This is a genomic window from Aliidiomarina sedimenti, from assembly GCF_003986955.1.
GTDB lineage: Bacteria > Pseudomonadota > Gammaproteobacteria > Enterobacterales > Alteromonadaceae > Aliidiomarina > Aliidiomarina sedimenti.
Genome location: NZ_PIPN01000006.1, coordinates 1 through 57,671, shown reverse-complemented (window position 1 = coordinate 57,671; position 57,671 = coordinate 1). Strand labels below are relative to the sequence as shown.

The following is a 57,671-nucleotide window of genomic DNA, read 5'->3' as shown; positions in this document are numbered from 1 at the left end:
CTGACAGGTCAGTCAGTTGAGAACTTTTTACACGCACATGACAAGGACAGCACGTCCGATTCATCTAACCACTAAGGGAGTAGCCTGAATCTGTGATTCACCTCGCACGTTACGACGAACAGAGTGTAAGACTGACCCGCGAGCTGGGTGACAAGGCTGAACACCGGCTCGATCTGTACCTGTTTATTCCGGGTGAATTAAACGTTGATTCGCAGCTGATTCCTGAGCAGGAATTTTACCTGCAGGGTATTTATGTGCGCCGTACCTATTCCAGTAGCGCGCAGCTCTCGCCTTTGGTGCAAAGCCGGCTAATTAGCCGCAGCCGTGGTCAGCAGGACCGCGCCGACCCCAAATACCGTCTCAGTGTCAGCCTTTATGCGTACCAGTATACCAATGCGCTGGAAAGTGCGGCGCGGGCATTGCTGGCCAACAGCGAGGTGAAGCGGGATGAAATAGGTGAGTTGCTCGAACTGAGCGCTACTATTTTACGCCGCTTGCGGCGCAATGTGCCAAAAGACGAGTCGCTCTCACGCTACCATGTAAACATCGATAACTACCTGTCGTGGCAGACCGAACAGCAGTTTCTGTTGCTCGCTGCACGGATGCCTTTTGCCGACGATCAGCAGGATTTAAAAGACTTGCTGATCAAAGTCGCACGGCGCGAACATAAGCACCGTGAAGAGCAGGAATACAACAGCAAAGCGGTCAATGATGACTCCACCCGGATGTCGAATAAGATGCGTCTGCTGCGCCGCCTGATAGAGTATCCGGTTACCTTTAAACGCCGTACCCAGGAGCTAGGTGTCGGCGAGCAGCGCTGGCTGAAAGCTGCGGTGGCGGCGGTGGTGATGACCTTTGTTTCATTTCTGCTGCTGGAAAGCCGTTTGTTGGTGGGAGATATCACCGCGATGTTTTTGGTTATCGCCGCATTTTTGTATGGGGTGCGCGAATTTTTCCGTGATGATATCCGCCAGAAACTATGGCTGTGGTTGCGCAAAGGGCGACCGAAATGGCGCCATACCTATCTTGATGTCAATTCCGAGCAGACCATTGGACGTTCACTGGAATGGATCGACTACCAGAGTTTTGACGATTTACCGGAGGATATTCGCATCGCGCGCCAGGGCAATACCCCGCAGCGTGGTGAGTCGATTCTGCACTACCGCAATGACTCAAAAATGCTGCCAACCCGATTTCTCAGTGGTTATGCGCAGACACGGGAAAGCATTATTCTGGATCTCGACCTCATTATGCGGGTCATGAATCCGAGTACCCACATTGTATTTCGCCTGGATAATCAAGAGATTATCGAGGACCAGGTGGAGAAACGCTATGTTCTTAACCTGGTTGCGCGCGACGTTGAAGGTGACGGCAGTGTGGTTATTCAGCGCTGGCGAATTGTCATTAACCACAATCGCATTGTCGAAGTTGAACTCTCCGCTTAGTTAACATATTGTTAACGCTCTCATTGCAAACTCTACATTTGAGATAATTCTTAAGGAGGTCCGTTTGTCAGTGACAGGTGGCTCACGCAACATTATGCGGCGCAATAATGTGGTTGTACTAGGAACCGGCTCGCAGACCATTGTGCTTGCTCATGGGCTTGGCTGTGACCAGCGGATCTGGCACAAAGTGGTGCCCCTGCTGTCGGCGGACTACCGTCTTGTGTTGTTTGATTACGTCGGTGCTGGTGAGTCTGATCTGAGTCAGTATAACGAGGCGAAGTATAAAACACTGCGTGGTTACGCGGATGACCTGCTTGATGTGGTTGAATGCCTGAACCTGGACCAGCCCTACCTGCTTTCTCACTCGGCAAGTGGCAGTATCGGCGTTCTCGCTGAACAGGCGGCACCGGGAACCTTCCGCCATTTACTGATGGTAAGTCCTTCTCCCCGTTATATAAATGACGGCGCGTATCAGGGGGGCTTTGAGCGCAGCGACATTGATGCGTTGCTGGAACTGATGGAAGAAAACTATTTTCAGTGGGCCAATGTAATGGCGGCCACGGCGATGAAGAATGAGCAGCGACCAGAGCTGGCCGAGCGCCTGGTACGCAGTTTTCAGCAGGCGCGGCCCGATATTATGCTCAACTTTGCCCGTGCCATTCTGTACTCGGACTATCGTGCTGAATACGCTGAACTTGCCTGCCCGGTGAGTGTAATGCAGGCGGCGGATGATGCGATTGTGCCACCCGCAGTGAGTGATTACCTCGTCGGCACCATGCAGAAATGCGAGCTTTACACCCTGGACGCGCAAGGGCATTATCCCCAGTTAAGTCATCCGGCGGAGGTGGTCACGTTGCTGCGGAAAATCTTAAACGCGGCACTACCTCGCCCATAATCTGAGTTCACAGGAGCCCTATGGCAACGCTGGCACCGAAACGTGAGATTTTTGCTTGGGCGATGTATGACGTTGCCAATCAAGCCTACACCACGGTTGTAATTTCGTTCATTTACTCTGCGTTTTTCGTCACTTACATCGTTCCGGACAGCTACCGCTGGCAGGATGGCTACTGGTCGATGGCGCTGATTGGATCGACCATCCTGGCTATGTTGCTGTCACCCTGGATCGGTCAGCGTATCGACGAAGGGGCGAGCAAGAAACGACTGCTGGCCTGGTCGACCCTGGTCTGTGCTGCCTTCACGTCTGCCCTGATCTGGGTTTCACCTGGCGATGTCTGGTTAGGGGTTGCGCTGATATTGGTCACCAACACCGCTTGGATGCTGGGCGAGGCCATTATTTCCTCGTTTTTGCCTGATATTGCTAAGCGCAGTCAAATGGGACTGATTTCCGGGATCGGCTGGGGTGTGGGCTACATTGGTGGCTTAATCAGCATGGTTTTGGTGACCATTGTGTTGGTTACGGCCAACCCTGAGCAGCAACCTGAGCTGTATATTAGTCAGAACCAGTGGTCGATGTTTGCGATTTCGGTTTATTTTGTCCTCTTTGCATTGCCTACCTTTATTTTGCTTAAAGACCGTCGCCGGCCGGTACTGGCCAGGCACCAGCGGCTGAGTTGGCGATCGAGCCTGAATATTCAGTTGTTGCGCCAAAACCAGCCTATTTTATGGCGCTTCTTTATGGCATTTGTGTTTTATATGGCCGGGGTGCAAACGGTCATTAAGTTTATTGGTATCTACAGTACTGGTGAACTGGGTCTGACCCAGGCGGACCTGGTCGGCGTGTTCCTGGCGACTCAGTTTAGTGCGATGGGCGGTGCGCTGGCGTTTGGTTTTGTCGAACACAGAATAGGGGCCCGGCCTACGCTTTTTGCGGTGATTGCAATCTGGCTGGTGGCCATTGTGGCAATGTATATGTTGCCGACGCTGGTCGCCTGGTCCGGTATCGATGTGGCCCACCTCTTTATGGGCGTGGCCTTATTGGCGGGCACCGGAATTGGAGCGATTCAGTCCTCCAGCCGCTCGCTGGTGGGGCAGTTAACCTCAGCCCGCTTAGGTGGCAGTGCGTTTGGCTGGTGGGGCGTGTTTAACCGGCTTGCGATGTTAATGGCGGCAAGTTTCGGTATTGTAGCTGATATCTTCAGCCGCCAGTCAGCATTGCTGATGGTGATTGGTTTCTTTCTCGCTGGCGGCGTCCTGTTGCTTCGGGTTCCTTTGCAGGAAGGGCAACGACAGGCAGAGCAAGAGGATGCACACTAATGGATGCTGAGTTTAACTGGGTCGAACAGGTACCAGCACCTTATCTGGTGATTGATAGCAGCAACTCTATTGTAGCGGTCAATGAGGCGTGTCTGACGCTGCTTGGGTATCGCAACGACGAACTTATCGGGGCGTCATTCAGCACCCTGATGAATAAAGCCAACTGGCTGGCATGGCACAATATGGTGCAGCCTGCACTGGATAGCGGAAAGCCCGCCGAACAATACAGCATGCGATTGCAGCAGCAAAGCGGCGAGCAGGTTTCATTGCTGCTGAGTGCTAAACAACAGTCTGATGTTATTCACTTGACCCTCACGCCTTATGAAACCCGGATTAATATGGAACGCAGCCTGATTGCGCAGCGCAATGAGGTTCGCGAGTCGGCCCAGGCGCTGACCCGTGAGCAAGCGTCGTTACTGGCCCGGCAATCACAGCAGGCTGAACTGATCCGTAAACTAGAAGACGTTAACAGCACCTTTGTGCAGACCGAGAAAATGGCGGCTATTGGGCAGCTGGCAGCAGGGGTGGCCCATGAGATTAATAATCCGATTGGCTATGTCTATTCGAACCTGCAAACCATGGCTGAATACGTCGCTGACCTGCGCCAGATTATCGAGGCGATTGACCATGTTGACTCTGTAGACGAACTGAAGCGGTTGAAAAAGACCCTTGATTACGACTTTATTCGCACCGATGTCAGCGCGCTGTTGCGAGAGTCGGAAGAAGGCATTGAACGGGTAAAGCATATTATTACCGCGCTCAAGGACTTTTCGCGCCAGGACGACTGTGAAATGCAGCCGGCGAATATTAATAAAGCCGTTGAAACCACCATCAGCGTGGCGTGGAATGAGCTTAAGTATAAAGCTGAAGTTCATACTGCGTTAGCCGATATACCTGATGTATGTTGCAACCTGGGGCAAATTAATCAGGTGTTTATGAACCTGTTAGTTAATGCAGCTCAGGCGATTGAAAAATTCGGCAATATTTATGTGGAGACAGCAGTCGCAGGTGATACGGTAGAAATCTCTATCCGCGATGATGGCAGCGGTATTAGTGATGAGCAAATGCCGCGCATTTTTGAGCCCTTTTACACCTCGAAACCAGTTGGTGAAGGCACCGGGCTGGGTCTCGCTCTGACCTATAACATTGTCAAAAAGCATGGTGGAACCCTTCGGGTCGACAGCGAAGTAGGGCAGGGAACTTGTTTTACCGTGGTATTACCGGTTGCTGGCATTCAACAAGCCCCAACCGAGGCTTAATCCGAAAACGAAAGGAACAGGAAAGACCATGGCGACAACGACGATTCGAGTCTTATTAGTAGATGATGAAAGCAATGTGTTGAGTTCGCTGCAGCGTCTGCTTCGCAACGAAAGCATGCAGATCCGTACGGCCGGCAGTGGCAAAGACGCGCTGGCGCTGATGGAATCTGAAGAAATTGATATTCTGGTGTCCGATTCGAAAATGCCGGAAATGGATGGCAGCGAATTGCTCTCCCTGGTGCAGAAGCGCTGGCCGCACTGTATCCGCATTCTGCTGACGGGCTATCCGGAAATGGAAAGCCTGATCAAAAGTATCAATCAGGGGCATCTCTATAGCTTTATTCAGAAGCCGTGGGATGATAACGAAGTACGCGGCGTGCTGCGCCAGGCTGCCCGTCTGGCCTACGCGGAGCGCGAACGGAGCCGGTTGACCAAGTTGATCCAGGCACGTAACCGCAAGCTACGTGACCTTAACCAGCAGCTGGAACTGAGCGTTACTAAACGCACCAATGCGCTGCGTAAAGCCATCCAGTTACGCGACAAAGCGTATAAAAAGCTGGAAAAGAGTTATATGAATTCGACTGAGGTCTTCGCTGCATTGATTAACCAGCGGTTGCCGAAGTCTCGCCAGACCAATGGTAAGGTCAGCGCTCTGGTTAAAGCCTATGCTGAAGAGGCTGGTTGGGATGCCGTCCGGATCAACGATATGACCATGGCGGCGGCCTTATATAATCTGGGGAAGGTTACCTGGAGTGACGAACACCTGATGACGCCCAGTGATACCTTTCGGGGCCGTGACCGGGACAAATTCCGGACCTATCCGGAACTGGGAGAAAGCTTATTGATGTCGCTGGAGCCATTGCAGCGGGCCGCTATTATTATCCGGCATCATCAGGAGCGCTGGGACGGCCGCGGCTTCCCGGGACAGCTGGAAGGACGCAACATCCCTGAAGAGTCACGTTTATTAAAGCTTGCAGTAGATTTTATTGAGCTGCAACGGGGCATGATCCTGGATCGGCTGATGAACCGGGATGATGCACTGGAGAACCTGGGAATTTTTGCTGACCGTGTTTATGACCCGGATATGACAGCGCGTTTTATTGCGCTGGTGCATGATAAAGCGCCGGATCTGGAACCGTTGCCGGATGGTGTTATTTCCTGTCGTCTGAACCAATTAAAAGCAGGCATGTTGGTGAAGAGCAACTTGCTGACCGACAGTGGGTTTTTATTGCTCAATGCTGGCAGCATACTGACACCGGGCATGATTGAAAAGCTGATGGTGTTTGAGCGTACCCGGCGTGAACATTATCAGGTGCATATCGATGTCTCCAGTGATGAGCATGTGACGCCGGACGATGAAGCCTCTGAATCCGCTGAGACGAGCGGTAGCCAGGACTCATGACGCAACGTCCGCAGTTGCCGATCGCCAGTATGGTAGGCGCGCTTGACGCCATGCCGGTGAGTGTCATTATCGCCGACGCAAAGGTAGCGGACATGCCCATTGTCTATACCAATCCCGCTTTTGAGGCGTTAACCGGTTACACCAGCGACGAGGTCCGGGGCAGAAACTGCCGTTTTCTGCAGGGGCCGGATACTGCGACCGAGGAGGTCACCCGGGTTCGACGAGCCTTGCAAAACGGGCAGTCGGTGCAGGCGGTTTTACGTAATTACCGCAAAGACGGCGAGGCGTTCTGGAATGAATTAACCCTGGTGCCTTTGCTGGATGCGAACGATGCGCTGGTATTTTATATGGGGGTGTCTCGCGATGCGACCCGCGAGGCGAACTTAAGCGCAGAGCTGGATCATTATACCAGCCATGACCCTTTAACTGGCCTGCCTAACCGGGCGCTACTGGAAGAACGTCTGGAGCAAAGCGTACGCCTGAGTCAGCGTTATAAACGGGAACTGGCGGTGGTGTACCTGGATCTGGATGGCTTCAAGCCGATCAACGACCACTTTGGCCATCATTTCGGCGACCGTTTATTGCAGAAAGTAGCGAAACGGCTGCAAGCGTTGATTCGACCCGGGGACACCCTGGCACGGGTTGAAGGCGATGAGTTTGCGATAGTGCTCTCCGACCTGGCGAACGCCACCGATGTCGTGATTATACTCGAACGTATTCTGGCGCAGGTAGCCGAACCGATGAACGTCAGCGGCATGGACGTGCAGCTGTCGGCGTCTATCGGGGTGACCCTGAGCTCCGACGAGGTGGAAGACCCAATGGTCCTGATCCAGCAGGCAGATTTGGCGATGTACCAGGCGAAACAACGTGGGCGTAATAACTTCCAGTGGTACAGCGGTGACCTTAACGCCTCAGTGGCGCAGTTTATTAATATTCGCAATCAACTTTCGAAGGCGATCGAAACTGACCAGTTTAGCCTGGTCTACCAGCCGAAGTTTGATTTACGCAGCGGCCAGTGTACCGGTGTGGAAGCGCTGGCGCGCTGGACTCACCCGGTGCTGGGGGAGGTATCTCCCAACGAATTTATTCCGGTAGCAGAAAAGACCGGTTTAATCGTATCCTTAAGCGAATGGGTCATTCGCCGGGCGGCCGAGGACTTTAAACGGCTGGTTTTAGCAGACCCCGATCTGCCCAGTGTGTCGGTCAATATCTCCCCATTGCATTTTCTTCGTGAACACTTTGTCGAGCGCCTGGCTGAACTGCTGACCGAATGTCAGTTGGATGCACAGTACCTTGATATTGAAGTGACCGAGTCAGTGCTGCTAAAAGACCCCGAAACGACGGTGCGCAAGATGCTGGCGCTGAAAGAGCTCGGTGTGCATCTGTCATTGGATGATTTTGGCACTGGCTTTTCAAGCCTGAACTACCTTAAACGGCTGCCCATAGACACCCTTAAAATTGACCGCAGTTTTATTGCTGACCTTGCGCACAATAAAGGCGACGCGGCGATCATTCAGGGTATTGTGTCGATGGCGCATCACCTTAATATGAAGGTGGTTGCTGAAGGCATCGAGACCAAGGCGCAGTACAGCTTTTTACGTCGCGCGTTGTGCGATGAGATGCAGGGTTACTACCGCGCTCGACCGATGCCCCTGGACGACGTCGCCCAGTTTCTCGCATTGCATGAGGGGCTGACAGAGCCGGAAGACGATGAAATACGGCCGACCCTGTTGCTGGTTGATGATGAACCAAATGTGCTGCGTTCACTGAACCGCCTGCTACGCCGTGACGGGTATCACGTACTGACGGCGGAAACCGCTGATGAGGCATTTGAATTACTGGCTCAGCACCAGGTGCAGGTGATAATTTCTGATCAGCGGATGCGCCATATGAATGGCACCGAACTGCTTAACCATGTTAAGTCAATGTACCCGGGTATTGTGCGCATTGTGTTGTCTGGCTATATGGATCTGGAGTCGGTGACGGCGGCGATTAATCAGGGACAAATCTATAAGTTCTTAACCAAGCCGTGGGACGACAAAGAATTACGCGACGTCGTGCGCAAAGCGGTACGTTTGGCTGAGGTGCCATGATGAAAAAATCTATCCTGGTGGCGCTGTTATGTGGCGTCGTGTTGAGTGGCTGCAGCGGGCAGGACGAGCCTTCTGAAGTTGATGAATCAGGCTTGCCGCGGCTGAATATCGACCCGTTGCGGGTAACCGTTTCCGGCTTGTCCTCCGGTGCCTATATGGCGCAGCAGTTTCATTTTGCTCATAGCGAACGGGTGCGCGGCGCCGCACTAGTAGCGGGCGGTCCCTATGACTGTGCTCAGGGCAGTCTGGCGACTGCGTTAAGTCAGTGTATGGGGAATGGGACTAACCCGCCGGACAGCGAACAACTGCTGGCCCTTATTCGGCAGCGTGCGGAGCAACGTACGATCCAGCCACTGGAAAACTTACGCCAGGATCAGGTCTGGCTATTTCGCGGAGAGCGCGATAACACGGTCGGCGATGCTATCTTCAACCGCGCCCATGACATCTACCAGCAGTTTGTCGAGCCAGCGAATATCGAGCAGATAACCCGTGCTGAAACCGGCCATTTGTGGCCGACGCTAACCAGTGGCGGCGATTGTGCGGGCAGCGAATCCCCGTACCTTGGTAACTGCAACTACGATGCGGCTGGCGAGTTACTGGCAGCCTTATATGGCTACTTACATGAACCGGGTTCCGGCGAGCGTGCACTGGTGACCTTTGACCAGCAAATGGCTGGCGGGCGTTTTGCTGACAGCCTGGCCGATGAAGGCTATTTGTACGTCCCGGAGGAATGCGCGCAAGGGCAAGCGTGCAGCCTGCATATTAGCTTCCATGGCTGCAACCAGCATAGCGCCGCGGTGGGCGACCGTTTTGCCCGTGAGTCAGGGCTCAACCGATGGGCAGACAGCAACCGTCTGGTTATTCTTTACCCGCAGGTGCGTCCGTCTACGACGGAGCCAATGAATCCACAAGGTTGCTGGGACTGGTGGGGTTACACCGGTGCTGATTACGCCACCCTGGATGGCCTGCAAATTGAAGCAGTACTAAAGATGATTAATCGAATGGCAGGCGTTGATGTAAACACTGATGTAGACATGCACGCAGACACAGAAACGGGTGCGCCCGAGAACTAACTCATGCTGAATGTGATGCTTTTTCACCGGCGACGCGCCGGTAATTGAGCGGCAACTGCATGCTAACGGTGAGCCCCTGGCCGGGCTGGCTGCTTAACGCCAGTTCACCTCCTAATTGCTGATGGACCAGATTGAACACAATCGACAGACCGAGCCCAGACCCACCCCCGGTGCGGTTGGTCGTAAAAAACGGCTCAAAGGCGTGTTCTAAGTTACTGCCGGACATGCCTTTCCCATTATCCCGGTAAATGCAGTAAAGCACCTGTTCATCATGCTCACAGTGGATATCGATGCGCGGTGAGCGAAGCTGGCCGGATTCTGCAAACGCATGCTCACAGGTGTTGGTAATCAGGTTGGTGAAAATTTGCGCCAGCGCACCAGGGTAGGTCGTCACTTCTAAATCACTCGGGCAGTCAATGACCACCTGAGGTGCATAACGTTTTAATAACGGGCGCAGACTGGCCACAATGGTATGCAGATAGGGCCCAAGTAAGAAGGTCGAAAGTTCAAAATGCGACTGGTCCACTGCGGTACGTTTAAAATTCTGCACTAAGGTACTGGCCCGGCGCAAATTGTTGCTTAGCAAGCCGTATGCCTGGGCTGTTTCGCTAAGGTAGTCATTGAGCTGGGTGTGGGTGAGTGCTTTGTCATCGAACGACCGCTGCAGCCGACCGCGCATTTCTTCACAGTGACTAATAGCAGTGACCGCTACGCCAAGAGGGGTGTTGACCTCATGGGCCACACCCGCAACCAGTTTACCCAGTGCCGCCATTTTTTCCGCTTCCAGCAACTTGGCGGTGCGTTCCTGCACCTGCTGTTCAAGGGCAGCATTCTGTTGAATAAGCTGACGCTCGTAAAGGTTGCGCTCGCAGGCAGACAAGGCCCGCCCGTAAAGGTCGGCGTGAGCGGCAACAAAGCGCACTTCGGGGGCGGTCCACTGGCGCCCGTCACCGGTGTGCTCAGCACAGACAATACCGACCATTTCACCACGGTGACGAATGGGGGCATCCAGCATTGAACTTATCCCTTCCGCTTGCAGGTAGTCGTCGCTGAACTCCAGAGTGGCCGGGTGATGGTGGGCATCGTCAGCAATAATAGCGCGTTCACTGTGTAACGCGGCAAAGTAGCGGGGGAACGCCTGGCGAGTGATCTCAAAGGCTCCTTTCTGGCTAAACTGACCGTGGTGGAGTGCCAGTTTGACGGTGAGAGCAGTGCCCTTGCGGTTAAAAAACCAAATGCTCACCCTCTCGATTTGCAGCCCGTCAGCCAGGCTGCTCAGCAGTAACTCGCCGGCAGCATCAAGATCGCCACTGTCGATAGTAGCGGACTGAGATACATAGAGCAGCTTATCATCCAGATGATTAAGCAAGGTCATCGACTGATTAATTCCTGATGGGTAGGCATTTGTTTAGCATACTCAATGGTGCAGCCAGTGCAACAAAAATAGCGCAGGGGTGGTGCGCTTGATGCAGCGCAAAAGGCGGTCTGTTTGCGGTTTTATTCAGCTAATTGTCGCTAACATCTGATAAAAGCATTCGATATACTGGCCTTTACAAAAAGTACGTTCAGCGGGTAGCGTAGGAAAAAACGCAGCATTGCGACTCGCTTACAAACAAAAAAATAAACCTAAAAACAATAAAAACCAGGGGATGTCATGCACGGACTTCAACAGTTAATGAAAAAGATTTCAGCGCGGATCATAGCAGGCTTCATTGCGGTCGCTATCCTGGTCGCCGCGGTGGGTCTGGCGGGTCTCCATTTTATGGACGACGTAGAACAAAACCTGGTCTATGTCAGCGATACCACAACACCGACAGTAACCACGGCGGCTCAGCTAAAAAATGCGATGTATTCAGCCAACGCGTTGGTCGGGCGGGCGCTGACCACTCACTCAATTAGCGAATTGGGTGAACTGCAACAGGATTTTGAGATTGCCAGCGAGGTTTTTGCTACCAGCTACCGGCGCCTTAGCGAGCTGGTTACTGACGAGGCACTGCAGGCATCGCTTGAAGATGCGCAGACCGCACGTGAGGCCTTTGAACAGGAAGCGATGGTGGTGTTTGCTCACCAACAAGAGCTGATAGCGGTTGAGGCCGACGTGGCGCGGCGTTTAAATGAGTTTGACCGCACGGCGGCGTTTCTGACAGGCGAGCTCGGGGACATTTCGTATCAGGCAGAGCAACTGCTGCAAGACGTCGAGCTGACCTCTGCCGCGGTCAACCTGCAAAGCCTGGTGATGGAGGTGCAGTATCTGACCCGTGACCTTCTGAGTCAGTCCCATGTGCGGGCGGCACGACCCTTGCGCGAAGAACTGGAACAGGTGTTTATGATCTTCGAGTTTCCACTCGAAACGGTGATGGCGAGCGACGATGCTGACTTGCGTGCTGTGGCAGTCTCGGTGGAGGAATTGCTGGAGGAATGGCAGCGACTGGCGTTTGCCGAGGGACTGCTGTTCGATTTATACGAAGAGCAACTGCAAATTTCAGAAACTGTTCGTCTGTCGCTCGACGATATGGTGAACGAAGTTGATGCCGTTAATTTTGCTCTCGATGACGTCGAGAGTGCGGCGGACTCGCTCAACTCATCAGCCGCGACGGATGCTCGCGAAACGGTGAACCAGGCGTTCTGGATTATTCTTACCATCGTGGTGGTTGCCTTTATTCTCGCTATTGTACTTGGCATTTGGGTCACCCATGCCGTGACGCGGCCACTTGGCGGTGAACCTTCACAGATGCAGGAAATTGCGACGCAAATTGCAGAGGGTGATTTACGGGTTGAGGCGCAAGGCGATGAGCGAGGCGTGCTGCGCGCTATGCTGGTGATGGCAGATAAACTGCGTGACTTGCTGGCCGAGATCACTGAGGCGAGCAGCTCGCTGAGTCGCTCGGCAGATAACACCACTGCTATTGCTGGCGATGCGAATGATTTGATTCAGGAGCAGGAGCAGGCGATTGAGCAAACCGTGACCGCGATTTCACAAGTGGTGTCGACGGTTCAGGGAATCGCGGATAGCGCTGCAAAAGCCTTTGAAACCACCCAACAGGTGCAGAGCCGTACGGACGAGGCCGAGCAGGCTTTTAAAGAAACAGCTCAGGCGATTCAACAGGTTGCTGATGAAGTCGAACGCGCCGCCAGTGTGGTGCAAGGCGTCGAAGCGAAGAGTCATGAAATTGGCACAGTCCTGGAAGTGATCGAAAATATTGCAGAACAAACCAACTTACTTGCGCTCAACGCGGCAATTGAAGCGGCCCGTGCTGGTGAACAGGGCAGAGGCTTCGCTGTGGTGGCAGATGAAGTGCGTTCATTAGCGCAGAAAACCCAGGACTCGACGCTTAATATTCAGAGCATTATTCAGGGTCTGCAACAGGAAACCCAAAGTGCAGTGAACGTCATGACCAGTTCACAGGCACAGGTGGTGCAAACCCTGGATAAATCAGCCCAGGCGAGTACGGCGCTGGATGTTATTCGTAGCTCGATGGGTGAGATGACGGATATTAACGATCAGGTTGCCACCGCCTCTGAAGAACTGGCTAGTGTGACTCAGGAAATCCAGACCAATATTAATGGCATCAATGATATGTCGACGCGTTCAGCGGAAGGGTCGGCGAAGATGACAGAGGCCAGTGCCGAGCTGGGCAGAGTGGCGGATAGCCTGCGCGGGCTGGCAGCACGCTTTACGGTATAAAAAGTCTGGCGGACATGCTGGGGAGCCACGGCTCCCTTAGCAGCGTGCGGCGACTTCAGCGACCAGTTGGCGGAACCAGCGATGGCCGTCGTCATGTTGCAACAGCGGGCTCCAGATCATTTTTAATTCAATTTCCGGGATAGCAAAGGGTGGTTCGCGTAATACCAGGTCAGGACTGTCTTCGTACAGCATTGCCGCTTTGCGCGGCAGGGTGGCGATGAGCCCTTCCTTGGCCAGATACATGGCAACATGGTAGTTACGGGTAAACACTTTGATCCGGCGTTGATGGCCTAAGCGATTGAGTGCTTCATCTACCCAGCCCAGCTTCTGCACGTCGTTCGGGTCCATCCCGATGCCGACCCCAAAACCCGTTTTACTGACCCAGGAGTGGCGTGCGTTGAGGTACTCATCGAGGGTGTAGTTGTTGATCAGTGGATGCTCTTTATGTAGCAGACAGGCGAAGTCATCTTTCCATAACAGCTTTTGATGGAATGACTGCGGCAGCTCGTCAAAGCGATTCACGGCGATGTCGACCTTGCCGTTTTCGACGTCGTGAAAGCTGACGTCACTGGGTGTCATCAGGTCAATAGTGACCTGCGGTGCCTGCTCACGTAAGGCACCCAGCAGCGGCGCCATCAAGGTAGAAGCGGCATAGTCTGAAATCATAATGCGGAACACACGTTCACTTTCCGCGGCGACAAAGGTGCGCGACGGCTGAATAACCTCTTCCACACTATATAGAATCTGCCGCACCTGAGACTGCATTTCCAGGGCTCGCTCAGTGGGCATCATGCCTTCGCTGGTGCGCACCAGAATAGGGTCATTAAGAAGCGTGCGCAGCCGCTTCAAGCCGTTGCTCATAGCTGGCTGAGTAATGTTGAGCTGCTCAGCCGCGCGGGTCACATTACGCTCGCGTAATAATGCGTCCAGATAGACCAGCAAATTGAGATCGATATGACGAAACTGGTTCATAGATACAATAAACTTCTTTAATGTTAAATGCTAAGTTACATAAGCAAAGTGAATTATAGGGTGCCTTAGCAAGCGCTAAAAAACAATCACAAAAAGAGGCTGACATGGCTCAGGCAAACCGCATTGCCCGTTTGATTTTACAAGGATTTCAACGCCACTACCGGATCTTCGGTGAACTGACTGATGATGCGGGTCAGCGTTTCCAGCAGGGGGACTGGCTGGGTTTACAGCATCTGTCGCGTGAACGTATTTCTTATTATGACGAACGGGTGGCTGAATGTGTCGGGGAACTAACCACCCAGTTGCCGAGCGGGTCGCCTGACAGCGAATTGTGGCAACAGGTAAAACAGGACTATATCGGGCTGTTGAGCTTTCATCCGCAGGCCGAATTAGCGGAAACCTTTTTTAATTCAGTGTTTTGTAAGTTGTTCCATCGCCGCTATTTTCACAATCAGTTTATCTTTGTTGAAACGACGATTGAGGGGCGCATTCCGGTGCCCGTCGAGGCCGAGTATCGTTCCTATTTTCCGGTCGAACATGGGGTGCCTGAGACGCTGCTGCAAATTATTCAGGACATTGGCTTTGCAGCGCCCTTTGCTGATCTGAAAGAGGATGTCGAACGATTACGCCGGGCCTTCAGCGAGCAAACGCGGCAACATAACCTGCAGGCACACCAGCTGCGCCTGGATGTGCTTAAGCACCCCTTTTACCGCAACAAAGCGGCCTATGTGATTGGCCGGATTGTCACCACCGAACGTTCTTACCCGTTCATTGTGCCTGTGCTTCGCGGCAACGACGGACATCTGCTGGTTGACGCCTTACTGACAGACCCGCAACATTTGAGCGTTATCTTCAGTTTTGCACGGGCTTATTTTATGGTCCGGGCGCAGGCGCCTTCGGCCTTGGTGCGCTTTTTACAGAGCCTGTTACCACGCAAAAGCAAAGCCGATTTGTATTCCGCCATTGGCCTGCACAAGCAGGGAAAAACCGAGTTTTACCGCGAACTGCTGCTTCACCTGCAGCGCAGTGACGATCAGATGGTAGCGGCGCCGGGTATTCGAGGCCTGGTGATGATGGTGTTTACCTTGCCGTCCTTCCCTTATGTGTTCAAAGTTATCCGTGACCGCTTTGGCAGCACCAAAGAGTTCGGGCGTGACACTGTGGTTGCGCGCTATCAGTTGGTTAAGCGCCATGACCGGGTTGGACGGATGGCGGATACCATCGAGTATTCTGATGTGGCATTGCCGCTTAACCGGATCTCTGCTGACCTGCTGGCAGAATTGGAGTCGAGTATTGGCGAGTCGATGAAAATAGAAGGGGACACTCTGATCATTCGTCATTTATATATTGAAAAACGCCTGACGCCGCTGAATATCTATCTTGAGTATGCGGATGAGGAAGAAACCCGCGCCATTCTTGATGATTACGGGCGGGCACTGAAAGATATGCTGGCGGCGAATATCTTTCCCGGTGATATGTTGTTGAAAAACTTTGGCGTTACCCGCGGGCGCCGGGTGGTGTTTTATGATTACGACGAAGTGCAGTACCTGACGAGCATGAACTTCCGTGCCATGCCAAAAGCGAAAGATCAACAGGACCTGCTAATGGATAGTGAATCAGTTTCGGTTGGCCCGCACGATGTGTTTCCACAGCAGCTGGCAACCTATGTATTTGCCAAACCTAAGCTGCGGGCGATATTCACCGAGCAGCATCCCGACTTACTTGAGGCAGAGTATTGGCAGTCGCTCCAAAGCAGTATTCGGCAGGGTGAAGTTGCCGATATCTTTCCATACCCCAGCCAGCTTCGTTTTCCGCGCTATAAGTCTGGTGAATGACGTTTATAAATTCACAGAAGAAATGGCTGTCATATAAACTATAAATTTCATTGATATAAATCTCAGCGCTATGCTCAATCCAGGTTAACAACGACGTAACAACTTGGATGAAGTTATGAGCGATACACAACTGAAGTTTACCAAACCAGCTACAGCAGCCAGCGAGCAGATATTTACCGCCAGCGCGGTTGAATTCCTCAACCAACTGGCGACGCATTTCGCCGGCGAGATACCGGCGCTGCTTGCCCAGCGGGAAGCGGATCAAGCCCGCTACGACAACGGTGAGTTACCAGACTTCGACCCCGCGACGGCGGCTATTCGGGACAGTGACTGGCGAGTGGCTGAGATCCCCCGCGACTTGCAGAAACGACGCCTCGAGATCACCGGTCCTGTCGACCGCAAGATGGTAATTAATGCCTTAAATGCGGATGTGGATGTGTTTATGGCTGACTTTGAGGATGCTCAGTCGCCGACCTGGGATGGCCTTATCGACGGGCAGCTCAATCTGCGCGACGCTAACCGCGGTGAAATCAGCTTTGAAGACACGGCCAAGGGCAAACGTTATCAGCTAAACGAGAACCCTGCGTTGCTGATTGCCCGTGTGCGTGGCCTGCATTTACCTGAAAAACATATTCTGCATCAGGGTAAACCGCTGCCTGGGGCACTACTCGACTTTGCTATGTATGTCTTTCATAACCATCAGCAGCGGCTGGCAAATGGCAGCGGCGTTTATTTCTACCTGCCGAAACTTCAACACAGCCGCGAGGCTGCCTGGTGGTCAAAGGTATTCACCTTTACTGAGGACTACTTCGAGCTTAAGCGCGGCACCATTCGTGCCACGGTGCTTATCGAAACCCTGCCTGCTGTGTTCCAGATGCATGAGATCCTGCATGCACTGAAAGAGCACATTGTCGCGCTCAACTGTGGCCGCTGGGATTACATTTTCAGTTACATCAAAACCTTGCGGGCTCATGCCGATCGAGTATTGCCTGACCGCCAGGTCGTCAGCATGGATAAACCATTTCTGAATGCCTACTCACGGTTGTTGATTCAAACTTGTCACAAGCGCGGAGCGCTGGCGATGGGAGGCATGGCGGCCTTTATTCCAAGCAAAGACGAGGCCGAAAACGAACGTATTCTGGCCAAAGTCAAAGCGGACAAAGAGCAGGAATTTGGCAACGGTCATGATGGCACCTGGATCGCTCATCCCGGTCTGGCAGCAACGGTGAAGGAGGTCTATCAGCGTTACCTCGGTGATAGCGACAACCAGTTGCAGGTGCTGCGCGAAAATGACACTGACATTGACCAGGCGTTGCTGCTGCAGCCATGTGAGGGTGAACGCACTGAGCAGGGCATGCGGGCCAATATCCGGGTCTCGGTGCAATACATTGCGGCCTGGATTTCAGGCAAAGGCTGTGTACCTATATACGGTCTGATGGAAGATGCGGCGACAGCGGAAATTTCGCGGACCTCAATCTGGCAATGGATTACTCACGCCCAGCTGCTGAGTGACGGGCGCACCGTAACGCGCGAACTGTTCGAAAGCATGCTGGCTGAGGAAGCCGAGGTGGTTCGCAACGAGGTCGGCGAAACACGCTGGGAGGCGGAGAATTTCGCCCCGGCTGTAGAGTTATTTGCCCGCCTGACAGTGGCAGACCAACTCGATGACTTCCTAACCCTGCCTGGTTATCAGTTACTTGATTAGCCAGCGCCGTTTCTACTGATAACTACTACCAACTAATAACTTTTAGTATTCGCTGCTCTGGCAGCTAACAACAACAGGACTTTTACTATGGCAACTTCAACTGATTTTCAACAAGCAGTGCGCGAACTGGAACACGAGTGGGCGACAGATCCGCGCTGGGAAGGTGTTGAGCGAACTTACAGTGCAGAGGACGTGGTTCGGCTACGCGGCTCGGTGAAGGTCGAGCATACCCTGGCCAAACGCGGTGCCAATAAACTGTGGCGCCTGGTCAACGGTGAAGCACAGGAGAAGTTCGGCAAAAACTATGTCAACGCACTGGGTGCCTTAACCGGTGGCCAGGCAGTACAGCAGGTCAAAGCAGGCATTCAGGCGATTTACTTATCAGGCTGGCAAGTTGCGGCGGACAACAATACCTCGGGCACTATGTACCCGGATCAGTCGTTGTACCCGGTCGATTCAGTACCGGAAGTGGTACGCCGGATTAATAATTCGTTCAGTCGTGCGGATCAGATCCAATGGTCGAAAGGGGTCCACGCCGAAGAGGACAACTACATCGATTACTTTGCCCCGATTGTGGCCGATGCAGAAGCGGGTTTTGGTGGCGTTCTGAATGCTTACGAGCTGATGCAGGGCATGATCAAAGCTGGCGCGTCCGGTGTTCATTTTGAAGACCAGCTGGCCTCGGTGAAAAAATGCGGCCATATGGGCGGCAAGGTTTTGGTCCCTACTCAGGAAGCGGTGCAGAAGTTAGTCGCGGCGCGTTTAGCAGCTGATGTTGCCGACGTGCCGACCCTGATTCTGGCGCGCACCGATGCCAACGCAGCGGACTTACTTACCAATGACGTTGATCCGAATGATCAGGACTTCATTACCGGTGAGCGCACCGCAGAAGGTTTCTACCGGGTTAAACCTGGCATCGAGCAGGCCATTTCTAGAGGCCTGGCCTATGCCCCGTATGCCGACCTGTTGTGGTGTGAAACTGCCAAACCAGATCTGGATGAGGCGCGTCAGTTTGCCGAAGCCATTCATGCCAAGTACCCGGGTAAACTGCTGGCATACAACTGCTCACCGTCCTTTAACTGGAAGCGCAACCTGGATGACGCCACCATTGCGAAGTTCCAGCGCGAGCTGGCCAGCATGGGCTATCGCTTCCAGTTCATTACTTTAGCGGGTGTGCATAACATGTGGTACAACATGTTCGAGCTGGCTTATGACTATGCGCGCAATGACATGACTGCCTACGTGAAGCTGCAGCAAAACGAGTTCGCGGCGGCCGAGAAAGGCTATACCTTCGTTTCTCACCAGCAGGAAGTAGGGACGGGTTACTTTGATGATCTGACCAATGTCATTCAGGGCGGCACCTCGTCAGTCACCGCCTTAACTGGTTCTACGGAAGAAGAGCAGTTTGGTTAACAAACTGCTTACTAACAGCGGATGTTGAACAGGGCAGGCCAGGATGGCCTGCCTTTTTTATGGTTTTTATAGTTCGCTGCTGACCAGGGCCGAATTATTCTTTAGGTAATCGATATCGATGGTGGCGCCAATCCAGCCAGTCACCTGATTCTGTTCGTTCCGCTCAGGTTTAGCGGTTGCCAGATACCAGGCGTAGCTGCCATCTTCATGGCGCAGGCGGTACTCCATTCGAAAAGGTTGGCCTGAGCGCAAACATTTGTTCCACTGGCTAACAGTGCGACCCTGATCCTGGGGGTGAATATAGTCAATCCATTTATCGACCACCGCGGTGCGGTCTCCCCCCACCGTTGAGGTTAAGGAGTCGTTTGCTTCATAGATTACTCCCTGGGCATTCGCCTGCCAGAGAATAATCGGCGCTTCCTCTGCAATCGTCCTGTAGCGCTCCATTTGCTGGGAAATCTGCATTTCTTTTAAACGCAGATCGGTAACGTCCTGCATAATTCCATGCACATCGCCGTCTTTTTCCTGGTGTGCGAGCAGACGGACAAAGCGTTTACGACTATTGCTATCCAAAAACACAGCTTCTATTTCGCGGTTCTCATAACTTCGTGCGTTGGGCAGGGCCTCTGCTTCTTTCATCGCTTCAAGCATGAGTCGCCCTTCGCCGAAGAAGCGGGCGGCGAACTGGGTACGGGGGATTGACTGATTATCTGCTACCCCGGTTAAACGCGCGATGGCGCCGCTCATCCGCACGCTGTCGGTAGTGCGGTTGTAATTCCACTGACTTACTTTGGCCAACTGGGTGGTGCGCCGTAACTGGCGTTGTTGCTTGTTGAGCTTTGCAAACAGACGGCTTAGCCGGGTCTGATAACGTAGCGCCAGATAGCTGAGGGCGGCCACCACCAGAATACATACCGTGGTTGCCAGGCGATTGGCTACCACATATGTCAGACTGAAACCGGCGGATGGAGAAGGCGCCCACCATAGGCCAACCCAGGTCAGCAAAATAGCGAGGCTGCTGACAAAAGCCAGATGGCGCAGCTGGTTACTGAACGCTGCGAGCAGAACCAGGGGGATATAAAGCAGCCCATGAGCGAACCCCTGCCGGGTTAACGCGTCACTGACAGCAACCAGTGTAAGAAGCACATAAACACTGGGTAAAATATAAGGGGAAAATGAAAATCGGGTGACCAGGCGGTGCATCTTGAGTCCTCTTGGCTACGAACGCCCAACCAGCACCCTACGTTCATCCAATATGTACTGCAAGCAAATTTAGCCGGGGCACAAAAAAAAGCCTGTCCAAATGGACAGGCTTCCTTAAATAGTGGTGCCCGGAGGCGGACAAAACCGCTGGGAGCGGTTTTGAACAACGCGCAGCGTTGGCCCGCAGGGCGAAATGCATGGATGCATTTCGTAATCGAAGATGACGCCGGGGCACATAAAAGAAAACCCACCAAAAGGTGGGTTTCTCATAATAATGGTGCCCGGAGGCGGAATCGAACCACCGACACGAGGATTTTCAATCCTCTGCTCTACCGACTGAGCTATCCGGGCGTGGGTGCAATTAAACGCAAAACGGCGGCGCAAGTCAAACGCTTTTTAAGGCTTTGCGTCTGATTGCTCAGGAAATGCCCGTTTTGCGACTTTTATGTGCGCAGATAGGTGCTCCCATCGAGGCACTTTTCGTAAAAATCGGTCCAGCGCACGCCCTCACGGGGAGCCAGGCCACCCTTACGAATTTGCTGATCAACCGCTTTTTTGACCACTTTTGCCATGTAATCCGTATTATATTGCATGGTTTCCAGCACACGTGCGGCGGAGTTACCCGGCACTATCTCTTCAATATAGAAGTCACCTGGCTCTTCGTCGTGGGCAAAAATATGCACTTCTGTCAGGCGGCCAAAGAGGTTATGCATGTCGCCCATTACGTCCTGATACGCACCAGTCAGGAACATACCAATATGGTAGGGTTCGTCTTTACGCAACGGATGCAACGGAATGTTCTCACTGACCTGAGTGCCTTCGATAAACTTGCTGATTTTACCGTCGCTGTCACAGGTAATGTCGGCGATAGAGGCGCGGACACTGGGTTTCTCATCCAGCCGGGTAATTGGCACTATCGGCAATAACTGGCCAATTGCCCAGGTATCGGCAGCGGATTGAAAAACTGAGAAGTTGCCCAGGTACTGGCTGGCCAGGGTATTTTCCAGTGCTTCAAGTTCCTGAATGACAAAGCTGTCACGGTCCAGTGAATGATGAATATCGGTGAGAATTTGCCAGTACATAACATCGATCTTCGCTATTTCCGGCAGATCAACGACACCGAGCTTGAACGCTTCATAGGCACTTTCTTTAAAACTGGCGGCGTCGTTATAGCGTTCCTGAGGGTGAGTCTTGTCATCACCGATCAGCTCACGCATATTGCTTACCAACACGTGCTCGCCTTCAGTCGGACTGATATCAAACTCAGTGCCGCCGGGCTTTATTTCGCCCACCACATTGGTCACCACCATACTGTGGTAGGCGGTAATAGCACGACCGCTTTCACTGACCAGGTTAGGGTGGGGCACGTCTTCCAGATCACAGATTTGTTTAACCCCATAAACCACGTCAGCAATGTACTCCTCGGTCGAGTAGTTGCGTGAGGAGTCTGTGGTTGAGCTGGTGCCGTCGTAGTCGACGCCGAGGCCTCCGCCGATGTCGAGGTACTCCATCGGCACGCCCATCTGCACCAGTTTCGCGTACAACCGCGCACCTTCGGTGACCGCTTCTTTGATTTTACGGATATCAGAAATTTGGCTACCAATATGGTAATGCAACAGCTTGGCACAGTGCAGCATATCGTGCTTTTTGAGGTAGTCGATGGCGTTGAGGATTTCAGCAATACTCAGGCCAAACTTGGCCCGTTCACCGCTGGAACTGGCCCATTTACCCTGGCTTTTCACCATCATTTTACTGCGCAGGCCTATCATCGGCTCAATATTGAGCTTCTGCGCCAGAGCGACCAGCATTTCCAGCTCAGAGAACTTTTCCACCACCACAATCATTTTCCGCCCAAGACGGCGGCCGAGTAATGCCAGGGTCAGGTAATCTTCGTCTTTATAGCCGTTGAGAACAGTCAGCGCTTCAGGGTTTTCGTTGTAGGCCATCGCCGCCATGAGTTCAGGTTTGGAACCCGCTTCAAGCCCGTAGTTGTAGGGTTCGCCGGCATCAATAATTTCTTCAACCACTTCCCGCATCTGATTAACTTTAACCGGGTAGACACCGACATATTTACCCTGATAGCTGGCCTGCTGGATGGTGTCGCGGAAGGTTTCGTTGAGTATTTCCACCTGTGAGCGGAGGACATCATGGAAGCGGATAACGGCAGGGAACTGAATGCCTTCGGCGACCATTTCGTCGATCACCTCTTTAAGATCAATTTTCACATCAGGCCGACGATGGTTGGCGCTGACATGAATGTTGCCGTTGTCCCCGATCGAAAAATAGCCGGAGCTCCAGCGGTTAACACCATACAGTTCTTCAGCCTGCTCGATGCTCCATTCATTCAGGTCAGTGGTCATGGACGGCGTCCTTTTTCTAAGGTTATTAACAGCTCGCGCACTATTTTAGCGGCGAAAACATCGGAGTTTCCGGTAGGGTCAATTTGCGGTGACAGCTCGACTACATCGCAGCCGACCAGATTGCGCTCACCTAATAGCTTGACCAGACTGACAAACGAATGAAAGTCTTCGCCACCAGGTTCGGGCGTACCTGTCCCTGGCAAAAATGAAGGGTCAAAGTAATCCAGATCCAGGGTTAAATAAATCGGTCGCTCCGGCGGAATCGCCGCCACGCTGTTGAGGAAGTCCTGGCGCGATGTCCGCACGGTTTTGTGCTCGTGCATGTAACGATACTCGTCACGGGTGCCTGAGCGGATGCCGTACTGGATTAACTGATGACCGGGGCCAAAATGGTCGAGTACGCGGCGGATAATCGAGGCGTGGGAATAATGGTAGCCTTCAAAGCCATCGCGCAAATCGGCGTGTGCATCCAGATGGAGCAGAACCAGATCGTCATACTGCTGCAGGTAGCGGACTATAGGTGCGTACGAAATAGAATGCTCACCGCCGAGGGTCATAATACGCACATCGTCAGCGGCCAGATTTACCCCGTTAAAGATACGGTTAAAGTCATCCGTGGCGTGCTGCCATTGCGCCTCAACGTCCGCTTTTTCGCCCAGCTCCAGGTTACCTAAGTCATAGAACACAAAATCGTCCAGATCAGAATCCTGATAGGGTGAGTACGACTCGATGTCTTCGGAGATAGAGCGCAACCCGTCTGGTCCATGACGGGTGCCTTTACGAAAACAGGCGGTGCCGTCGAAGCCAAAGCCGATAATATGGGTATGGCCCGGAAACACCTGTTTGGCGATGTCAGCGCCAAAATAGGCGCGAACCGGTTCACTTAGACTGACGTTAAAGTCGATAGGTTGTGACAATGCGTATTACCTTTTGGTTAGCTTCTGGTTAAGCATTCCATTGAACATCAAAATGGGGCGCAATTATGCGGATTCTTTCACCACATTTGAAGCAAAATTTAGCTGTTGCAAGCCAAGTTGCAAGTCGACCAGGCGAGAGTCCAGTTGTTTATCGCGCTCAAAGGTCAAATGCAGTGGTACCCGTACTACGTGTCCCTGCTCGACACCGATCATGTGACCGCTTATTCCGTCCAGCACAGCGTGCACCGCGGCCTGACCTAATTGCATCGACAGAATGCGGTCAGCCGCGTTAGGACGGCCGCCACGCTGTATATGGCCAAGCGGCGCGGAATGGCAGGTGGTGCCGGTTGCCTGAGTTAACTGGCGGGCTAATTCTTCAACCCCGCCAGGCCATAGATTTTCCGAAACAACGATCAGATAACTGCTGTCAGGAAACGCCTGCCGTGCGCGCCTGATGCTATCTGCCAGGTCGGCCAGTTTAGGTTGAGGTTCCAGTTCAGGTACAAGCATCGCTTCGGCGGAGCCTGCAATCGCTGCGTGCAAACCGATAAACCCGGCATGGCGGCCCATGACTTCAATCAGAAACACTCGTGCCATGGCTTCGGCGGTCTCACGAATGCGGTCAATGGCTTCCATCGCCGTGTCTACGGCGGTGGTGAAGCCAATGGTGGTGTCGGTACCGGCTAAGTCATTGTCGATGGTGCCTGGCAGGCCAAGGACCTGGCCATCCCAGTACTGATCAAGGTGATGGGCGCCACGAAAGGAACCATCGCCGCCAATCACCACCAGTGCACTAATGTCGTGCTGGTCGAGGACGGCAGCAGCCTGGCGCGCGGCATCGACTTCCTTGAACTGGGGATAGCGAGAGCTGAGTAAAATAGTGCCACCGCGCTGACTGACCAGACGCATGTCATTTGGATGCAAGGGCTGATTCAGATCCTCGACAATGCCGCGAAACCCATGCCGAAAACCAATCACTTCAATATCATGCTGGCTGGCGGTAAGTACAATAGCCCGAATACAGGCATTCATGCCGGGGGCATCACCTCCACTGGTGATGACTGCAATTCTCTTCATGGACGGTCCTTTTACTGACTTTTCCAGGATACACGTAGACCCACCAGCTTAACCAATGGAGTGCGGCTGACCAAGCGCCAATTTAAGGTTACACTGCTTTTTCAGTCAAGTTTCGCTCAATTACCGCAAAAGAGAATGACCTATGCCCCGTTTTGACGCCCAACATTTGCTTCATTTTGGCCAGTCGGTATTAACCGCCGCTGGTGCCAGCCCGGATATTGCTGCTGATACCGCCAAGTACCTGCTCGAAGGCGACCTGCTTGGCTATTCCACCCATGGCTACAAACGCCTTTATTTCAACGCCAAACTATTGGCTGAGGGGCAGGCCAGGGGCGAGGGCGATATCAGCGTACTGAAACAGCGGGCAGCGGTAGCAAGCTGGGATGCCAACTTTTTGCCAGGACCCTTCGTTGCCGCCAAAGCTGTACGCCAGGCATGTGACATGGCGCGTGATGCAGGGACTGCAACTATAGTTGTTCGCCGGGCCCAGCACGTTGCCAGCCTGGCTGCTTACTTGCAACTGGCGACTGAGCAGGGGTTATTAATTAGTTTGCTCTGTTCAACCCCAGCGCAGGCGAGCGTCGCGCCCTTTGGAGGTAAAGCGCCGGTGTTTTCGCCGAATCCGTTTGCGATTGGGGTGCCAACATCAGACAAACCTTTGCTACTTGATATGAGCTTCTCAATGACTGCGGCGGGTAAAATTCGTCAGTACTGGGAGCGTCAGCAGCCGTTACCCTGGCAGGCGATTGTACGTGCGGACGGCCAACTGTCTTCCGACCCTGCTGATTATATCGAGGGGGAGGGCGCGGCCATACTTCCTCTGGGTGGGACTGACCTTGGTTACAAAGGCTATGGCTTGTGTCTGATGAGTGAAATCTGGACCATGTCGCTTAGTAATTATGGTCGTTTAGACGGCGCCAGTGACGGCGAAAGTAACGCCCTTTTCGTTCAGGTTCTGGACCCGTCCGCTTTTGGTGAAACAGCCGATTTCCTGCGTGTGACCGATGACCTGGTTGCGCGCTGTAAGGCGTGTCCGCCACTCGATTCTGATTCTCCGGTGCGCATCCCCGGGGAGCGGGCCCTGGCTAACCGCGCCTGCCAGTTGCAACAGGGTGTCGAGTTAGATGACGCCACCTGGGGACGTCTTCAGCGCGCCGCGCAGCGATTTTCTGTTACCCCGCCGACACCGAAGGACGATTAAGGCTGCAACCGTTGCAGTGTCCAGCCGTCTTGCTGTCGTTGGTAGCTAAAACGATCGTGCAAGCGAGAGGCCCGGCCCTGCCAGAATTCAATGTAGCTGGGTTTAATGCGGATGCCGCCCCAGAAGGGCGGTAACGGAATTTCGTCGTGGCTGGCAAACTCATCTTCGCGTGCTTTGTATTGTGCATCCAGGTGGGCACGGTCACTGATTGTCTGGCTTTGTTGCGATGCCCAGGCTGCAATTTGGCTGGCGCGGGGGCGGCTGTGAAAGTAGGCAGCATTTTCTGCGTCAGATAAAAACTCAACCTGTCCCTCGATGCTAATTTGTTGCTCGAGCGGCAACCAGGCGAAATGCGCTGAGCATTGCTGGTTTTCGCTGAGTTGGCGTGCCTTTCTGCTTTGCAGGTTGGTGTAGAACACGAATCCCCGCTGGTCATATTCTTTGAGGAGAACCACCCGCTGACTGACGCGGCCGTCTGCACCACTGGTTGCCACAACCATAGCGGTCGGATCAGTGCTTAGCTCAGCCAGCTTAGCGACATCAAACCAACGCTCAAACTGCAGTAAAGGGTCTTCAGCGAGGTCTTTGCGCTGCAGCTGCTGGCGCTGATAATCGCGGCGAATGTCATCCAGTTTCATGGTTGTGATGCTCCTGACAAAAGGGAAGCGGCGCTAGCCGTCCAGATTGTGATCTTTGGCATGCTCGAAGGCAATTGCAGTATTATTCATAAATAATTCCAGCAGATGTTGATCATGCTCACTGAGTTCATCATTCGGTGCATCATCTTTGACTATCCCTTCGATAAAAAGCAGGTAAGAGCGACCGTTGCTGGTTTTATACAGACCATAGTAGTCATGCTGATGAATAACGAAAGAGACCGGTTCAGGACGTTGCACCAGGGCTTCTATTACCGAGTGTTCGACCTGCTGCTGCAGGCGTGACCCTTCGTCGCCGGCATAATGGCCAGTGGCAGCGAGGACTTCGAAGCCGTTTGATCTGCTTTTCGCTGTCAGGCCGTCCACGCTGCAGTAAGCGGCAGTATCGGCGTGGGTTACCAGCGTTACCAGTTGCGCCAGAATACCGCGGCTTAGTTCACGTACGGAGGAGGCGCTGAACAGCTCTGCTGAGGCTTTAATGATCTGCTCAAGGGACTGTCGGTTACGTTCAATGCGCAAGAGCTCGCGGTATGCACGTAAACTGCAGTACATCAAAGTGACCAGTTTACGGTAGGTGAGCTCGGTTTTTTCTTTGTAGTCGTCAATCTCGTAACGTGCGATGATTTCTTCTTCCGGCGCTTGCCCGGGTTGGCCGGTACGCAGCACAATGCGTATCAGGCGGTTTTTGAGGGTTTCACGGATCCAGCGCGCGACATCAAGACCAGCGTGGTCAGTTTCCATGACTACATCAAGCAGGACTAAGGCAATCTGCTCCTGCTCCTGCAATACCTGTTGTGCTTCCTGGCCGGAGTAAGCAGAAATAAACTCAAGACCACGGCCATTCAGCTGAAAATCACTTAATGCCATGCGGGTGATGACATGAATTTCATCATCGTCGTCGACAATTAATATTTTATACGGTGATTTACGCGGTGCTGCCGCGGAAGCGTTGTTTTCGTCAGCAAATAAAAAGGTATCAGTCATGGTCTGCATACTCAAAAAAGGCGTCTGGCAACAGACGCCTTTGCTGGTTTAGCGGGTGGTATGAAATACACGTTCACCACCGACATAGGTAGAGAGGACCTGAACTTTCCATAAGTCCTTATTACTGGTGCGGAACGGGTCACGGTCGACGACAATGAAGTCGGCATACTTGCCGACCTGCAACGACCCTGAGTACTCGTCAGCAAAGCCCGCCCAGGCACCGTCAATAGTAAAGCTACGCATGGTTTCCAGTAACGACAGCGCCTGCTCTGGATGCCAGCCTTCAACTGGCTGGTTATGACGATCCTGGCGGGTCACCGCCGCATGAATACCATAGAAGGGGTTCGCCAGTTCAACCGGAAAATCTGAGCCGCCAGCGATAATCGACCCGTTATCGATAAAGCGACGCCACGCATACGCTCCGGCAATTCGTTGCTCACCGATGCGATTCTCGGCCATATTCATGTCGCTGGTCGCATGGGTCGGTTGCATCGACGGAATAATACCCAGTTCACTAAAGCGGGGAATGTCCTCAAGCTGAACAATTTGTGCATGCTCAATACGGTGGCGATAGGCGGCAAGGCTGCCGCTCTCTTCCTCGTCCGCAAGGCGGGCAAATTCATCCAGCGCCAGACGGTTGGAATAGTCACCTATCGCATGGTAGCTGATCTGAAAACCAGCCTCATGCGCCTGCTCAAATAAACTCCGCACACGCTCTTCCGGGGTGATTAGCAACCCGTAGTTGTCGGGATCGTCGGAGTAAGGTTCGATTAAGCGCGCGCCGCGACTGCCAAGTGCACCGTCACCGTACATTTTTACGTTGCCGATGCGCAGACGGTGGTTGTCACTAAGGTAGATACCTTCGTCCAGAATTGCATACAGGTCCGGATCGGTGGCTGCAACCATGGCGTTTATCCGCAGTTTCAGCTCATCGTTTTCATTCATCGCTTTGAAGTCATCCAGCCCCTGGCGGCTGACTCCGGCGTCGAGAACCTGAGTAAGACCCAGTTCCAGTAAATGCTCCTGTGCAACTTTAAGCGCGCCCAGTCGCGTTTCCTCGGTGACTTCCGGAATGGTGTCGCCAACCAGTGCCATCGCGGTATCAATTAAAATACCGGTAGGGTTACCTTCCTCGTCGCGAATAATCTGGCCACCATCGGGATCCGGTGTATCGGCGTCGATTCCGGCCATTTCCAGCGCCATTGTATTAACCCAGGCGGCATGGGCATCTACGCGGGTCAGATACACAGGTCGGTCATTGATCAGTTCGTCAAGGTCTTGACGTGTTGGGTAATCAGTCACCGGCCAGAGTTCCTGGTTCCAACCGCGTCCGACCACCCAGTCCAGTTCCAGATTCGCATCCGCGTAGTTGGCAACTTTGGCCACCGTGGCGGTGCGGTTATTGATGCCGCGTAAGTCCACCTGAATAAGGTTTTCGCCAAGGATCTGAACATGTCCGTGCGAGTCAATCAGACCTGGCAACAGAGTTCTGCCGGCAAGGTTATGTGCTCGCGCATCAGGGAACTGCTCGCGCAATTCATCACCGCCAATAGCGGCGACCCGGCCGTCTTCAACCACCATGTGGGTGAAGCTTTGTAAATTCGTTTCCGGGCCCATTTCACCGGTGAAGGTATAACCGGTAAAATTATGGTAAAGCTGGCTTTCAGCGATGCTTAAAGGCGTATATAACGCCACCAGGAGCCCGAGCAGGGCTGTGCAATGTCGAAGTTTCATCATTAGTTTCAATATTTTGAGCCTCAGAGTGGAGAGACTATATCCTTTTTTTGCCAAACTTGCAGGTATCCGGCTGAGGTAACCCCGTACACTTTAGTGTCCGTTACATGCAGCGCAATAACCTGCCCAGTCTGTCGACCAAGACGTTGCGGGCGCGGATAACAGTGAGCGCTCGTTGTTCGTTGTAGCCTGTGCAGATACATACAATTACCGCTGCTGCCAAGCCATAGCCGTTGCCCTTCAGTCATCAGGCTGGCAACCTGACCATCGACAGCTGGATCGGCGCGGTGGTTAATTTTACCGCTATTTCTATCGATCTGTACAATTTGCTGACCACTGCCCGTGGCAAAACGGTCGCCCGGCGGTTGAGTCACCACCACGACCTGCTCCGGGGACGAGGCAATCGACTGGACGACGTGCATATTGGCGAACTGAATGGTCCACAGTGGGTCGCGGTCTGCTCCCTGCAAATAGCTTAATCTGCCACTTTCATCCGCAACCAGCAGTCCGCCGTCGTTATCGAAGTGCAACTGACTAATCCGTCCGGCAACCTCAATCGTTGTACGATGTATCGGATGGCCAGCATCATTGAAGTGCAGCCATTCCAGGACCGGCGCGTCGAAGGCCAGAGCAAGCTGGTGCTGATGAGCGTCAATCAATCGCATCCGCTGCGAACTGACCCAGGGACCGGCCAGTTTCGCCTGCTGGTAATCCCAGCTATAGACATGCTTATCATCTGTTATAGCCAACTGCCCCGCCGTGAGCCAGGTCAGATTCCAGCTACCCTCCGTTGGAGGGAGTTCAAGCAAGGCCTCTAATTCGCCGTTTTTATTGTACACCGCCACTTGCTCTAACGTCGCCACTGCAAGCGTCCCCATTGGGCTGAAGCGGGCATTCATTAAGCTCGAAGGCGATAGCTGATGGCTACGCTGTAACGCATCTGGGGGAGTGCAGGCGGTCAGTAAAAAGACGCTGAGCAGGAAAGTTGCAGCGAAAGCCCTTAACATTGGTATAGGATATTTGTTAAAGTAATAAAAATTAGCATGACCTAATCACTATGCGGAAAGTTAAACAGATAGGTTTTTACGTTATCTGTTGAGTTTGACGCGCTGGGCAGGATGCCCTAGTGGTTACAACATGTACGCTGTGACCTCTGCCAATTGCAGATAACATCAAATAACAATAGCGAAGCTTGGTTACAATGAAAATACTTATTCTAGATCCACAGTTTTTGACGCGTTCAGGGTTGATCCATCTGCTAACCAGTTATAGCGAGAAAGTCTCTATTTACGAAGCGGATAGCTTTGCTGTTGCGCAAAACTACCTCGCCAGCGGCGAAAGCTATGACATGATTTTTGCTGAGCTGGATTTGCCTGACCTTGATCACCGGGATGTTACCCAGAAGTTGTATAGTCTGGCGCCCCAGAGTCACATTGTGCTGTTTACCTGGCGACAGCACAATGCGGATATCCGTCATGCATTGGTTCAGGGGGCACGCAGTTATTTGTGCAAGGGCTCGGTAGCCGAGCAAATGAAACTGGCGATTCACGGCTTACTGCAAGGGCGGGAGTACTTACCAGCAGAAACCAGCAACACGAGCTCCGGGCATGGTGCGCGCAACGACATTGAGCGCCATTTATCACCCCGTCAGCAAGAAATCATGCAGTTGCTGGCACAGGGACTGTCGAACAAGGAAATCGCTAATATTCTGGGCATCACCGAGGGCACCATTCGGGTGCATTTATCGGCCATCTTTAAAGCGATTAAGGTTTCGAACCGTACCGAAGCAACCCTTTGGTACTTATTGCGGCAAAACAAGCTCAGTGCGTAATGGTCGATCTTAAAACCCTGCAGGGGTCGCTCAGCGATTACCAACGACCACCACTGGAAAAGTGGAATCCTCCCTTCTGTGGCGACATCGACATCTGTATTAAGCAGGATGGTCGCTGGTTTTATCAGGGCAGCGAAATCACCAGAACGGCCCTGGTCCGGCTTTTTGCCAGTGTGTTATGGAAAGAAAACGACGACTACTACCTTAAAACTCCAGCCGAAAAAGTGCGCATTGAAGTCGAGGACTTACCTTTTGTGGTGGTTGACTGGCAGGCGGGCGACACTCCGCAATCGGTTATCGAAGTAAGCACTAACACTGGGGAACGATACCAGCTTAGCGAGTCACATCCCCTAATTCTGCATAATAAACAACCGGCTATTCAAATTCGTGACGGTTTTTTGGCGCGCGTCCACAGAAACGTGTATTATCAGTGGGCTGAATTGGTGACTCCGGCACAAAAAGGGGAAGCCGACGGTTTTTATCTGCAGAGTGGAAGCTGCAGATTTTACTTTGGACCAGCGTCATAAGGCTAGTGGATGCAACATAACAAAACCATTTATTTAATCGATGAGTCGGACGAACGCTGTCAACGCCTGGCATCATTGTTCGAATTTATTGGTGAACGTCCGCGATTACTGGCTGCCAGTCAGTTAGAAAAGCAAGTTAAAGAAAATGGTTTTCCGTTCTGCATGGTCGTAGGGGCCGTGCCCGATGCCTCCGCATTGGCCAAAAAGTTACCGCGCGTTCCTGTGTTGGTCACTGAAGAAAGAGCCGGCGCAACCTTGTCGTCTGCCAATGTGGTTGGACAGATTAGTAGTTGCGTGAATTATTCCGAGCTAACCCAGTTACTCCATTATTGCCATGAATACCACCGGCAACGGCCAACTCCCGCTAATAGTATGCTGGGTGAAGGGCATCATCTCGAATTAATGCGTGCATTGGTTGGCCAGAGTCAGGGCATTGAAGAGGTCCGTACCCTGATTACTCAGGTTGCCACGACCCAGGCGAATGTACTTATTCTGGGCGAGTCAGGCACAGGTAAAGAAGTCACCGCACGCAGTATCCATGAACTGTCCTCGCGCCATGAAGGCCCTTTTGTTCCGGTTAACTGCGGTGCTATTCCAGGCGATTTGCTGGAAAGTGAATTATTTGGGCACGAGAAAGGCGCTTTCACCGGTGCTATCAGTACCCGTAAAGGGCGCTTTGAAATGGCCCAGGGCGGCACGCTGTTTCTGGATGAAATCGGCGACATGCCAATGCCGATGCAGGTAAAACTGCTGCGGGTATTACAGGAACGGGTGTTTGAACGGGTCGGCGGCTCACGTCCAATTGAGGCGGATGTCCGTATTATTGCTGCCACCCACCGCAAACTGGATAACATGATCAAGCATGGCCAGTTCCGCGAAGATCTTTATTATCGGCTCAATGTATTCCCGGTTGAAATGCCCTCGCTACGCGACCGTCAGGAAGATATCCCGCTATTAGTCACTGAGCTGCTGCGGCGGCTGCACACCAATCAGGGCTTAACGCTGAAGTTCACTGACCATGCCACGGCCTCGTTGTGTCAGCATCACTGGCCCGGTAACGTACGGGAACTGGCTAATTTAATTGAACGTATGAGCATTACTCATCCGGACGGAGTGGTCGATGTGCATGATCTGCCGGTGAAATACCGGCATGTTGATGCGCCACAGTTTGTTGCCGAATATGTCGACGGGCTCGATGAACGGGATGCTTTGAATGCGCTCTTTAGTGACGACAGCATGAGCGAAGGCCTGTCCGCGCAAGACGGACGAACCGAATTACCTGCCGAGGGTGTTGACCTTAAGGCGCTTCTGGGTGAGCTTGAAGTTGATTTAATCGAGCAGGCCCTGGACCAAACGGAATGGGTTGTGGCGCGAGCCGCAGAGCTTTTGAAAATGCGTCGAACCACGCTGGTAGAAAAAATGCGTAAGTACAGCCTGAAACGGGATGAGTAGAAGGCTGGCGTCAAAAATCAGTCCCACAAGCTGGCATAACCGTTGCATTCTCTCGTTCCCTGAGTTGTAGGGGGACATTATCATGACGCAGGCAACTGCGATTTCTTCAGAACTGCCATTAGATGCCGTTTTGGCTGCGATGCCAAATGGTGTCGTTATGCTGGATCCACGCGGCTGTATTAGTCACGCTAATCCTGCCGCCGTGCAATTGCTGGATACCCAGCTGGTGGGTCAGCTATGGCGTGAAATTATTGCGCATACCTTTGCCCCACGCGACGACGACGGGCACGAAGTGTCGTTGGTGTCCGGGCGCCGGGTACGGCTTGATATATCAGCCTTAAGTCCGCATCCCGGGCAGCTAATCGTGATTACCGATATGTCGGAAACACGTGCCTTGCAGGCTCGGGTGAGCCAGATGCAGCGTCTCTCCGCAATGGGCCGGATGGTGGCGTCGCTAGCCCATCAGATCCGTACCCCGTTGTCCGCCGCTATGCTGTATGCGCAGAATTTATGCCGCGATAATCTGCCGTTGGTACAACGAACCAAATTCTCCTCCAAGCTAAGTGCCCGGCTGCAGGATCTTGAGCAGCAGGTCAATGATATGCTGCTGTTTGCCAAAAGTGGCGAACAACTCCCGGTTGAACGACTGCAACTGAACACGGTATTAGAAACCGTGCGCGAGCAGGTCGAAGTCATCGCTGAACGCACTCAGATAAGTTTTGAAGTAGTCCCAGCTGAGCAGGATGCCACTTTTCTGGGTAACCAGTCGGCCTTGACCAGCGCGCTGCAAAATTTGATTATAAATGCATTTGAAGCGTGCAGTGCAGGCTGTAGGGTAGTGCTCTACGCACAAACAGACGACGAAGAGCTGTATATAGGCGTGAGTGACGACGGCCCTGGTATTGCCAGCGCTGATGTAGAACAGATATTTACCCCGTTTTTCACTCGCAAGTCACAGGGCACAGGCCTTGGCTTAGCGGTGGTGAAATCGGTAGCGAAAGCCCATCAGGGGGATGTACAGGTACGTAGTGAGGTAGGTCAGGGGACCACATTCAGGTTTGTCCTGCCTCGTTATCAGGGGGAACAGTAAATGACCGATGATCGTCAGATCTTGATCGTGGAAGATGATAAAAATTTGCAGGAAGCCATTGTCGATACATTGGAGCTGGAAGGGTTTAATTGCGTAACGGCTGACTCTGCGGAGCAGGCGTTACTGACCTTAAAAGACGAAGCCATTGATATGGTCATCTCCGATGTACAGATGCCCGGCCTGAGCGGTTTGCAACTGTTGCAGAGTATGCAAAGCCAGGGGTTGGTGATTCCAACTCTGATGATGACGGCGTACGCGAAAGTCGATGATGCGGTGATCGCAATGCGTGCTGGTGCGCTGGACTATCTTAGTAAACCGTTTTCAACTGAGCGCTTGCTGGAGCTGGTAAGTCGTTACTTACCACCTCGTTCTACGACCAAGGGTCAGCCGGTGGTGGGGGACAGCTACAGTGAGCAAATGCTCAAACTGGCGAAACGGGTTGCCAACACCGATGCCACTGTGATGATCACCGGACCGAGTGGCTCGGGTAAGGAAGTTCTGTCGCAGTATATTCACCAACAATCGGCACGCAGTGAAGGGCCCTTCATTGCTATCAACTGCGCGGCGATCCCGGAAAACATGTTAGAAGCGACCTTGTTCGGATACGAAAAAGGGGCCTTTACCGGCGCTGTACAGGCAATGCCCGGTAAATTCGAACAGGCCCAGGGCGGCACCTTGCTGCTCGACGAAATTACCGAAATGGATCTGGCCTTACAGTCGAAGCTGCTAAGGGTCTTGCAGGAACGCCAGGTGGAACGACTTGGCGGGCGTAAGACGATAGAACTGAATGTGCGGATTATTGCGACCAGTAACCGCGATCTCAAGGCCGCTGTGGCGGATGGCGTTTTCCGTGAAGATTTGTATTATCGGCTAAACGTATTCCCACTCAGTTGGCGTCCGCTGCAGGACCGTGCCGGCGACATCATTCCGTTGGCCGAGCATTTATTGTCACGGCACTGTGAGCGAGCGGGTCAGATTGCACCGGTATTAACCGACTGTGCGCGGCGCAAAATGCAGAATTATAGCTGGCCGGGCAACGTACGAGAACTGGAGAATGTGATTCAACGGGCGCTGATACTCTTTACCGACGGCGAGATCAAAGCGGATGACCTGCTGCTGGATGATTCCTATGCCGACGATGCCCCGGCAGCGACCACTGAAGCGCAGGAGGGGTCGGCGCAACCGGGTCTGGCAGCAGACTCGCATGCTGACCCGGTGGATAGAGCGACACCAGAGCGCCTGGGCAGTGAACTTAAACAACAAGAACAACAAATCATTCTGGATGCGCTGAATCGTTGTAATGGCAAACGCAAGGATGTTGCTGAGCAACTCGGAATTAGCGCACGGACGTTACGCTACAAACTGGCGCAGATGCGCGATCAGGGAATCGATCTTCCTTAGATCGTAAATTGATCGTAAAGTTGGCGTCTATTTTGCAGCACTTCGTCATCACAAGCGCATTACAAGCCTGGGCGACTAAAAATTGACACTACCAGGCATTAAGAATTTTTGGGGGAACCTTCCATGAACATCAAAAGCGACCACTTATACGGTGAAATGCAAAACATGCTGGCGGAAATGCAACCGCAGGCAAGTCAACTCGATCGTGTTAATGCTGGCAATCAGTCACAGACCGAGTTTGGCGGCATGCTGAAATCAGCCATTGATAATATTAACGGCTTGCAGATGGAAGCCGGTGAGTTGCGTAACCGTATGGAAATGGGTGACAGCAGTGTGTCCCTGGCAGAAGTTATGATTGCGGCACAAAAGTCCAGCATCGCCTTTGAAGCGGGTGTGCAAGTGCGTAACAAAGTAGTTGATGCGTACGAAAAAATCATGAACATGCCAGTCTAAGTGGGCCGTTTGAAGTAGGAGTTTAAAGCATGGCAGAGTCCACAGATCTGGTCGCAGGCAAGCAAGATTTCCCGGCCAATTCAGGGTCAGGCGACAGCGCGACGAGCGAAGAGCAGAAATCTGGTTTTCTCAGCGGGTTGGGTAACTTTGATGCATTGCGTCAGATCATAATTGTGGTAGCGCTGGCGATATGTGTCGCCATCGCGATCTTTATCATGCTTTGGGTACAAGAGCCGGATTACCGTCCGCTGGGTGAGCTGGAAACCGCGGAATTGGTTGAAACCCTGGATTTCATGGACGCCAACGGCCATGAATATCGGGTTGAAGGCAATACCGTGTATGTGCGCTCGGACCGCTATGCGGATATTCGTCTGCAGATGACCCGTCAGGGCATGGGTCCTGCCCATGCCAGCACGGGTGATGATTTCCTGATGCAGGATCCGGGCTTCGGTGTGTCCCAGCGTCTTGAGTCTGAACGACTGAAGCATTCCCGCGAACAGCAGTTAGCACGTACTATTGAACAAATGCAGTCGGTCGATAAGGCGCGCGTCTTATTGGCGGTTCCGCGCGAGAACGTGTTTGCGCGTCGCGAGCGGCAACCCAGTGCCAGTGTCATGCTGAACATCCGCCGCGCCCAGTTAAACCGTGAAGAGATCGACTCAGTGGTTGATCTGGTGGCGTCGGCAGTTCCTCAGTTAGAAACCAGTCAGGTAACAGTGACCGACCAGAATGGTCGCCTGTTACACTCCGGTTCGCGCAACCAGCTTTCCGCTCAGGCGCGCCGTGAATACGAAATTGCGCGGCAACGCGAACAGGAATATCTGGATAAGATCGACAACATTTTGTCACCGGTATTGGGTTATGGTAACTACACCTCGCAAGTCGACGTGACCATGGACTTTACCCAGGTTGAGCAAACTCAGCGAACCTATAACCCCGATTTACCCGCTGTTCGCTCAGAAATGATTATTGAAGACAACACAGTGGGCAGCTCGGTAGGCGGAATTCCCGGTGCATTGAGTAACCAGCCGCCCCTGGAATCGGATATTCCGGAAGAAGTAGGCCCCGGCATGGCGGGCGCCGTGGTACCGGGACGCAATCATCGCGAGCAAACCCGCAACTATGAACTTGACCAGACGATCAGCCACACGCGTCAGCAAGTGGGTGTGTTGGAGCGCCTAAGTGTCTCTGTAGCACTGGATTATCGCACCACTACCAATGCGGACGGCGAAGAAGTACGTGAACCCTTCTCAGATGCAGAGCTGGCAAATATTCGCCGCATGCTGATGGCCGGGGTGGGGTACAACATTAACCGTGGTGACAATGTTGAAGTGGTTGCCTTTCCGTTTATCAACGAACCATTATTTGCCGAGGCTGGTGAAGCCTGGTGGGAAGAAGCATGGTTCTGGCGTCTGGTTCGACTTGGCGCTGGTGTTCTGGTTATTACCGTTCTGATTATGACGGTCGTTCGTCCGATGCTGCGTAAGCTGATTTACCCAGACGAAACAGCGGACGATGGTATCGATGAGTTGCTGGCGCGGGATGAAGATCTCGGCGATGAAACCATCGATATGCTAACTGAACAATTTGACAGCGACAGTATCGGCTTCTCGCCGGATGGCACTTTACAGTTGCCGGATCTGCATAAAGATGAGGATCTGCTAAAAGCTGTTCGTGCTCTGGTGGCGAATGAGCCAGAGTTGTCCTCACAAGTGGTAAAAGCGTGGTTGAACGAAGATGTCTGAAGTTGATGTTAAAACAAAACGTCGTACGCTTGCTCGTATCGAAGAAGACGAAGCTTTTGATGTCCATAAACTGAGTGGCGTTGAGAAATCCGCTATTTTGCTACTGAGTTTGTCTGAAGAGGACGCGGCACAGATCTTAAAGCACCTGGAACCCAAACAGGTCCAGCGGGTCGGTATGGCGATGGCCAGTCTGGAAGATTTCAGTCAGGAAAAGGTTAACGCGGTACACAGCCTGTTCCTTGAACAGATTCAGGAATTCACCACCATTGGCTTCAAGAGTGAAGAGTTTGTGCGTAAAGCACTTACCGCTGCTCTGGGTGAAGACAAAGCCGGTAACCTTATTGAACAGATCGTTATGGGCAGTGGCTCGAAAGGTCTGGACTCGCTTAAATGGATGGACTCCAAGCAGGTTGCCACGCTTATTCGTAATGAGCACCCGCAGATACAAACCATTGTTTTATCCTACCTCGACCCTGAACAGTCGGCAGAAATCATGGCCCAGTTCAGTGAAAAAGTGCGCCTGGATTTGATGATGCGGATTGCCAACCTGGAAGAAGTACAACCAGCTGCATTGCAGGAGTTGAACGAGATTATGGAGAAACAGTTTGCCGGCCAGTCAGGCGCTCAGGCTGCGAAAATGGGCGGCTTGAAAGCAGCTGCAAATATCATGAACTATCTGGATACTTCAGTCGAAGGTCCGTTGATGGATTCAATTCGCGAGCAGGACGAAGAACTCAGCCAGCAGATTCAGGATCTTATGTTTGTGTTCGAGAACCTTATCGATGTCGACGATCGTGGTATTCAGACGCTGCTGCGTGAAGTTGAAGGTGAAGTACTGCAGAAAGCGCTGAAAGGTACTGACGATCGGCTTAAGGCAAAAATATTCCGCAATATGTCAAAACGTGCCGCTGAACTGCTACAGGATGATCTGGAGGCGATGGGGCCAGTACGGATCAGTGATGTCGAAGCAGCACAGAAAGATATCCTGGCGACAGCACGCCGCCTGGCAGATTCAGGCGAACTGATGCTTGGTGGTGGTAGCAACGAAGAATTCTTATTCTAATTGAGGAGCGGGTATGAGTGATTCGCGCCGCCCTCAAAAGGGCGACCAGCCTGCACGTTGGGAATATCCTGATATAACCAGCGACGAATACATTACCTCAATGCGGCGCAATGCGGTAAACAAACCGATGCGCTGGCAGTTTGAACCGCCGGAACCAGAACCGGAAGAAGAGGAAGACGAAGCTCCCCAACTGACCGCAGAGATGCTCGAAGCGATTCGTGAAGAGGCGCGCCAGGAAGGGGTCGCGGAAGGCCGTGAAGAAGGCCTGAAAAGCGGTCATGAAGAGGGCTTTAAGCAAGGGTATGACGAAGGCCTGTTAGCGGGTAAGAGTGCCGGGGAAGCGGAAGCTGCCGCGGCCGGCGAACAATTGCAGCAGGAACTGAGTCTGCGTTGGCAACAACTTTTCGAACACATGCGTCAACCTGCATTGCAAATCAATGAAGGTGTCGAACGTCAACTGGTCACTCTGACCGCGACGCTGGCGCAAGCGATCTGTATGCATGAGGTCGAGACCAACCCGAGTATTATTCAGCATGTGGTGCAACACGCGGTGGCGGATCTGAGTGAACAGGCAGGTCAGCTGAAAATCGCACTGCACCCCTTAGATGTTGAGCTCATTAAGCAGCGCTGGAATGAGCAGGAGCTGACTGACTTGGGATGGCGCATCGAACAGGACGCGAGCCTGACGCGCGGCGGATGTGTGGTGACGACCCCGGTTACACGAGTAGATGCGACCCTTGAGTCACGTATCAACGATGTATTTAAGTATTACATTAAGGGGCTGAAAGGTTCGGATGGCCAGCCCATTCGCTCTGAGCCTCAGGTCGATGCGGTTGAGCAACAGCGAAGCAAGCAACACGCCGAGGCTGAACAAAAGGCACAGGCTGAACAGGCAGCGGATGCGGAGCAAGCGGCAGACTCCGGGCAGGCCCCCCAACCAACAGAGCAGTCAGCAACGGAGCAACCACAAGGCGATAGCAATGGGCGCAATGAATGAACTGGAGCGTCGCTTAGCCGCTCGTCAGCAATATATTCGTCCAGCCCGGCTGCAAACTAGTGGCCGTTTGACCCGTGTCGTTGGTCTCACCTTCGAAGCCATTGGCTGTCGTGCCTCAATCGGCTCGCTGTGCTCGGTGGAAACCAGTCAGGGCGAGGTGATCGCCGAAGTGGTAGGTTTCGATGACGATGTCCTTTATCTGATGCCCGCGGATGACGCCCATGGTGTTATCCCGGGTGCAAAAGTGCGTCCTTTGCTCGACCAGGCCGGCATTCCGCTAGGGATTGAGCTTTTAGGGCGAGTGATTGACGGTGCTGGTAACCCGCTTGATGGACTGGGCCCGATAGAGACAGCCCGCCGTGGTTCCCGTCAACGAGAAAAGATAAACCCGTTAGCGCGCCGCCCGGTGCGTGAACCGCTGGACGTCGGTGTCACCGCTATCAATGCGTTGCTAACGGTAGGCAAAGGTCAGCGCATGGGGCTTTTTGCCGGCAGTGGTGTGGGTAAAAGTGTGCTGTTGGGGATGATGACGAGAGGGTCAACCGCTGACGTTATCGTGGTCGGCTTAATTGGTGAACGGGGCCGCGAAGTAAAAGAATTTATTGAAGACATTCTCGGTGAAGAAGGCCGCCGTCGCAGTGTTGTCATTGCCTCGCCAGCGGATCAGTCGCCGTTAATGCGCTTACGCGGGTGCGAAACCGCAGCACAGATCGCCGAGTATTTTCGTGATCAGGGCCTCAATGTACTCTTGCTGATGGATTCGTTAACCCGTTATGCGATGGCGCAACGGGAAATTGCTTTGGCAATTGGTGAGCCCCCGGCGACCAAAGGGTATCCGCCTTCGGTATTTGCCCGTCTGCCAGCGTTGGTGGAGCGAGCCGGTAATGGTGGTGAGGGGCAAGGCTCTATCACCGCGTTTTATACGGTACTTACGGAAGGCGATGATATGCAGGACCCGATTGCGGATTCTGCGCGCGCTATATTGGACGGACATGTCGTGCTTAGTCGGCGTTTGGCCGAGCAGGGCCATTATCCGGCTATCGATATAGAGGCGTCGGTGAGCCGGGTCATGCCACAGGTTATTTCGCCACAGCATTTACAGAATGCGATGGCGGTTAAGCAGATTTATTCCAGTTACCAACAAAATCGTGATCTGATTAGTATTGGTGCCTATGCGAAAGGGTCCGACCCGCGTGTTGACCAGGCGATCCAGTTAATGCCAATGGTGGAGCGATTTCTGCAACAGGGCATGCTCGATGTCTCGCCTTTTGATGACTGCGTGTCAGTTTTGGCTCAACTTGCTGAGCGGGTACGCTAGCTACCGGAGGTAAACGATGCAGGACAAGTCACTTTACCTGGTTCTCGATATGGAAAAGAAACGTGAAGACCAGGCCGCAGTTCGCTTACAGCAGGCGCGTCAGCAATGTGAAATGCAGCGCAGTCGACTGGCTGGTCTTGAGCAGTATCGTACCGAGTATCTGAACAGCGCTCTTGAGCGCGGCCAGGGTGGCCTGCAGTCAATGCGTTTCGGCCATTACCACGCGTTTATTGGCAAACTGGATGAAGGTATTGGCCAGCAGCGGATTAAATTGCAGCGACTGGAACAGGTCGTGACCGACCGTCAGCAGTATTGGGTTGAAAAGCAACAGCGACGCAAAGCCATTGAGCATTTGCTGGAGAAAAAACGACAGCAAGCGGCTTTGCGACAGAACCGACGAGAGCAGGCGACGGCTGACGAATATGCAACTCAAGGCTTTATGCGACGGTTGAAACAGCAGAAACATTAGTCAGACTCTATAACCAACGTTGGAATGGATATTGCATTTCTTTACTCAGAGATTAGTCAGGCCCTGACATGGCCGAAGAGGTAATGCAATGCAACACATGAACGTAGGACGGACGCCATCAGCAGCTACGTCGACTCAGTCGTCCGTAGACCAGCATCGTCAGCCTGGCACGCAGCAAGCCAACGACGATCGCGGCTTCTCAAGCCAGTTAAGTCAGGCCAATGCTGGCCACCAGTCCAGTGTGAAAAACACACAGGGTGAACAGGACCGTCGAACCAGCACAGGGTCCACCAACGGCGAGAATAACGGCAAAGCAACGAAAACGGATGAAGCATCCGTTGCTGGCGTTCAGCAAAAGCTGGGGGAGCTTGAGCTGAAACTTGAAGAGGGTGATACCGTATCCGATGAAAGCTGGCTTGATTTGATTAGTGAAATCAAATCGCTGGCTGAAGGTGGGGCCAGTGAAGGCCAGTTAGACGATCTCAAAGCTCAGTTGCAACAGGCTTTGGACAGCGTAGATGGCGACCTGGCTGGACTGCTTGAAAAGCTACAGCTCGACTCGTCAATGGTAAGCGGTGACGTGCTGGATATTGACCAGTTGATGGGCGAACTGGAGCAACTCGATTCAGCCGCCCTGGCTGGCTTGCAGGAGAAACTCAGCCAACTTATTGATGGCGGTAAAGAGGCCGTCACTGAGGCTGAACTGGTCGCTCAGTTAGAACAGCTTGAGAAAGAGGCTGATGGCGAATTGGCCGACTTGCTTGGTCAGTTGCGAGAGTTGCTGGCGGATGAGAATCTGGATCTGCAGGATCCTGAAACACAAAATCGTCTTGCGGGTATGCTGCAGCAGTTGTCTGACTCAGAGCAAATAAGCCTGAGTAGCATCGATAACAGTAAGCTTGCAGCCTTTATGCAGGATCTGAATGAGCATATCGAGCAACAGTTGATGCCGCAGAACCGTCGTGAAGGTCTGGCTGGCGAAAGCGGAACCTTAGGGGGCAGAAATTTGCCACCTGCGGCAATGGCAATGAGCGAAGCGGCTCAGCAGTTACGCAACCAATTACAAGCTTTAGTGCAGGCACAGACTGAGTCAGCAGATGGCGAATCCACAGACAGTCAGTTTGAAAGCTTACGCCGCATGGTCAGCGAGATGACGCCGGCGTCGAACGCAAACGATGGCCGTGGTCAGCAAGGAAATGCGAATACCGCATCCAATTTTAATCAGGCATTAAATCAGGCCGGCGCAAATCGTGATGCTCAAGCGACACAAAACAGCGAGCGCTCTAACCTGAGTGCGTTTGAAGCGGCCCGGCAAACCCAGCAGGCAGTGGATATCCTCGGTACAGGCGCGGCAAATACATTACGTGAACGCATATCCGTGATGTTCAATACCCGCACCCAGGCGGCAGAAATGCGCCTTGATCCACCGGATCTTGGGCGCTTAAGTATTCGTCTGAATATGAACCAGGAACAGGCATCGGTGAGTTTTCAGGTAACCACGCCGCAGGCGCGTGAGGCCCTTGAACAAAGTTTACCGCGCTTACGTGAGTTGCTGCAGGAACAGGGCATCCAACTGGCGGATGCCAATGTCAGTGAACAGCAGAGCGACGGACAGCAACAGGCGGGCGCCTTTAGTGACAACCAGGGGTTCGGCAATGGAGTTGGCGGTGAGTTTGCTGAGGATGCGGACGATATAGCGATTGCTCAGGTCGACGTGCCTGAACAGACTAGTAATAGTGACGGCCGGGTTGATTACTTTGTATAAGCGGCACACATCATTTACGACATTTAAGTAGGGTAGATCATGGCTGAAGAACAGGATCAGGTTCAGGAACAGGAAACTAAAAGCAAGATCGGCTTGATTGCGGGCGGCGTTGTGGTGGTGCTGCTTATTTTGGTGCTTGTCTGGTTTTTCTTTCTGCGAGGGGACGACCAGCCCTCGGTCAGTGAACAAGTCGGGCCGGAGCAGGTTGCAGCAGAGGATTCCGAAAGTGCGCGCTATGTCCCACTACCGAAAGATTTCATTTTCAATGTGGCAGGCGACCAACGTGACCGCATGGCGCAAATCAGTGTGCAATTGATGGTTCGCGGATCGCGGAATGAACGCTTAGCGCTGGAAAACATTCCGTTGATTGAAAGTACCTTACTGGATGTTTTCTCGCGAGCCAGTGCGGATCGCCTGAACTCTCCGGAAGGTAAACGCGAGTTGCGGGTGCAAACACTGGACGCGTTGCGTGAAGTCATGCGCGAGGCGACCAGTGGCAGCCCGGTGGTTGAAGAAGTGCTGTTTACCGGCATGGTTTTGCAGTAATCAAGTCAGCAACGGTAATAAAAAACCCGCGATAGAAGAGTTTGATTTAAAGTTGGAACGCTAATTGCAGAATTACTGATAATTAGTGGTAATAACGGTAATGCTAGTAGCAATTAAAACTACAGACTAGCCGCGATCGACCTTTAGTAGTGCTGACGTGCGCCGTAGTTTATAACGAATAACTGAAATAGCGAGCTGAGTATGGCTGTAAGCGATTTACTCTCACAGGATGAAATTGACGCACTATTGCATGGTGTCGATGACGTTGAAGAAGATAGTATCGAAATGTCGGGCGCTGCGTCCGATGCCCTCGATTACGACTTTTCGTCACAGGATCGCATTGTGCGTGGGCGGATGCCAACGCTTGAAATCGTTAATGAGCGCTTTGCCCGTCATATGCGGATCAGCCTCTTTAATATGATGCGTCGCAGTGCCGAAGTGTCGATTAATGGCGTGCAAATGCTCAAATTTGGCGAGTACGTGCATACCTTATTCGTCCCAACCAGTCTTAACATGGTGCGCTTTCGTCCGTTGAAAGGGACCGCGCTGATTACCATGGAAGCGCGTCTGGTCTTTATTCTGGTGGATAACTTCTTTGGTGGTGACGGGCGCTATCATGCCAAGATCGAAGGGCGTGAATTTACCCCTACCGAACGTCGTATCATCCAGATGCTGCTGAAGCTTATCTTTGAAGACTACAAAGAAGCCTGGGCACCGGTTATGGATGTCGGTTTTGAATACCTCGACTCTGAAGTTAACCCGGCGATGGCAAACATTGTTAGCCCCACCGAAGTCATAGTTATTAGCTCGTTCCATATAGAGCTCGACGGCGGCGGTGGTGACTTTCACATCGCGTTGCCTTACTCGATGCTGGAGCCAATACGCGAATTACTTGACGCGGGTGTACAGAGTGATAAAGAAGACACCGACCTGCGCTGGGGTAAGGCACTACGTGACGAGATCATGGATGTGCCAGTCGAGATTAAGGCCAAGTTACTGGATACAGAGCTGTCCTTACGTGAAGTGATGGACCTGCAGTCGGGCGATATTATTCCGGTCGATATGCCAGAGAACTTAACGGTTTATATCGAAGATCTGCCGACGTTCCGGGCCAAAATGGGCCGTTCACGCGACAATATTGCACTGAAGATTTCGAAGAAGATTCCACGACCAGAAACCGTGAAGTCGGATATCCACATGTTAACCAGAGGCGGACAACGTATCGGTGGCGATGCAGAGTTACAGCAGCTGGAAGAAGATTTTGACGTTTAATAGTAGCCGATAGGCAAGAGGCTTTTATGAGTAACGAAAACGATAACGGAAACAACGGCGAAATGGACGATTGGGAAGAAGCGATGGCTGGTCAGCAAGACCAGGCGGAAGCAGAAACAGAAGCTACAGCAGAAGGGAATGAGGGTGTTAAAACCGCTGATCTGGAAGAGCTGACGGATGAATCGGATAAAAGTCCGGAAGAGCGCCGTAAGCTGGATGCGATTCTGGATATTCCGGTTACCATTTCGATGGAAGTTGGCCGCAGCCAGATCAGTATTCGTAATCTGTTGCAGTTAAACCAGGGTTCAGTGGTTGAACTTGAACGCGTCGCTGGCGAACCGTTGGATGTTTTGGTCAACGGCACTTTAATTGCGCACGGCGAAGTGGTTGTTGTAAATGACAAATTTGGTATTCGTTTAACCGATGTCATCAGCCAGCTAGAACGGATCCGCAAACTGCGTTAAGGTATCGGCCTTGCGCCTGCTAGCGTAGCAGGCGAGGGCAACCGACGAGGCACATATGAACCAATCTGGTACTCTTACCATGGCAGATGCAGGGGCGACTTTGCTGATGTTACTGGTGGTGTTAGCGGTTATTGTCGGCCTGGCAGCATTGGTCCGTAAAATGAATATGCGCATGCCGGGTCGGAACGGGCCAGTAACGGTGCTTAGTTCAGTATCCATTGGGCCGAAAGAACGACTGGTGATAGTCGCCGTTGGTGACCAAAAGTTGTTGCTTGGGGTAACCTCACAACAAATCCAGCTCTTGCAGACCTTGCCTGATGACTTTAAGGTAAAGGACACACAACAGACAGCATCATCCTCTTTTGCTGAACAGGTACTATCGGCGCTAAGACGTGACCGCTAACCTTTACAGCCGACGGATGCGGAACATTCCATTATGAAATCATGGACACTGGCGATAGTAGTCGCCCTTCTTGCGTTAGCCGCTTTCTATACGCCTCAGGTATCGGCCCAGGACGGACTTAATGCGATTACCGTTACCACCAATGAGGACGGTAGTCAGGAGTATTCGGTAACCCTCCAAATCCTGATTATAATGACAGCGCTGAGTTTTATTCCAGCTGCGGTTATTATGATGACCTCATTTACCCGAATTATTATCGTCCTGGCAATTTTGCGTCAGGCGATCGGTCTGCAAAGCTCACCATCCAATCAGATCCTCATCGGTATCACGCTGTTCCTGACCTTTTTTATCATGACCCCGGTGCTGACAACCATTAATGAAGACGCGGTACAGCCTTATATAGCCGAGGAAATAACGCCGGTTGAGGCGGTTGAGAGGGCGCGCGATCCGATCAAAGCATTTATGCTGTCGCAAACGCGCTTGACTGATCTGGAAACCTTCATTGATATTTCCGGCTATGAAGGCATCGACGGACCAGAAGATGTGCCGATGACCATTCTGATACCGTCCTTTATCACCAGTGAATTGAAGACAGCGTTTCAGATTGGGTTTATGCTGTTTATTCCGTTTTTGATCATCGATCTGGTGGTTGCCAGTGTCCTTATGGCCATGGGTATGATGATGTTATCACCAATGATCGTGTCGCTGCCGTTCAAACTCATGTTGTTTGTGTTGGTTGACGGGTGGAGCATGGTTATGCGCACTCTGGCTGGCAGTTACGGCTTGTAGCGAGGTTCTTAATGTCACCTGAAGTCTTTCTGGATGTGTTTCGTGATGCTCTGTTTCTCATCGTTGTGCTGGTGAGCTTTATCATCGTACCCGGGCTGATTGTGGGCCTGATTGTGGCGGTCTTTCAGGCTGCTACCTCAATTAACGAACAAACTTTAAGTTTCCTCCCACGTTTGTTGGTAACCCTGACTGCAATTGGCCTCGGTGGACATTGGTTGGTGCGGATGCTGATGGATTTTACCATCGGCATGTACATGCGCATTCCTGAAGTTGTTGGCTAATGAACATCTACGAAAGCGTCATTATGGAATGGCTGGCGCAACACTACTGGCCATTTGTCCGTGTCAGCAGTATGTTTTTGACCATGGCAGTATTTAGTGGTCGCGGTTTGCCCTCACGGATTAAGATTTTCTTCGCAATGGCGATCACCATTGCGATCTCCCCGGCACTGCCACCGATAGATGTTCCCTTCGAAACCGTTTCACCTGCCGGAATGCTGACCACCATTCAGCAAATTTTGATCGGCGTCGCCCTGGGCTTTATGTCGTTACTGGCAATTAATACCTTTGCCCTTGCCGGCCAGGTGCTGGGTATGCAGATCGGTCTTGGTTTTGCCGCGATGGTCGATCCGAACAGTGGCCAGCAGGTGCCGGTTATTGCTCAGTTCTACCTGATGTTGGCGACGTTAATATTTCTTGCTGTGGATGGCCACCTGGTAATGATTCAGATGATCGCTGTTAGCTTTCAGGCGATTCCTGTGGGGCAGGTCGGGCTCGATGCAGATGCTTTCTACTACATAGCCACCTGGGCAGTGTGGATGTTTAATGTAGCCCTTGGGTTTTCCATTTCGGCAATGGTTTCGATTCTGCTGATTAACCTGTCATTTGGTGTCATGACGCGGGCGTCCCCGCAACTCAACATTTTTACGGTTGGTTTTCCGATTACCATGGTCTCTGGTTTGTTGATCTTATGGCTGACTGTGGGTAACTTTATTGTTCATTTCGAAAATCAATGGGAACGGGCAGTGAGCGGGATGTGTTTTATTCTTGGCGGCACTTGTTAGGAGACGGCAATGGCTGAAACGGATCAGGAACGCACAGAAGAGCCCACGCAGAAAAAACTCGATGACGCGAAAGAGAAAGGGCAGATAGCGCGCTCCAAAGAGATGGGCACCCTTGGCGTCCTCGCGGCAGCAGCCATTGGCCTGCTGGCGATGGGCGATGCCATGGCCGAGGCTATGTTCAGTATCTTTTATCAGTATTTTTCGGTTGAACGGGCGGTTATTTTTGATGACAACGCCACCTTGAATATCTGGTCCGGTATTTTTAATGCGTTGTTGTATCCCTTAGGTACGTTCTTTTTTATTGTCGTTTTAGGTGCTTTTATCGGCAATACAGTGGTTGGTGGCTTTAATTTCAGCTGGCAGGGAGCAGCGCCGAAACCGTCCAAGATGAGCCCCTTAAAAGGGCTTAAACGTATGCTCGGGACCCAGGCATTGATCGAGCTCCTTAAAGCGGTGGGTAAATTTACTATTGTCGCAGTGTTTGCTTACTTTCTGTTGCGCTGGCAGTTTCCTAATATCCTTCAGCTTTCCAATGGCATTATTGAACAAACGCTGGCGGACGCCCTGACCATGCTTGGTTTTATGTTCTTGCTACTAACCAGTTCAATGCTGTTTATCGTCGCTATTGATGTGCCGTTTCAACGCTACAACCATACCAAGCAATTACGCATGACTAAGCAGGAAATCAAAGACGAACGCAAAAATGCCGAAGGTAGCCCGGAAATTAAAGGTAAAATTCGTCAGATGCAGCTTTCCATGGCGATGAAGCGGATGATGCAGGACATTCCCAATGCAGACGTGGTGGTGACCAACCCGACGCATTTCGCGGTGGCTCTGACTTACGACCCGCTTTCAAAAGGCGCGCCGCGCGTAGTTGCCAAAGGCAATGACGAAGTGGCGGCGAAAATTCGCGAAGTTGCAGTGGACTCGGACGTGCCTCTGGTGCAGTCACCGGAGCTAGCGCGGGCAGTTTATTACAGCACCAAAATAGGGCAGGAAATCCCCGAAGGTTTGTTTATGGCAGTCGCTCAAATCCTCGCCTATGTGTTCCAGTTGAAGGAATACGGCAAGGGCCGTGGTAAGCGGCCAAAAGCGCCTCGTAATCCACCTATTCCGGACGAATTGCAACACGACTGATGCTATCATAGCGCGCTTTGATGGATGATAAGGTGGTAAAAGGCAACGGCATGACTAGAAAATTAAACGTCGCTCTGGCGCAAGTTAAACTGACGGTGGGCGCGATAGAAGCGAACACGGATCAGGTGGTGAACACCGTCGCCAGGCACTCAGACGCCGATATTCTGGTGTTTCCTGAACTGACTTTAACTGGTTACCCGCTAGAAGATATTGTCTATCGCGCAGATTTATATGCGGGGCTTGAGCATGCGTTAGAACGCATTAAAGCAGCCAGCACAGATGTCGCTATTATGGTTGGCTACCCGGAGACCGATGGGCAGGCCATTTTCAACGCGGTGTCGGTATTTTATCAGGGCCGTCGTATTGCCCACTACCGTAAGCAAATACTCCCGAATTACGGTGAATTTGATGAAAAGCGCTACTTCACCGCAGGTACCGGGAGCACCGTCTTCGAATTCAAAGGCCATCAGATAGGCTTGCTGATATGTGAAGATCTCTGGCAGCAGGCTCCGATAGCCGGCGCCAAGGCGGCTGGTGCGGAATTAATTCTGTCGACCAATGCATCGCCTTACGAAGAATATAAAGCGGCTCAACGACTTCAGGTCCTGCACCAGCGCTGGGTTGAAAGTGGCCTTCCAATTGTTTACGTGAATCAGGTCGGCGGCCAGGACGAATTGCTGTTTGATGGTAACTCGATGGTCGTGGATGAGCGTGGTCAGGCCGCGATTACCTTAAAGCATTGCGCTGAAGATGTGGTAACCGCCGAGTTCACTGACGGAAAGCTGGTGAACAGCGTCGACCACGGAACCGATAACGCCGATGCGGCGCTGTATCAGGCGTTGACACTGGCCCTCCATGACTATGTCAGCAAAAACGGTTTTTCCTCGGTGTTGCTTGGCTTATCGGGGGGCATTGATTCGGCACTGACGCTGGCGCTGGCGGTGGATGCGCTGGGGGCGGAGCGGGTGCGCGCCGTTATGATGCCGTATCAGTACACCGCTGATATCAGTATTGAAGATGCCAGACAACAAGCCGGGCGGATGGGTTGCCAGTTCGATGTGGTGCCAGTTGCCCCCATGGTCGACAGCTTTATGCAGGTTGTCCCGGGGCTGACAGCCGATAAGCCGCGTGATACCACAGAAGAGAACTTACAGGCCCGTTGTCGCGGTGTGTTATTGATGGCATTGTCGAATAAAGAAGGTAGCCTGCTGCTCAGCACCGGGAATAAAAGTGAACTTGCGGTGGGTTACTGCACCTTGTACGGCGATATGTGTGGCGGTTTCGCCCCGATCAAAGATGTCTATAAAGAACGCGTTTATGATCTGGCCAGATTCCGTAATACGCTAGGCGAGGTTATTCCGGAGCGGGTCATTACCCGACCGCCGTCTGCAGAGCTGGCACCGGATCAGAAAGATCAGGACTCATTGCCGCCTTATTCTGTGCTTGATGAAATTATCGCCGCCTATGTTGAGCAAGATCAGTCACTTGCTGATATGATTAATGCAGGCTATGACGCTGAAACTGTAAAGCGCGTAGTTACTCTGGTTGACCGCAATGAATATAAGCGGCGCCAGGGCGCTGTCGGGCCGAAGGTTACCCGACGTAATTTTGGTCGTGACAGACGCTACCCGATTACCAGCCGCTACTTGCAGAGTATGTTGGCGCGGACTGAAGATTAAATTGGTCGACTCAAGCAGAGCACATTAGCAGGAGCAAGCATGAAAAAGGTGGAAGCCATCATCAAACCCTTCAAACTCGATGATGTGCGCGCAGCATTATCCGATGTCGGGATTGCCGGTATGACAGTGTCTGAAGTAAAAGGGTTTGGGCGGCAAAAGGGTCATACTGAGTTATATCGCGGTGCTGAGTATATGGTCGATTTTTTGCCTAAAGTTAAGGTTGAAGTGGTGGTCAAAGACGATGAACTGGATCGCTGCATCGAGGCCATTATGGAAACGGCACAGACTGGCAAAATCGGTGACGGTAAGATATTTATTTCGGATGTTGCCCGCGTGATTCGGATCCGTACTGGTGAAGAGAATGAGGATGCGGTGTAAGATCTGGCGCTAGTAGTGCAAATACTCCGGGTTCAGTAAAAAAAAGCCAGCAATTGCTGGCTTTTTTTGTCCGCTTCTGTGGTGCTTAAACGTCCTGTTTTAGCCACCAGCAAGCCGATGCTGAGGGAAGTTCAAACGTAACACGGCCAGAGCGTCGTCACGCAGGTCTTCTAAGCCCAGCGCGTCGTAGGCGGTAATCATCATTTCCAGTGCTTGCTCAACTTCCGGCACTTGAGGGAAGCTTTCAAGAATATATTGCCCTCGACGCGCGGCAGCCATATAGGCTTCGCGGCGCATGTAATATTCGCCAGCGCTTAGTTCATACTTCGCTAAACGTGACTGGATCCCGATCATGCGTAAGCGGGCATCGGCCGCATACTGGCTTTCCGGGTGACGTTCCAGTAATTGACGAAAGTCTTCAAAAGCCTGCTCGGAATAGCTTTTATCGCGGTCTGAACGGTCAATACCAACCAGACGGTGGAAGGCATTGTCTTCCAACTGGAGGTGAACCAGGCCGCGCATATAGCGCACGTAATCCGCATCCACGTGGTTTGGATTCAAGCGCAGGAAGCGGTCAATAGCAGTCAGCGCACGGTCCTGATCAGCCAAATGGTAATAAACATAAATCAGATCGAGTTGAACCTGGTTAATATGGGCACCAAACGGATAACGGCTTTCGATGTTGCGCAAGGTTTGTGAGGCCATGGTAAAATTGCCTGAATTTAAATAGCCTTGCGCTTGTTCATACATTTGCTCAGCAGAACCCTGCATCTGGCGTTCACGCTCACGATCAGGATTTGAAGAACAGCCAGTCAGAATGAATGACATCAGGAATACGGAGAGGAGCACAACTTTCATAAGGAACCTTTGCTACCTTTTATTGCTTTTGCTTTAGTCATACCCATATAAAACAGGTACACTTGCGATTAATTCGGCATTCTACCTTAGCGACTACAGGTTTCACAGCAGATATTTATGACCCAACAGATTACTCACGAAGCAGTTATTGACGAGCATCTGACGAGCATCATTTTGGAATGCGTTTCGACCAGGTGCTGGCGGAATTGTTCCCGGATTATTCACGCTCACGTTTGAAAGACTGGATTGTTGACGGCAAAGTTACTCTGGATGGCAAGGTAGTTACCAAGCCTCGCGAGAAAGTTCTGCCTGGTATGGCAGTCCGTCTGGACGCGCAGGTAGAAAGCGAAGAACGCTTTGAAGCCCAGCCTATAGACCTGGATATTGTTTTCGAAGACGAGCACATTCTGGTACTGAACAAACCCGCCGGGCTGGTTGTCCATCCGGGCGCTGGTACCCCGGACGGAACTATCCTCAATGCCCTGTTGCACCATCATCCAGGCGCGGCTCAACTGGCCCGCGCCGGCATCGTGCATCGGCTGGATAAAGACACCACAGGTCTGATGGTGGTAGCGAAAAGCATTGCCGCTCAAACCCATTTAGTCACTGCATTGCAGGCGCGAGACATTACCCGCGAATATGAAGCTATAGTAAATGGGGTGATGACGGCGGGCGGCCAGGTTGACGAACCAGTCGGCCGGCACCCAACGAAGCGAACCCATATGGCAGTGGTGAGCAGTGGTAAACCGGCGGTAACACATTATCGGGTTGCCGAGCGTTTCCGCCTGCATACCCGACTGCGTTTGCGTTTGGAAAGTGGGCGTACTCACCAAATCCGGGTCCACATGGCGCACCTGCGGCATCCACTAGTGGGTGACCTGCAATATGGTGGCCGGCCACGTCCGCCACAGGGCGGTAGTGATGAACTTTTGACCGCGCTGCGTGGATTCAAACGGCAGGCGTTGCATGCGGTCAAGTTAGCATTGCATCACCCGATAAGTGGCGAACTGATGAGCTGGGAAGCGCCAGTGCCCGATGACATGTTAGCGATAGCCGAGTTATTGCGTAAGGATGCGCATGGAGTGGACGATGATTACAACCTTTAAAGCCGACTGGCCTGTTACCAGTGAAGTGAATGCTTTAACCACGACCCGCAGCGGCGGCGTCAGTGTGTCGCCGTTTGGCCAATTGAATGTGGCGACTCATGTTGGCGATTTACCGGCTGCGGTTCAGGAGAACCGACGTCGACTCAGTCAGCAGTTAGAATTGCCGACAGAACCTAATTGGTTGAGCCAGACCCACAGTAATGGAATGGTGCGCATCGGCGAGCAGGGGTTGCAGGATTTGCCTGACGCCGATGCAGCCTATACCGATGTTGCGGGTCAGGTCCTGGTGATTATGACCGCTGATTGTCTGCCGGTTTTTCTGGCGACAAAAGACGGTAGTGAATTGGCATTGGTTCATGCGGGCTGGCGTGGCATGGTCAATGGCATTATTGGTCGTGCATTGAAGCAATTTGAGGCTCCGGCCGACGAAATTTGTGTCTGGCTGGGCCCTGCTATCAGCCAGCAGGCATTTGAAGTGGGTGACGACGTGCGGGATTTAATTATCGGCCGTAACGCTGAACATGCCAGCGCGTTTCAGCGCTACCAGATGCACTGGAAAGCCGATTTGTATGAAATAGCCCGCCAGCAACTGGCTGGCAAAGTGGGCTTTATTGGCGGTGGTGACCACTGCACCTACACAGAAAGCAAACTGTTCTATTCCTACCGTCGTGATGGCACCACCGGCCGGATGGCTAACTTACTTTGGAAAAGTTGATCCTGAATCAACCAGTGACCTTGAAATTGGGTAAATAATACCCACATTAAAAGCAATGATGTTTTTAAGGAGAAGGTAAATGCGCCTGGACCGATTCACCAGTAAATTTCAGTTAGCGATTTCCGATGCTCAGTCGTTAGCACTCGGCCGCGACCACCAATACATAGAACCCATCCATCTGATGAGCGCATTGCTCAATCAGGACGGCGGCACAGTGCGTCAGCTATTGCAGAACACTGGAGTAAATATTCCCACCTTTCGCGCCCAGTTATCAAAGGCGTTAGATGATATTCCTCAGGTTGAAGGAACCGGCGGTGAAGTTCAGCTGAGTTCTGCCTCTGCAACGCTGCTTAATCTGTGTGACAAATATGCGCAAAAGCGTAAAGACAAATACATCTCCAGCGAGCTTTTTGTGCTGGCGGCACTGGAAGACAAAGGTAAGCTTGGTGAGTTACTGAAAAAGCAGGGTGTTGAGGCTGGCAAGGTCGACAAAGCGATTAACGATATACGCAATGGTCAGCAGATCGATGATCCGAATGCCGAAGAGCAACGCCAGGCGCTCGACAAGTACACCATTGATTTAACCGAGCGAGCAGAGCAGGGCAAGCTGGATCCGGTGATCGGCCGTGACGAAGAGATCCGCCGTACCATTCAGGTTCTCCAGCGTCGGACAAAGAATAATCCAGTGCTGATCGGTGAGCCCGGTGTCGGTAAAACAGCTATTGTGGAAGGCCTGGCGCAACGAATTATCAATGGCGAGGTGCCTGAGGGTTTAAAACACAAGCGGGTGTTGTCGCTTGATTTAGGCTCGCTGTTGGCCGGTGCAAAATACCGGGGCGAGTTTGAAGAACGCTTAAAAGCGGTGCTCAATGAGCTGCAACAGGAAGAGGGCGCCGTTATCCTCTTTATTGATGAACTCCATACCATGGTTGGCGCCGGTAAGGCGGACGGGGCCATGGATGCCGGTAATATGCTCAAGCCTGCACTAGCCCGCGGTGAGCTGCATTGTGTGGGTGCCACCACCCTCGACGAGTATCGTCAGTACATTGAAAAAGATGCCGCCTTAGAGCGACGCTTTCAAAAAGTGCTGGTTGATGAACCGTCAGTGGAAGATACCATCGCAATTTTGCGCGGACTAAAAGAAAAGTACGAACTTCATCACTCAGTCGAGATTACTGATCCCGCTATTGTTGCTGCTGCCTCCTTGTCCCATCGCTACATCAGCGATCGTCAGTTGCCTGATAAAGCGATCGATTTGATTGACGAGGCAGCCTCAAGCATCCGTATGCAGATTGACTCAAAGCCTGAGGAGCTGGACCGTCTCGAGCGCAGAATGATTCAGCTCAAACTTGAACGTGAAGCATTGCGTAAAGAGAAAGACGACGCCAGTAAAAAGCGCTTTGAATTGCTGGAAGATGAAATCGGTGAGCTTGAAATCAAGTACAAAGAGCTGGATGAAATCTGGAATACGGAGAAAGCGGCTCTGCAAGGGCACCAACATATTAAAGAACAATTGGATCAGGCGCGTCAGGATATGGAAGTGGCTCGTCGGGCTGGCGATTTAAATCGGATGTCCGAGCTGCAATACGGCCGCATTCCTGAACTTGAGCGCCAGTTAGATCTTGCACTGCAAGCTGAAATGCAGGATATGAGCCTGTTGCGAAACCGTGTTTCAGAAGAAGAGATTGCTGAAGTACTATCGCGCTGGACCGGCATTCCGGTCTCGCGCATGCTCGAAGGCGAGCGCGATAAGCTATTGAGAATGGAAGATGAGTTGCATAAGCGGGTTATCGGTCAGCATGAAGCGGTGGTCTCGGTGGCCAACGCGATTCGTCGGTCGCGAGCTGGTTTGGGCGACCCGGATCGTCCGATCGGCTCTTTTATGTTTCTTGGCCCTACCGGTGTTGGTAAGACCGAATTATGCAAAGCTTTAGCTAATTTCATGTTCGACACCGACGCCGCGATGGTGCGGATTGATATGTCTGAATTCATGGAGAAGCACTCGGTGTCACGTCTGGTCGGTGCGCCTCCTGGCTATGTTGGTTATGAAGAAGGTGGCTACCTGACCGAAGCTGTAAGACGGCGTCCCTACTCAGTCATTCTGTTGGATGAGGTCGAGAAAGCACATCCCGATGTCTTTAATATTCTGCTTCAGGTGTTGGATGATGGGCGTTTGACCGATGGCCAGGGGCGTACGGTGGACTTTAAAAACACTGTGATCATTATGACCTCGAATCTTGGTTCTGAATTGATTCAGGAAAAAGCGGGTGAAGTGGACTATCAGCAAATGAAGAATCTGATTATGCAGGTTCTGGCGGGCCACTTCCGCCCTGAGTTTTTGAACCGTGTCGATGAAACCGTGGTCTTCCACCCGCTCAGTAACACCCATATTAAGAAAATTGCGGGCATCCAGATGAAGCGGTTATTGGTGCGACTTCAGGAAAAAGGCTTTGAACTTGAGGTTAGCGACTCAGCGCTGGAACAACTGGCTAAGGTTGGGTTCGATCCTGTTTTTGGAGCACGACCGCTGAAACGAGCGATTCAGCACGAACTGGAAAACCCATTAGCGCATAAGTTGCTTGCCGGAGAGCTGCAACCTGGCAAAACCATTCATGTCGATGCAGGTGGCGATGGTTTAACCATTCACCAGTAACCATTCACCTGTAACTATCAGCACTGAAAAAAGGCTCCTGCGGGAGCCTTTTCTTCATTCGCCGGTATTTATGCACTTATTTAAGTCTATGGTATTCTTAGTGCCAGTATTCTTTATTCATTTTCTCCGACAGGACTTATGATATGTCAGAACAGCATCAGGATTCAGCAAGTCATAAACGACGCGGTATTTATTTGCTGCCAAATTTATTGACAACTGCTGGTCTTTTTTCAGGCTTTTTCGCCATCGTTTCCTCAATGAACGGCCAGTTTGAAATGGCCGCTATCGCAATTTTTATTGCCATGGTATTTGATGGTCTCGACGGACGTGTTGCACGCATGACCCACACTGAGAGTGATTTCGGTGCTGAGTATGACAGCATGGCAGATATTGTCTCATTCGGGATGGCGCCTGCCTTAGTAGCGTATAACTGGGCGCTTGCCGATTTAGGGAAGCTAGGCTGGCTGGCAGCGTTTATATTCGTAGCGGGTGGCGCCTTGCGTTTGGCTCGTTTCAATACCATGTTAGGGGTTTCCGATAAGCGTTACTTCCAGGGCCTGGCAATTCCAAGTGCTGCAGCCATTGTGTCTGGTATGGTCTGGGTTGGCGCTAAGTATGAAATTGATCCTGAAAATGTAAGCCTGCTGGTCGCACTCTTTACCATTGCGTGTGGTCTGTTGATGGTGAGTAACTTCCGCTATCACTCATTTAAGGATGTCGATTGGCGCGGTAAGGTTAACTTCCTTGTTATTTTAATGGTAGTACTGGTGTTTGTAGTGGTTGCGACTGAACCAGCTTTAGTCCTCTTCGTTCTCTTTACAGCCTATGCTATTTCAGGTCCGGTCCTGACTATCAAGAATGTGCACAAACTGAAGCTCGAACACGTGTTGGGTGACCAGCCGGATGATTCAGACGCGGACTTTAAGCCAGAACAAGAGAAGGCAGCTGCAAAAGCGAAAGCCGAAAGTAAAGAAGTGGATGATTCAGTTGACCAGGATGAGAACCAACCGAAAACCTAGTCAGCACTGCAGTTACGCTTGAGTTTATATTTAAAAAGGCCCTGAGGGGCCTTTTTTCGTATGATACATAGCCATTTCGGGCGGAAAATGAGCGCTTGGCGCGGTTTTTTCACTAAAGTTAAGAAAAGGGGTTGCGCGCAGCGAGAAGATCTCTATAATTCGCCTCCGTTGTCAGGGCACATTGAGCGCACAGACAACCCTTGAAGCTCCTGAGTTCATTATGAATTAGTCGAGCACAAGGGCTGAAGAA

At 52.3% G+C, this 57,671-nt stretch carries 50 protein-coding genes and 1 tRNA gene (1 of these 51 running past the window's edge); 39 read left to right on the top strand and 12 right to left on the bottom strand.

The annotated features are described in order from the left end of the window. From CWE12_RS12435 to CWE12_RS12400, 8 genes are all read left to right on the top strand, one after another. On the top strand, positions 1-75 hold the end of the coding sequence (locus tag CWE12_RS12435) for a VC0807 family protein (protein ID WP_126790039.1). Its footprint begins 654 nt before the window's first position; the window shows 75 of its 729 coding nt (coding positions 655-729); the start codon falls outside the window, past its left edge; the stop codon is at positions 73-75. A gap of 17 nt (positions 76-92) precedes the next feature. Further along, the gene (locus tag CWE12_RS12430) at positions 93-1,445 is read left to right on the top strand and encodes a hypothetical protein (protein WP_126790038.1); all 1,353 of its coding nucleotides are present in this window, start codon (positions 93-95) and stop codon (positions 1,443-1,445) included. Positions 1,446-1,515: 70 nt separating this feature from the next. After that, a complete protein-coding gene (locus tag CWE12_RS12425) occupies positions 1,516-2,340 on the top strand; it encodes an alpha/beta fold hydrolase (protein WP_241984210.1) in 825 nt (274 codons plus the stop codon). Between the two features lie 20 nt (positions 2,341-2,360). Beyond that, positions 2,361-3,659, top strand: a complete 1,299-nt coding sequence (locus CWE12_RS12420) for an MFS transporter (RefSeq protein ID WP_126790036.1) — start codon at positions 2,361-2,363, stop codon at positions 3,657-3,659. Then, the gene (locus CWE12_RS12415; protein WP_126790035.1) at positions 3,659-4,918 is read left to right on the top strand and encodes a sensor histidine kinase; all 1,260 of its coding nucleotides are present in this window, start codon (positions 3,659-3,661) and stop codon (positions 4,916-4,918) included. Before CWE12_RS12420 ends, CWE12_RS12415 begins: the two co-directional genes overlap by 1 nt. Before the next feature lie 28 nt (positions 4,919-4,946). Further along, positions 4,947-6,320: a response regulator c-di-GMP phosphodiesterase, NosR family gene (gene nosR, locus CWE12_RS12410; protein WP_126790034.1), complete on the top strand. Its 1,374-nt coding sequence runs from the start codon at positions 4,947-4,949 to the stop codon at positions 6,318-6,320. Next, complete coding sequence (locus tag CWE12_RS12405) at positions 6,317-8,413, top strand: EAL domain-containing protein (protein WP_126790033.1); 2,097 nt, start codon at positions 6,317-6,319, stop codon at positions 8,411-8,413. Before nosR ends, CWE12_RS12405 begins: the two co-directional genes overlap by 4 nt. Then, entirely contained in the window at positions 8,413-9,486 is a 1,074-nt protein-coding gene (locus CWE12_RS12400) for an extracellular catalytic domain type 2 short-chain-length polyhydroxyalkanoate depolymerase (protein WP_198675755.1), read from the top strand. Before CWE12_RS12405 ends, CWE12_RS12400 begins: the two co-directional genes overlap by 1 nt. 1 nt (position 9,487) lies before the next feature. Here CWE12_RS12400 and CWE12_RS12395 read toward each other — a convergent pair whose 3' ends face one another. Then, on the bottom strand, positions 9,488-10,861 hold the full coding sequence (locus CWE12_RS12395) for a sensor histidine kinase (protein WP_126790031.1): 1,374 nt from the start codon (positions 10,859-10,861) through the stop codon (positions 9,488-9,490). 279 nt (positions 10,862-11,140) lie between these two features. On the opposite strand from CWE12_RS12395, the gene CWE12_RS12390 reads away from it, so the two are divergent. Beyond that, entirely contained in the window at positions 11,141-13,171 is a 2,031-nt protein-coding gene (locus CWE12_RS12390) for a methyl-accepting chemotaxis protein (protein ID WP_126790030.1), read from the top strand. Positions 13,172-13,207: 36 nt separating this feature from the next. Here the strand turns inward: CWE12_RS12390 and CWE12_RS12385 are convergent, their stop codons facing one another. Then, entirely contained in the window at positions 13,208-14,143 is a 936-nt protein-coding gene (locus CWE12_RS12385; RefSeq protein WP_126790029.1) for a LysR family transcriptional regulator, read from the bottom strand. Between the two features lie 104 nt (positions 14,144-14,247). Here CWE12_RS12385 and aceK point away from each other — a divergent pair, with 104 nt between their 5' ends. The 3 genes from aceK (at position 14,248) to aceA (ending at position 19,096) form a co-directional block, all read left to right on the top strand. After that, positions 14,248-15,978, top strand: coding sequence for a bifunctional isocitrate dehydrogenase kinase/phosphatase (gene aceK / locus CWE12_RS12380; RefSeq protein WP_126790028.1), 1,731 nt, complete (start codon positions 14,248-14,250; stop codon positions 15,976-15,978). A 115-nt stretch (positions 15,979-16,093) separates the two neighbouring features. Beyond that, a complete protein-coding gene (gene aceB, locus CWE12_RS12375) occupies positions 16,094-17,683 on the top strand; it encodes a malate synthase A (RefSeq protein ID WP_126790027.1) in 1,590 nt (529 codons plus the stop codon). Between the two features lie 87 nt (positions 17,684-17,770). Next, positions 17,771-19,096 (top strand): isocitrate lyase, encoded by a 1,326-nt coding sequence (gene aceA, locus CWE12_RS12370; protein WP_126790026.1) that lies wholly within the window; start codon positions 17,771-17,773, stop codon positions 19,094-19,096. 66 nt (positions 19,097-19,162) lie between these two features. On the opposite strand, the gene CWE12_RS12365 is transcribed toward aceA, so the two are convergent. From CWE12_RS12365 to CWE12_RS12345, 5 genes are all read right to left on the bottom strand, one after another. Further along, a complete protein-coding gene (locus CWE12_RS12365; protein ID WP_126790025.1) occupies positions 19,163-20,299 on the bottom strand; it encodes a PAS domain-containing protein in 1,137 nt (378 codons plus the stop codon). Positions 20,300-20,574: 275 nt separating this feature from the next. Beyond that, positions 20,575-20,650: transfer RNA gene (locus CWE12_RS12360), tRNA-Phe, on the bottom strand. 92 nt (positions 20,651-20,742) lie between these two features. Next, positions 20,743-22,659 carry a biosynthetic arginine decarboxylase gene (speA, locus tag CWE12_RS12355; RefSeq protein WP_241984206.1) on the bottom strand — a complete coding sequence of 639 codons (1,917 nt, stop codon included), beginning with the start codon at positions 22,657-22,659 and terminating at the stop codon, positions 20,743-20,745. After that, positions 22,656-23,576 (bottom strand): agmatinase, encoded by a 921-nt coding sequence (gene speB, locus CWE12_RS12350; protein ID WP_126790024.1) that lies wholly within the window; start codon positions 23,574-23,576, stop codon positions 22,656-22,658. The genes speA and speB overlap by 4 nt, the downstream gene beginning before the upstream one ends. 63 nt (positions 23,577-23,639) lie before the next feature. Beyond that, positions 23,640-24,653 (bottom strand): 6-phosphofructokinase, encoded by a 1,014-nt coding sequence (locus tag CWE12_RS12345; RefSeq protein ID WP_126790023.1) that lies wholly within the window; start codon positions 24,651-24,653, stop codon positions 23,640-23,642. A gap of 142 nt (positions 24,654-24,795) precedes the next feature. On the opposite strand from CWE12_RS12345, the gene CWE12_RS12340 reads away from it, so the two are divergent. Next, positions 24,796-25,854: an Ldh family oxidoreductase gene (locus CWE12_RS12340; RefSeq protein WP_126790022.1), complete on the top strand. Its 1,059-nt coding sequence runs from the start codon at positions 24,796-24,798 to the stop codon at positions 25,852-25,854. On the opposite strand, the gene pdxH is transcribed toward CWE12_RS12340, so the two are convergent. The 4 genes from pdxH to CWE12_RS12320 are packed head-to-tail and all read right to left on the bottom strand — an operon-like array spanning position 25,851 to position 30,127. After that, positions 25,851-26,492: a pyridoxamine 5'-phosphate oxidase gene (gene pdxH, locus CWE12_RS12335; RefSeq protein WP_126790021.1), complete on the bottom strand. Its 642-nt coding sequence runs from the start codon at positions 26,490-26,492 to the stop codon at positions 25,851-25,853. The genes CWE12_RS12340 and pdxH overlap by 4 nt on opposite strands. Positions 26,493-26,525: 33 nt before the next feature. Continuing rightward, the gene (locus CWE12_RS12330) at positions 26,526-27,494 is read right to left on the bottom strand and encodes a DUF3369 domain-containing protein (protein WP_126790020.1); all 969 of its coding nucleotides are present in this window, start codon (positions 27,492-27,494) and stop codon (positions 26,526-26,528) included. Between the two features lie 48 nt (positions 27,495-27,542). Continuing rightward, a complete protein-coding gene (locus CWE12_RS12325) occupies positions 27,543-29,231 on the bottom strand; it encodes an amidohydrolase (protein WP_126790019.1) in 1,689 nt (562 codons plus the stop codon). Between the two features lie 20 nt (positions 29,232-29,251). Continuing rightward, complete coding sequence (locus CWE12_RS12320; protein WP_126790018.1) at positions 29,252-30,127, bottom strand: hypothetical protein; 876 nt, start codon at positions 30,125-30,127, stop codon at positions 29,252-29,254. 302 nt (positions 30,128-30,429) lie between these two features. Between CWE12_RS12320 and CWE12_RS12315 the strand changes: the two genes are divergently transcribed. The 22 genes from CWE12_RS12315 (at position 30,430) to glnB (ending at position 51,070) form a co-directional block, all read left to right on the top strand. Continuing rightward, positions 30,430-31,059, top strand: coding sequence for a LuxR C-terminal-related transcriptional regulator (locus CWE12_RS12315; RefSeq protein WP_126790017.1), 630 nt, complete (start codon positions 30,430-30,432; stop codon positions 31,057-31,059). Next, positions 31,059-31,586, top strand: a complete 528-nt coding sequence (locus CWE12_RS12310) for a DUF1285 domain-containing protein (RefSeq protein WP_126790016.1) — start codon at positions 31,059-31,061, stop codon at positions 31,584-31,586. The genes CWE12_RS12315 and CWE12_RS12310 overlap by 1 nt, the downstream gene beginning before the upstream one ends. A gap of 9 nt (positions 31,587-31,595) precedes the next feature. After that, positions 31,596-33,038 carry a sigma-54 dependent transcriptional regulator gene (locus CWE12_RS12305; protein ID WP_126790015.1) on the top strand — a complete coding sequence of 481 codons (1,443 nt, stop codon included), beginning with the start codon at positions 31,596-31,598 and terminating at the stop codon, positions 33,036-33,038. A gap of 82 nt (positions 33,039-33,120) precedes the next feature. After that, positions 33,121-34,128, top strand: a complete 1,008-nt coding sequence (locus CWE12_RS12300; protein WP_126790014.1) for a sensor histidine kinase — start codon at positions 33,121-33,123, stop codon at positions 34,126-34,128. Further along, a complete protein-coding gene (locus CWE12_RS12295) occupies positions 34,129-35,529 on the top strand; it encodes a sigma-54-dependent transcriptional regulator (RefSeq protein WP_126790013.1) in 1,401 nt (466 codons plus the stop codon). Positions 35,530-35,652: 123 nt separating this feature from the next. After that, positions 35,653-35,982: a flagellar hook-basal body complex protein FliE gene (gene fliE / locus CWE12_RS12290; protein WP_126790012.1), complete on the top strand. Its 330-nt coding sequence runs from the start codon at positions 35,653-35,655 to the stop codon at positions 35,980-35,982. A gap of 29 nt (positions 35,983-36,011) precedes the next feature. Further along, on the top strand, positions 36,012-37,727 hold the full coding sequence (gene fliF / locus CWE12_RS12285) for a flagellar basal-body MS-ring/collar protein FliF (protein ID WP_126790011.1): 1,716 nt from the start codon (positions 36,012-36,014) through the stop codon (positions 37,725-37,727). After that, positions 37,720-38,790, top strand: a complete 1,071-nt coding sequence (gene fliG / locus CWE12_RS12280; RefSeq protein ID WP_126790010.1) for a flagellar motor switch protein FliG — start codon at positions 37,720-37,722, stop codon at positions 38,788-38,790. The genes fliF and fliG overlap by 8 nt, the downstream gene beginning before the upstream one ends. Positions 38,791-38,803: 13 nt before the next feature. After that, entirely contained in the window at positions 38,804-39,787 is a 984-nt protein-coding gene (gene fliH / locus CWE12_RS12275) for a flagellar assembly protein FliH (RefSeq protein ID WP_126790009.1), read from the top strand. Further along, a complete protein-coding gene (gene fliI, locus CWE12_RS12270; RefSeq protein ID WP_126790008.1) occupies positions 39,771-41,105 on the top strand; it encodes a flagellar protein export ATPase FliI in 1,335 nt (444 codons plus the stop codon). Before fliH ends, fliI begins: the two co-directional genes overlap by 17 nt. A gap of 16 nt (positions 41,106-41,121) precedes the next feature. After that, the gene (gene fliJ / locus CWE12_RS12265) at positions 41,122-41,574 is read left to right on the top strand and encodes a flagellar export protein FliJ (RefSeq protein WP_126790007.1); all 453 of its coding nucleotides are present in this window, start codon (positions 41,122-41,124) and stop codon (positions 41,572-41,574) included. An 88-nt stretch (positions 41,575-41,662) separates the two neighbouring features. Next, positions 41,663-43,339 (top strand): flagellar hook-length control protein FliK, encoded by a 1,677-nt coding sequence (locus tag CWE12_RS12260; protein WP_126790006.1) that lies wholly within the window; start codon positions 41,663-41,665, stop codon positions 43,337-43,339. Between the two features lie 39 nt (positions 43,340-43,378). Next, positions 43,379-43,885 carry a flagellar basal body-associated FliL family protein gene (locus CWE12_RS12255; RefSeq protein WP_126790005.1) on the top strand — a complete coding sequence of 169 codons (507 nt, stop codon included), beginning with the start codon at positions 43,379-43,381 and terminating at the stop codon, positions 43,883-43,885. 201 nt (positions 43,886-44,086) lie between these two features. Beyond that, positions 44,087-45,157 (top strand): flagellar motor switch protein FliM, encoded by a 1,071-nt coding sequence (gene fliM / locus CWE12_RS12250; RefSeq protein ID WP_126790004.1) that lies wholly within the window; start codon positions 44,087-44,089, stop codon positions 45,155-45,157. A 26-nt stretch (positions 45,158-45,183) separates the two neighbouring features. Beyond that, positions 45,184-45,621, top strand: a complete 438-nt coding sequence (fliN, locus tag CWE12_RS12245) for a flagellar motor switch protein FliN (protein ID WP_198675754.1) — start codon at positions 45,184-45,186, stop codon at positions 45,619-45,621. A 55-nt stretch (positions 45,622-45,676) separates the two neighbouring features. Continuing rightward, positions 45,677-46,024 (top strand): flagellar biosynthetic protein FliO, encoded by a 348-nt coding sequence (gene fliO / locus CWE12_RS12240; RefSeq protein WP_126790003.1) that lies wholly within the window; start codon positions 45,677-45,679, stop codon positions 46,022-46,024. A 33-nt stretch (positions 46,025-46,057) separates the two neighbouring features. Then, positions 46,058-46,813 (top strand): flagellar type III secretion system pore protein FliP, encoded by a 756-nt coding sequence (gene fliP, locus CWE12_RS12235; protein ID WP_126790002.1) that lies wholly within the window; start codon positions 46,058-46,060, stop codon positions 46,811-46,813. Positions 46,814-46,824: 11 nt separating this feature from the next. Next, entirely contained in the window at positions 46,825-47,094 is a 270-nt protein-coding gene (fliQ, locus tag CWE12_RS12230; RefSeq protein ID WP_126790001.1) for a flagellar biosynthesis protein FliQ, read from the top strand. Continuing rightward, positions 47,094-47,876 carry a flagellar biosynthetic protein FliR gene (gene fliR, locus CWE12_RS12225; protein WP_126790000.1) on the top strand — a complete coding sequence of 261 codons (783 nt, stop codon included), beginning with the start codon at positions 47,094-47,096 and terminating at the stop codon, positions 47,874-47,876. The genes fliQ and fliR overlap by 1 nt, the downstream gene beginning before the upstream one ends. 9 nt (positions 47,877-47,885) lie before the next feature. Beyond that, complete coding sequence (flhB, locus tag CWE12_RS12220; RefSeq protein ID WP_126789999.1) at positions 47,886-49,013, top strand: flagellar biosynthesis protein FlhB; 1,128 nt, start codon at positions 47,886-47,888, stop codon at positions 49,011-49,013. Positions 49,014-49,063: 50 nt separating this feature from the next. After that, positions 49,064-50,692, top strand: coding sequence for an NAD+ synthase (locus CWE12_RS12215; protein ID WP_126789998.1), 1,629 nt, complete (start codon positions 49,064-49,066; stop codon positions 50,690-50,692). A gap of 39 nt (positions 50,693-50,731) precedes the next feature. Continuing rightward, a complete protein-coding gene (gene glnB, locus CWE12_RS12210; protein ID WP_126789997.1) occupies positions 50,732-51,070 on the top strand; it encodes a nitrogen regulatory protein P-II in 339 nt (112 codons plus the stop codon). Positions 51,071-51,169: 99 nt separating this feature from the next. Here glnB and CWE12_RS12205 read toward each other — a convergent pair whose 3' ends face one another. Then, positions 51,170-51,928 (bottom strand): outer membrane protein assembly factor BamD, encoded by a 759-nt coding sequence (locus CWE12_RS12205; RefSeq protein WP_126789996.1) that lies wholly within the window; start codon positions 51,926-51,928, stop codon positions 51,170-51,172. 179 nt (positions 51,929-52,107) lie between these two features. Here CWE12_RS12205 and rluD point away from each other — a divergent pair, with 179 nt between their 5' ends. From rluD to pssA, 4 genes are all read left to right on the top strand, one after another. After that, the gene (rluD, locus tag CWE12_RS12200; RefSeq protein WP_126789995.1) at positions 52,108-53,034 is read left to right on the top strand and encodes a 23S rRNA pseudouridine(1911/1915/1917) synthase RluD; all 927 of its coding nucleotides are present in this window, start codon (positions 52,108-52,110) and stop codon (positions 53,032-53,034) included. Then, positions 53,018-53,749, top strand: a complete 732-nt coding sequence (pgeF, locus tag CWE12_RS12195) for a peptidoglycan editing factor PgeF (RefSeq protein ID WP_126789994.1) — start codon at positions 53,018-53,020, stop codon at positions 53,747-53,749. The genes rluD and pgeF overlap by 17 nt, the downstream gene beginning before the upstream one ends. A gap of 79 nt (positions 53,750-53,828) precedes the next feature. After that, positions 53,829-56,402, top strand: a complete 2,574-nt coding sequence (gene clpB, locus CWE12_RS12190) for an ATP-dependent chaperone ClpB (RefSeq protein ID WP_126789993.1) — start codon at positions 53,829-53,831, stop codon at positions 56,400-56,402. 143 nt (positions 56,403-56,545) lie between these two features. Then, positions 56,546-57,421, top strand: a complete 876-nt coding sequence (pssA, locus tag CWE12_RS12185; protein WP_126789992.1) for a CDP-diacylglycerol--serine O-phosphatidyltransferase — start codon at positions 56,546-56,548, stop codon at positions 57,419-57,421. Positions 57,422-57,671 lie beyond the last annotated feature (250 nt).

Excerpts from the sequence above, each read along its gene's own strand:
- CWE12_RS12420 (WP_126790036.1), top strand. The coding sequence starts at position 2,361 with ATGGCAACGCTGGCACCGAAACGTGAGATTTTTGCTTGGGCGATGTAT.
- CWE12_RS12415 (WP_126790035.1), top strand. The coding sequence starts at position 3,659 with ATGGATGCTGAGTTTAACTGGGTCGAACAGGTACCAGCACCTTATCTG.
- nosR (WP_126790034.1), top strand. The coding sequence starts at position 4,947 with ATGGCGACAACGACGATTCGAGTCTTATTAGTAGATGATGAAAGCAAT.
- CWE12_RS12405 (WP_126790033.1), top strand. The coding sequence starts at position 6,317 with ATGACGCAACGTCCGCAGTTGCCGATCGCCAGTATGGTAGGCGCGCTT.
- CWE12_RS12400 (WP_198675755.1), top strand. The coding sequence starts at position 8,413 with ATGAAAAAATCTATCCTGGTGGCGCTGTTATGTGGCGTCGTGTTGAGT.
- CWE12_RS12395 (WP_126790031.1), bottom strand. The coding sequence starts at position 10,861 with ATGACCTTGCTTAATCATCTGGATGATAAGCTGCTCTATGTATCTCAG.
- CWE12_RS12390 (WP_126790030.1), top strand. The coding sequence starts at position 11,141 with ATGCACGGACTTCAACAGTTAATGAAAAAGATTTCAGCGCGGATCATA.
- CWE12_RS12385 (WP_126790029.1), bottom strand. The coding sequence starts at position 14,143 with ATGAACCAGTTTCGTCATATCGATCTCAATTTGCTGGTCTATCTGGAC.
- aceK (WP_126790028.1), top strand. The coding sequence starts at position 14,248 with ATGGCTCAGGCAAACCGCATTGCCCGTTTGATTTTACAAGGATTTCAA.
- aceB (WP_126790027.1), top strand. The coding sequence starts at position 16,094 with ATGAGCGATACACAACTGAAGTTTACCAAACCAGCTACAGCAGCCAGC.
- aceA (WP_126790026.1), top strand. The coding sequence starts at position 17,771 with ATGGCAACTTCAACTGATTTTCAACAAGCAGTGCGCGAACTGGAACAC.
- CWE12_RS12365 (WP_126790025.1), bottom strand. The coding sequence starts at position 20,299 with ATGCACCGCCTGGTCACCCGATTTTCATTTTCCCCTTATATTTTACCC.
- speA (WP_241984206.1), bottom strand. The coding sequence starts at position 22,659 with ATGACCACTGACCTGAATGAATGGAGCATCGAGCAGGCTGAAGAACTG.
- CWE12_RS12345 (WP_126790023.1), bottom strand. The coding sequence starts at position 24,653 with ATGAAGAGAATTGCAGTCATCACCAGTGGAGGTGATGCCCCCGGCATG.
- CWE12_RS12340 (WP_126790022.1), top strand. The coding sequence starts at position 24,796 with ATGCCCCGTTTTGACGCCCAACATTTGCTTCATTTTGGCCAGTCGGTA.
- pdxH (WP_126790021.1), bottom strand. The coding sequence starts at position 26,492 with ATGAAACTGGATGACATTCGCCGCGATTATCAGCGCCAGCAGCTGCAG.
- CWE12_RS12330 (WP_126790020.1), bottom strand. The coding sequence starts at position 27,494 with ATGACTGATACCTTTTTATTTGCTGACGAAAACAACGCTTCCGCGGCA.
- CWE12_RS12325 (WP_126790019.1), bottom strand. The coding sequence starts at position 29,231 with ATGATGAAACTTCGACATTGCACAGCCCTGCTCGGGCTCCTGGTGGCG.
- CWE12_RS12320 (WP_126790018.1), bottom strand. The coding sequence starts at position 30,127 with ATGAATGCCCGCTTCAGCCCAATGGGGACGCTTGCAGTGGCGACGTTA.
- CWE12_RS12315 (WP_126790017.1), top strand. The coding sequence starts at position 30,430 with ATGAAAATACTTATTCTAGATCCACAGTTTTTGACGCGTTCAGGGTTG.
- CWE12_RS12310 (WP_126790016.1), top strand. The coding sequence starts at position 31,059 with ATGGTCGATCTTAAAACCCTGCAGGGGTCGCTCAGCGATTACCAACGA.
- CWE12_RS12305 (WP_126790015.1), top strand. The coding sequence starts at position 31,596 with ATGCAACATAACAAAACCATTTATTTAATCGATGAGTCGGACGAACGC.
- CWE12_RS12300 (WP_126790014.1), top strand. The coding sequence starts at position 33,121 with ATGACGCAGGCAACTGCGATTTCTTCAGAACTGCCATTAGATGCCGTT.
- CWE12_RS12295 (WP_126790013.1), top strand. The coding sequence starts at position 34,129 with ATGACCGATGATCGTCAGATCTTGATCGTGGAAGATGATAAAAATTTG.
- fliE (WP_126790012.1), top strand. The coding sequence starts at position 35,653 with ATGAACATCAAAAGCGACCACTTATACGGTGAAATGCAAAACATGCTG.
- fliF (WP_126790011.1), top strand. The coding sequence starts at position 36,012 with ATGGCAGAGTCCACAGATCTGGTCGCAGGCAAGCAAGATTTCCCGGCC.
- fliG (WP_126790010.1), top strand. The coding sequence starts at position 37,720 with ATGTCTGAAGTTGATGTTAAAACAAAACGTCGTACGCTTGCTCGTATC.
- fliH (WP_126790009.1), top strand. The coding sequence starts at position 38,804 with ATGAGTGATTCGCGCCGCCCTCAAAAGGGCGACCAGCCTGCACGTTGG.
- fliI (WP_126790008.1), top strand. The coding sequence starts at position 39,771 with ATGGGCGCAATGAATGAACTGGAGCGTCGCTTAGCCGCTCGTCAGCAA.
- fliJ (WP_126790007.1), top strand. The coding sequence starts at position 41,122 with ATGCAGGACAAGTCACTTTACCTGGTTCTCGATATGGAAAAGAAACGT.
- CWE12_RS12260 (WP_126790006.1), top strand. The coding sequence starts at position 41,663 with ATGCAACACATGAACGTAGGACGGACGCCATCAGCAGCTACGTCGACT.
- CWE12_RS12255 (WP_126790005.1), top strand. The coding sequence starts at position 43,379 with ATGGCTGAAGAACAGGATCAGGTTCAGGAACAGGAAACTAAAAGCAAG.
- fliM (WP_126790004.1), top strand. The coding sequence starts at position 44,087 with ATGGCTGTAAGCGATTTACTCTCACAGGATGAAATTGACGCACTATTG.
- fliN (WP_198675754.1), top strand. The coding sequence starts at position 45,184 with ATGAGTAACGAAAACGATAACGGAAACAACGGCGAAATGGACGATTGG.
- fliO (WP_126790003.1), top strand. The coding sequence starts at position 45,677 with ATGAACCAATCTGGTACTCTTACCATGGCAGATGCAGGGGCGACTTTG.
- fliP (WP_126790002.1), top strand. The coding sequence starts at position 46,058 with ATGAAATCATGGACACTGGCGATAGTAGTCGCCCTTCTTGCGTTAGCC.
- fliQ (WP_126790001.1), top strand. The coding sequence starts at position 46,825 with ATGTCACCTGAAGTCTTTCTGGATGTGTTTCGTGATGCTCTGTTTCTC.
- fliR (WP_126790000.1), top strand. The coding sequence starts at position 47,094 with ATGAACATCTACGAAAGCGTCATTATGGAATGGCTGGCGCAACACTAC.
- flhB (WP_126789999.1), top strand. The coding sequence starts at position 47,886 with ATGGCTGAAACGGATCAGGAACGCACAGAAGAGCCCACGCAGAAAAAA.
- CWE12_RS12215 (WP_126789998.1), top strand. The coding sequence starts at position 49,064 with ATGACTAGAAAATTAAACGTCGCTCTGGCGCAAGTTAAACTGACGGTG.
- glnB (WP_126789997.1), top strand. The coding sequence starts at position 50,732 with ATGAAAAAGGTGGAAGCCATCATCAAACCCTTCAAACTCGATGATGTG.
- CWE12_RS12205 (WP_126789996.1), bottom strand. The coding sequence starts at position 51,928 with ATGAAAGTTGTGCTCCTCTCCGTATTCCTGATGTCATTCATTCTGACT.
- rluD (WP_126789995.1), top strand. The coding sequence starts at position 52,108 with ATGCGTTTCGACCAGGTGCTGGCGGAATTGTTCCCGGATTATTCACGC.
- pgeF (WP_126789994.1), top strand. The coding sequence starts at position 53,018 with ATGATTACAACCTTTAAAGCCGACTGGCCTGTTACCAGTGAAGTGAAT.
- clpB (WP_126789993.1), top strand. The coding sequence starts at position 53,829 with ATGCGCCTGGACCGATTCACCAGTAAATTTCAGTTAGCGATTTCCGAT.
- pssA (WP_126789992.1), top strand. The coding sequence starts at position 56,546 with ATGTCAGAACAGCATCAGGATTCAGCAAGTCATAAACGACGCGGTATT.